Below are 54368 nucleotides of genomic sequence, written 5' to 3'. Positions count from 1 at the left end.
CAGGCCGCCGCGGTCGATGTCGCCGACCACGACGACGGGAAGGCCGGCGTGCCGGGCGAGTCCCATGTTCACGTAGTCGCCGGCCCGCAGGTTGATCTCCGCGGGACTGCCTGCTCCTTCGGCCACGATCACGTCGAAACGGGCGGCCAGGTCGTCGTATGCCGCGTGCGCGGCCTGCGCGAGGTGGCGGCGGCCGGTGGTGAAGTCGGTCGCCGACACCTCGCCCGCCGGTCGGCCCATCACCACGACATGGCTGCGGCGGTCGGAGCCGGGCTTGAGCAGCACCGGGTTCATCGCGGGCTCCGGCACCACCCGGGCGGCCAGAGCCTGCACCCACTGGGCGCGTCCGATCTCGGCGGGCGAGCCGTCGCGGTCGTGGCAGACCATCGAGTTGTTGGACATGTTCTGCGCCTTGTACGGCGCCACCGACACCCCACGGCGGGCGAACGCCCGGCACAGTCCGGTGGTGACGACCGACTTCCCGGCGTCGGAGGTGGTGCCGGCGACGAGCAGACCGCTCATGGCGCGGGTGTCCTTTCCGGGGAGCGCAGCAGGCAGGTCTCCATCACCCAGCCGGCCGCCTCACGGGCCGCTCTCCGGGCCGAGCGGAGGTCGGGCAGCACGTCGTCCACCGATCCGGCGACCAGTTGTTCACCGGCCGCGCCGAGGTTGGCGCCCCACCAGATCCGCCAATCCCGCAACTCCTGGAGGCTTTCCAGGTTCCGCTCGGAGCCGAGCATCACCATGATGTTGCGCTGGCCGTCCGCGATCGCTTCGGGCAGCCGGCGAGCCGTGGTGATGTGCAGGGGGCGGCCCACCTCGTGCAGCACGATCCGGTGCCGTGCGGCCAGCACCTGCGGGGCGCTGATTCCGGGGATGACGTCCCAGGTCAGGTCCATCCGTTCGCCGAGCCGGTCGAGGACGCGCAACGTCGAGTCGTACAGCGAGGGGTCGCCCCAGACCAGGAACGCCGCGGTCCCGCCACGCGCGGCCAGTTCTTGGGCGTACGCGTCCACGCGCGCGGCGTGCCATGCCTTGACCGCACCGGGATAGTCGGCCGGGTCGTCGCGGTCGCGTCCGGGATCGGCGACCTCGACGAGTTCGAGGTCGTGCTCCGCGCAGATCCGGCGGCGCACTTCCAGCAGTTCGTCGTCGTCGCCCTTGCGCGCGGCGAGTACGTAGTCGGCCGCGGCCAGGGCCTTCGCGCCCTCGTAGGTCAGTTGGTGCGGCCCCATACCGAAGCCGACCACGTGCACGTGCGTCACCGCTGCTCCCGGCTCGTCATGCGCCGTCTTCGAGGTCACCCTCGACCTCCAGGTAGACCCTCTGCAGCGCCTTCAAGGTCTCGTCGTCCGGCTCCGCCCACAGGCCGCGCTCGGCGGCCTCGTGCAGGCGCTCGACGATGCCGCGCAGCGCCCATGGGTTCGACCTGCGCAGGAAATCCTGGTTGGTCTCGTCGAGAACATACGACTTCGCCAGCGACTCGTACATCCAGTCGTGGACGACACCGGCGGTGGCGTCGAAACCGAACAGGTAGTCCACCGTCGCGGCCAGCTCGAACGCGCCCTTGTAGCCGTGGCGCCGCATCGCGCCGATCCATCGGGGGTTGACCACGCGCGCCCGGAAGACCCGGTTGGTCTCCTCCTGAAGGGTGCGGGTCCGCACCGCGTCGGGCGAGGTCGAGTCGCCGACGTACGCCTTGGGGTCGGATCCGGTCAGCGCGCGCACGGTGGCGATCATGCCGCCGTGGTACTGGAAGTAGTCGTCGGAGTCCGCGATGTCGTGCTCGGTGCTGTCGACGTTCTTCGCGGCGACCTTGATCCGCCGGTACGCCGCGCGCATGTCGTCCGCGGCGGGGACGCCGTCGAGCCCGCGGCCGTACGCGAACCCGCCCCACGCGGTGTAGACCTCGGCCAGGTCGTTGTCGTCGCGCCACGTGCCCGACTCGACGACCTGCAGGATCCCGGCGCCGTAGGAGCCCGGCTTGGAGCCGAAGATCCGGGTGGTCGCCCGGCGCGCGTCGCCGTGCTCGGCCAGGTCGGCGCGGGCGTGCGCGCGGACGAAGTTCATCTCGTCGGGCTCGTCGAGCTCGGCCACCAGCTTCACCGCGTCGTCGAGCATCGCCACGACGTGCGGGAAGGCGTCGCGGAAGAAGCCGGAGATGCGTACGGTGACGTCGATGCGCGGGCGGCCCAGCTCGGCGAGGTCGATGACCTTGAGGTCGTTGACCCGTCGTGACATGTCATCCCACTCGGGGCGCACACCCAGCAGGGCCAGCACCTCGGCGATGTCGTCGCCGGAGGTGCGCATCGCGCTGGTGCCCCATACCGACAGGCCCACCGAGGCCGGGTGCTCACCGGTCTCGTCGAGATAGCGCCGCACCAGCGACTCGGCCATCGCCTGACCGGTCTGCCACGCCAGCCGGGATGGGATGGCACGCGGGTCGACGGTGTAGAAGTTACGGCCGGTCGGCAGCACGTTGACCAGGCCGCGCAGCGGCGACCCCGACGGGCCCGCCTCGACATAGCCGCCGTTCAGGGCGTGCAGCAGCACGTCCATCTCGCCGGTGGTGCGGGCCAGACGCGGCACCACCTCGGTGGCGGCGAAGGCCAGCACCTGACGGACCACCGGGTCGTCGTGCAGGGCGTCCACGGCGGAGACGTCCCAGTCGGCCGCCTCCATCGCGGTGAGGAGGGCGCGGGCCTGCTCCTCGTACGCGTCCACGGTCGCCGTCGAGGCGTCCTCGGGCAGGCCGAGGGCGGCGCGCAGGCCGGGTATCGCGTTGCCCACGCCGCCCCACACCTGGGTCGCGCGCAGGATCGCGAGCACCAGGTTGACCCGGGCCTCACCGGTGGGCGCCTGGCCGAGCACGTGCAGGCCGTCGCGGATCTGCACGTCCTTGATCTCGCAGAGCCAGCCGTCGATGTGCAGCACGAAGTCGTCGAACTCGTCGTCCTCGGGGCGGTCGTCCAGGCCGAGATCGCGGTGCATCTCCGCCGCCCGCATCAGGGACCAGATCTCGCCGCGGATCGCCGGCAGCTTCGCCGGGTCCATCGCGGCGATGTTGCCGTACTCGTCGAGCAACTGCTCCAGACGGGCGATGTCACCGTAGGTCTCGGCGCGTGCCATCGGCGGGATGAGGTGGTCGACGATGGTGGCGTGGGCCCGGCGCTTGGCCTGGGCGCCCTCGCCGGGGTCGTTGACGAGGAACGGGTAGAACAGCGGCAGGCTTCCCAGCACCGCGTCGGTGCCGCATGCGGCGGAGAGCGCGGCGTTCTTACCGGGCAGCCACTCCAGCGAACCGTGCTTTCCGACGTGGACCACCGCGTGCGCGCCAAAGCCGCCGTCGGTCTCCGGGGCCTCCAGCCAGCGGTAGGCGGCCAGATAGTGGTGGGTCGGAGGCAGGTCGGGGTCGTGGTAAATGGCGACGGGGTTCTCGCCGAAGCCCCGGGGCGGCTGGATGAGCAGCGCCACGTTACCGGCGACCAGCGTGGCCAGGACGATCTCGCCCGCGTCGTTGACGAACAGGCTGCCGGGCGCCTCACCCCACGCCTCGGCCATCCTCACGCGCAGTGCGGCGGGGAGATCCGCGGTCCAGCCGGCGTACCGCTCGGCGCTGATCCGCACATGGGCGTCGGTGAGGTGCCCTGAGGTCAGCCATTCCTCGTCCTGGCCGCCCGCCGCGATCATCGCGTGGATCAGGGCGTCGCCGGCCTCGGTGTCGTCGTCGAGGTCGAGGCCCGGCACCGCGCCCGGCGCGCCCAGGTCGTAGCCGGCCTCGCGCAGCCGGCGCAGGAGGCGGATCGTGGAGACCGGGGTGTCGAGGCCGACCGCGTTGCCGATCCGCGCGTGCTTGGTCGGGTACGCCGACAGGACCAGCGCGACCTTCTTCTCACTGTTGGGCACATGACGCAGGCGGGCGTGGTTGACCGCGATCGCGGCCACGCGGCGGCAGCGCTCCGGGTCGGCGACATAGCGAGGAAGACCGTCGGCGTCGATCTCTTTGAAGGAGAACGGGACGGTGATGATCCGCCCGTCGAACTCCGGGATCGCGATCTGGTTGGCGGAGTCGAGCGGAGTGACGCCGTCATCGTTCGCCTCCCACTCCGCCCGGCCGCTGGTCAGGCAGAGGCCCTGCAGCACCGGGATGTCGAGGGCGGCGATCCGCTCCACATCCCAGGTCTCGTCCTCACCGCCCGCGCTCACCGACGCGGGGACGCTGCCCCCCGCGGCGAGCACGGTGACGACCAAGGCGTCGAGAGTCCCGAGCGCCTCGAAGAGGTCGTCGGGCGCGCTGCGCAGCGAACCGGCGAAGATCGGCACCCCAACCGCCTCGCCGGTCGCGTCGACAGCGTCGGCCAGGGCGTGGGCGAAGGCGGTGTTGCCGCTGGCCTGATGGGCTCGGTAGTAGAGGACGCCGATCCGTGGCAGGCAGGCGTCGACCGGCGCGGTGCGCTCGGCGAAGCCCCAGGAGGGGATCGCCGTGGGCGGCTCGAAGCCTTCGCCGGTCAGGAGCACCGTGTCCGAGAGGAAGGCGTGCAGCTGGGCCAGGTTGACCGGGCCGCCCTCGGCCAGGTAGCGGTGGGCCTCGGCCGCGACCCCGATGGGGACACTGGAGAGCTCCATCAGCTCGGCGTTCGGCTGCTGCTCCCCGCCGAGCACGACGACCGGCGTCCCGGCGGCGCGGACGGCCGCCAGCCCCGGCCACAGGTCGTGCGGTGAACCGAGCAGCCGCACGACGACGAGGTCGGCGCCCGCCACGCAGGCCTCAAGGGCGGCATCGCCGTCGCGCGCCGGATTGGCGAGCGCGTACCCGGCCCCGCTGGCCCGCGCGGAGAGCAGATCGGTGTCGGACGTCGACAACAGACAAAGACGTACGGACGCGGCCATGGCCGGGCTCCTCCTCCGGGGTTCTCGCCCCGTATAGCGGTCGGATCGCCCTCGGCCAGTATCTGGCTGCAGACCCTCGCGGGCCTGATCACAGTGGCGGAACCGCCCCGGAATCTCACCGGGTTCCTGCACCGAAGACGTCCTGGCAGCCTACGGGAGAACGCCCACCGCGCGTCATCCGGCCCATCCCGTCCTCCGTGCGGTATCGGAAAGGGACGAGACACGGTTGGTCTCAGGTTCGATCCGTCTTCCTGCTCGACCAAGTCACCGTCGCGACCGCCACTATCTGCCCGCGCTCAGCAATGCCCAGCTGGTCCTGTTCCACCTGGGCATTGTCGACACGCTGCCGAGGATGGGCGGGCCGGTCCCCTTCGAGCAGCTGCCGGCCGAGCTGGCAGAACCGATCCGGACGGCGAAAGCCACCACCGTCGCCGCTCCCGCCTGTGATCGCGCCGTGCAGGTCGGCGACGGCAACGGGATTGCCGTATCGAGGTTGGCGCTGACGGCGTCTCCTGAGCCGGTGTGGATGATCGGCGTGGGGTGCTGATCCTCAGGCTTCGATCAGGATGCGGATCAGACTGGCGGCCAGCAAAGCGCCTCCCACTCCCAGGAGGGCGCCAACAGGGCCTCCCAAGTAGGCGCCGATCACTGCCCAGGCGCCGATGAGGGCGCCGTAGCCCGTGAGGAGGGGCAGTCCGTCCCGGTGCTCGCCAGTTCGTGATACCCGGCCGAGGATCATCTGCTGCTCAGCCAGCGGATGACGTCGTGAGCAACTCGTCGAAGCGTCCGGACCGCGCCTGGTCGACGATGTCCTGGAACTGATCGATGCTCATCTCGACACGCTGACCGAAGTCGTCGGTGATGACGATTCTCCGCTCGGCAGGAGCCTCAGGGTTGACCCACAGCTCAGGGCAGCCACAGCTGCACTGACCACAGAAACGCGCGATGGACCGCATACGCTCTCCACCTTCCGGCAGGACGGCTCTGTGGCCGAGGATGAAGCGGCAGATGGGCCTCGTCAACCGGCCCAATCGGCAGATACACAATCCTTTCGATACAGGTTGGGAGAAGGAAGCTCGGTAGGGCTGCGCCCTTCTCAGCGGGTCGTCGGGCTGGAAGGATAAATGCCGTGTCCGCCCTGGAAAGGGTCTCGTGCCTGGCCCGCGCCGTTGTCTTCGCGACGGTGTGCGTTGTCATGTCCGCGGGCGGTCACGTTCTCGCCGGTGGCGCGGCGGTCACAGCGCCGGCGTTGCTCATCGGTGTCGCCGGGGCGTTCGTCCTGGCTGCCGTGCTCAGCGGACGTGAGCGCGGGCCTGAGGTCATCATCGGGGCGACGGCGGCCGCTCAGATCCTGCTGCATGAACTGTTCGCCACAAGCGCTCCCCCCTCCGCCCTGCAAACGGACCACGTGCATGGGGGCATGCCGGGTGTCGGCATGACCGTGGCGCATCTCGTGCTCGCGGTGGTCAGCGGATGGTGGTTGTACCGCGGCGAGAGCGCGTTCTGGCTCATGGTGCGGCTGTGGGGAATGGCGCCGCTGCCGAAGCTGCGCCGTCTGCTGGTGGGGGCCATCGAGCCGTTGACGGTCCCGGTCCGGGTGGTTTTCCTCGCTGAGCCCGAGACGCGTCGCGGTCCGGAATTCGTCCGGGCGATCCAGTGGCGTGGTCCGCCGGCCTTGCGGCTTCACTGACGACACGGCCTTCATCAGCGGCAGCGTGCGACTGCCGTCTTCCGACGTGCTCGCACTCATGACCGCACCCTGACGGGTCCCGGTTCAGATGGCTTGTCGTCGTGCCCGGGGGCGCGTCCTGTTCCTGGGTACGGTCCGTCGGCGTTGCTAAAAGTTTCACTGACGCCACCTGCCCTCATCAGAGGACAGCGTGCGACCTGCCGTCTTCCAGCGGTGTTCGCACGCGAACACCGCTGGAACCCGCCGCCTGCTCGGTATACGACTCATCGCGGAGGCACACAGCGGCACGGTCGTGCCGTCCGCCCGGAAGTGATAGCCGGAGTAATGCCTGCTGGAATGACGTTCCGCCTGGTTCGCGCCGCGGCCTTCGCCGTGGTGTGCTGCGGGCTGGGCGCGTTGGCCCACCTGCTCGGGGGCGGGAACGTGACCGCGCCGATGGTGGTGGCGGCCGTGGCCGTGTCCTTCGCCGCAGCCGTGCCGGTGACCGGCCGCGAACGGGGAACGCGGGTCATTCTCTTCCTGCTCGCCGGCGTGCAGCTGGTGCTGCACCTGTTGTTCTCCGTCGCTTCGTCGCTTCCTTCTCTGCCGGTGGCGCCCGGCGGGCACGTGCATTCGGGTCTCGTCCCGGGGTTGGGGATGCTGGTCGCGCACGGGTGGGCGACCGTGATGACGGCGTTGTGGCTGTCTCGGGGTGAGGCGGTGCTCTGGACGCTGGTGCGTCGCCTGAGCGTGCGGCTCCTCCTGTGGTGGTGGGCGCCACCCCGTACGACTTACTGGGCGGTGCTCGTACCCGCCGCCGAACCCGCGCCCCTTCGTCCGGCTCTGCTGGAGCACTCGCTGAGCGGGCGCGGCCCGCCGGCTCTGCTCGCAGGCTGACCTTCCCTTTTCGCTCCACCGGACGGACGAGCTCCGCCCGGCCGTCGTCGTACGCCCCAACGGAGTCCTTTCATGCCCGCACCCGATAGCGCCGTGCCCGCCTCCTTACGTCTGTCCGAGGTGAGCTGCCGGCACGGCGAGCTGCTGGCGGTCGATCGGGTGAGCCTCGAACTCGGCCCCGGTGAGCATCTCGCCATCACCGGCACCAACGGCTCCGGCAAGAGCACCCTGCTGCGCGCCGTACTCGGCCTGCACCGCCACAGGACCGGGATGATCGAGGTCGACGGCCGGCAGGCGCGGCGCGTTCGGCCTGGAAGGTCATCGGACCCAGCGCCCCGCGCTCAGGGACAGGGCCGCCGCCACGCCGAACCCGGCCGTCGTGGTCCAGCCCAGGACGGAGCGGGAAATGCCCGCCTCGGCCAGCAGCCTCGGTCCGAGGGCGCCGATCAGGAACAGCTGCAGCATCGAGAAGGCCATGACCGAGGTGAGCTAAGCCGTCACCTGCCACTGCCCGGTTGGCGCCGATCGGTCCAGTCGCACCTTCATGTCCCTTCGTCTGCTGCGCGTCGTTCTGTCATGACTGCAAGGAGTGATCGTTATGAATACTCGTGTACGTGCCGCCGACGATCGGCGCCTGACCTCGCTCGCCCTGGCCGCGCGCGAGGGCGGCCCGGCCGAGGTGGAGGCTTTCACCAGAGCGGCCTACGCCGACGTGCGCCGCTTCCTCGCCTACCTCACCGATGTCCAATCGGCCGACGACCTGACACAGGAGACGTTCGTGCGGGTCCTGCGCAGTTTGCCCGGGTTCGCCGGCAGGTCGTCGGCCAGGGCCTGGCTGCTGTCGATCGCCCGGCGGGTGGTGGTCGACCGGTTCCGGGCGGCCGGGGCGCGGCCGGTGGTGGCAGATCTCGCGGACTGGCAGGCAGTTGTGGAGCGGTGCCAGCCGCGTGATCTGCCCAGCTTCCAGGACGGTGTGGACCTTGCGGAGCTGCTGGCGGCGGTGCCGTCCGAACGGCGCAGGGCTTTCGTACTCACCCAGGTCGTGGGCTTGCAGTACACCGAAGCCGCCGAACTGCTCGGCTGTCCGGTCGGCACCGTTCGATCGAGAGTGGCGCGGGCCCGGCTCCAGCTGTGCGCGTCCTGGCTCGCCGCCTGACCACCCGGGGCGGGGGACGGAGCATGCGGCTCCGTCCCCCGCCTCAGCCGGTCATGAGCTGTCCGCGTAGCGCGTCGCGGTCGGGCTTGCCCGCCGGAGTGAGGGGGAAGGAGCCGACCACCAGCAGGTGCTCCGGATGCTTGCCCTTGGCCAGCCTGGCTGCCGGCAAGTGGGGGCACAGGTCCGCCGGCTCCGGTGCGGGGCTGCCGGAGCGCCTGAGCGGGCAGACGACTTCGGCGATCCCGCGCGCCACGGGGAACGGCAGCGCGACCGCGCCGAGAGCGGCCAGAGCCAGGGTCACGTTCATGCGAACCTCCACGGTGCGGGAACCATGAGAGCGCCGTGCTCGTCGCGGGTGAGCGCTGCGGCGAAACGGGGGTCAGCGGGCAAGGCGTCCAGGCCGGTCGTGACCGAGGTGGCGCTCAGCCCTTTCCAGCGCAGGAGCGAGACGGCCTCGACGCTGTCCAGGTCGCGGACTTTGTCCCGGTATGCGGTCGTTGCTTCCTCCGCCGCCACCCAGCCGTCGGCGGTGCGGAGCGGCTGTCTGTAGCCGGGCGGCCTGCGATAGGGCGCGCCCCGCGCGGCCCGGCTCAGCGCGGGTTCCGTGAGGAGCTCGGCCGCGCCGAGGAGCGAGGAATCCACCCGGGCGCCGCGTCCCTCGCGCTCACGTAGCAGCAGCCCGGCCAGCACGGCCTCGGTTCCGAGCAGGCCGCCGAGCACGTCCAGCAATGTCATGAGCGAGGGCGCGGCGGGCTCGCCCTCGGGCCGGACAACGTCGCCGACGCCGGTACGTGCCTGGACCATGAAGTCCGTGCCCAGGGGGCGTCCGGCAGCCGCCCGGCCCAGCCGCTGGTGCAGGCGTAGACCAGGCGGGGATTGATCGCGGAAAGGTCGCCGCTGTCCAGGCCGAGACGTTCGGCCGTGCCCGGTGCCCAGTTCTGCACGAACACGTCCGCCCGCGCGACCAGCTCGCCCAGGTCGGCGCGCCCGGCCGGGGACTTGATGTCGATCTCGACCGCTTCCTTGCCCCGGTTGAGCGCGAGCCACCGGGCGGACAACCCGCCGCACGCCGGGGGCATCCCGCGCAGCGGGTCGCCACCCGGCGGCTCGACCCGGATGACCCGCGCGCCGAGCAGGCCCAGCAGATGAGCGGTGAGGGGAGCCTGGATACGCCGGCCCGCCTCCAGGACCGTGAATCCGGCCAGCGGTCGGAACACGTTCGCGGACGGGGGAGCGCCCGGTGACGGTTGCCGGTCCATCGGCCACAACTGCCAAGGCAGCTCGGCGCGCGGCTCGGCGGCCCTTTCCTCCAGGGAGCGGAGCGCGCACACCGAGGCGCCGTGGTCCTTGGCCGCTCGCCGTACCTCGTGCCAGGGAACGGCGGCGGCCCGCTCGTGGAGGCCGGCGGGCAGAGGGGAGCAGGCGGTGGCGTACCGGAACCGGAAGGACCGCCACCCCGCCGACGCCACCCGCGGATCACTGGCGCTTCCGGAGCGATAGCCCTCGCCGACGTCATCAAGCCCTCGGCTGTCGAAGCGATCGGTGAACTGCACGCGATGGGGCTGAGCACGCTGCTGCTCACCGGTGACAATGCCGCCACCGCGCGAGCCGTGGCCGATCAGGTCGGCATCGACGACGCACCCGCGCTGGCCCGCGCCGATCTCGGCCTGGCGGTGGTCGAGGGCACCGATGTCGCTCAGGCCGCCGCCGACCTGATCTTGGTCCGTGACGACCTGAACGTCCTGCCCACCGCCCTCACCTTGGCACGCGCCACCCTGGCCACCATCCGCGGCAACCTCGCCTGGGCATTCGGCTACAACGTCGCCGCCCTGCCGCTGGCCGCCGCCGGCCTGCTGAACCCGCTCATCGCCGGAGCCGCCATGGCCCTGTCCTCGGTGTTCGTGGTCACCAACAGCCTGCGCCTGCGACGCTTCGCACCGGCGGCGGCGCGTGCCGACTTCCTTGCCGGGCATGTGGACGACCTGGAGGCCCACAGCCCTGCGGCAGCTGAACCGGTCCGTCAGTCGAGCTGACACCCGGGCACGTACGGGTTGCCGAGAAGTGCCGGCCCCTTCCCGGAGCAGTCAGGCGACCTGGAATCCGGCTTCTTCTCCGCCGTCGCCCTGCTCGTCGGCACCTTCGGCACCGCCGCCCTTGCTGCGCACACCGCCGTCAACCAGCTCGTTTACATCGTCTTCCAAGTCTCCGTCGGCCTCTCGCATGCGGCCTCCATGTCTACCTGGCGCTTCCGGAGCTGGTCCTGCGTCCGTTCCTGGACTCCGATGACGCCACCGCGATGAGGATCGCCGCGGGGCTGCTCATGGTCGCGGACGTCATGCAGTTCATCGACTGCGCCCAGAACATCGGCGTGGGGCTGCTGCGCGGCGTCGACGACACGAAGGGTGGCTTTCGCGTCACCCTTGTCGGCTACTGGCTCGTCGGCCTGCCCGCCGCCTTCCTGCTGGCCGTGCCCGTCGGGCTGGACACACTGGGTACGTGGCTCGGACTGTTCACCGGGCTGGCTGCCACGGCGGCGCTCCTGCTCACCCGTTTCCATCGAGCCCTTCAGTCGGCTGCTTGAGCATGATCAATCTGACCTGGTTCTCCGTGTTCAGCAGCGCGGCCACCCGCCACCCTCTGCGGCGGTACAGCCCGAGCGCCGCGCTGGCTCGCGGGTGCGTGGTGAGCCACCACGACGCGCCCGGGGAGGCGGACAGCAAGGGCAGGACGTGCCCGGACAGGTTGAACGCGTAGGTCTTCTCGAGCCCGACCAGCCCGCCGAACTCGCCCTTGTCCCGTGCCTCGGCAGCCGTCGGGGGTGCACCTCGAAGCCGCTGCATGTCATCACCGCTGCCGTGACCTCGGTCGAGTGGCTCGCCGGCAGTTCGAAGAGCCTGCCGCAGCGACGACAGATCAGGTGATGGTGCGGGACTGTGGCCAGTCCGAAGAGAGTTTCGCCGGCGTACTCGATGCTGTGCAGGACACCGTGTTCGGTCAGCACCGCCACGTTCCGATACATGGTGGAGGGATTCACCGAGCCATGGGTCGAAGTCACCAGCTCGTGCAGGCTGATCGCGCTGAGGTGGGTGGCCGCCTCTCGCAGGATGGCCAGGATCAGGAGTCGCGGGACTGTCCTGCGCAGGCCCAGCCGGGGGAGGATCTCCCCGATGTCGTCGCTCATGCGCGGCAGGTGATGAAGACGGTGAGTGCCGTCAGCATGGCACTCGTGACCGGCGACGGAGAAAGCAGCACTGCCACCCCTGTGGCATGAAGGTCCAGGGCTACTCACCACCTTCGCCCAAGTTCCCGGGAACCAGGGCGGGATTTGCGACGACTGGTCGCACGAGCCGCTTCGTGCTCATGGCCCTGGCCAGAAGCTGGCGGACGTTGGCCTGCTGGCCACTTCCACGCGAGAGGGCCCCTCGTCACCATGGGGAACCGCGATTCGACACCGAGAATTTGGAGGCTGCATGCGAGTCGACATCGTCGTCTTCGACGGGGCGGACGACCTCGACGTGGTGGGCCCGTACGAGGTGCTGAGCCTGGCCGCCCGTGCCGGGCAGGGCGTCACGGTGCGGTTGGTTTCCCTGGACGGGCCGCGGACGGTGACCACCGCAGGCGGCTTGCTTCTGCCCGCAGCAGGCTGGGCCCCGCAGGAGGCCGATGTGCTCATCGTGCCCGGGGGCGGCTACGCCAGAAGCGAGACCTCGGGCATCCGGGCGGAGCTGGACTCGGCACGGCTGCCGGCCGCGCTCGCGGCGGCGGCCCGGCCCGGCCTGGTGCTCGCGTCGGTCTGCACGGGCGCGCTGTTGCTGGCCGCGGGCGGACTGCTGACCGGCCGGGCCTGCACCACGCACCATCGGGCGGTCGAAGACCTGGTGGCGGCCGGCGGCCGGCTCGTGGACGCCCGGGTGGTGGACGACGGCGACCTGGTGACGGCCGGAGGGATCACCTCGGGCCTGGACCTGGCGATCTGGCTCGTCGAGCGCTATCGCGGCACGGAGGCCGCCGCGCTGGTGCAGAAGGTCCTGGAGTACGAGCGCCGCGAACCGCTGTGGCGTTCTGATGAGCCGGTCGCGTCAGGAGCGGGACGATGATGCGGCGGCTGACGTTCTGCCTGGCCGTCATGCTGCCCCTGGCGGCGGTCGGTTGCGGCGGCGACGTTCGGTCGGCGGCTACCGGTTCGTCCATCGTGGTCAAGGACTGCGCGGGCAAGGACGTCACCTTCAGCGAGCCGCCGGCGAAGGTGGTGACGCTCGACGGGTACGCCGCCCAGACGATGGCCCGGCTCGGCCTGACCGGCAAGATCGCCGCCACCGGCTATCCGGCTCCGTTCACGGCGGACACCTCTCCCTACAAGGAAGAGCTGGCCAAGATCCCGGTCCTGGCCGAACGGGTGCCGGTGACCGAGGTCGTCGCCGGCCAGCGGCCCGACCTGGTCTTGACGGGATTCTCCGCCTTCGGCGGCCCACCAGGAAGCCCGAAGGACACCGATCTGACCACCATGAACGCGAAGGGCCTGGCCGCGTGCATGCCGGGCGACGGCATGGCCATGAGCGGCGGCACCTCCAGCCAGGCCCTGACCGACCTCGAACCCACCTACGACTACATCCGCAAGCTCGGCACCGTGTTCGGCGTCCAGGACCGCGCGGACAAGCTCGTCGCCGAGTTGCGGGCCCGTCAGGAGGCCGTCAAGCCGCAGGGACCCAAGCCGCGCGTCATGATCGTGCAGGACAACCCGGTCGCCGGGCAGCCGATCAAAACCTCCGGCAGCGGCACGATCGCGCACGCCGTGCTCACGCTCGCGGGCGGCGAGAACCTCTTCCCCGACGTCCACGCGATGCACGCCGACGTCTCCCCGGAACAGGTGGTCAAACGGGACCCGCAGGCGATCTGGGTGATCACCGACTACACCTTCGCCAAGGTCAAAGGACAGGAACTGGTCGACCAGGTCAAGCTGAACCCGCTGCTGTCCGAGACCACCGCCGTCAAGCAGGGGAAGGTCTTCTCCACGTCGCAGTACCTGGTCTCCTTCCCCGGCCCGCTCAACCTCGACGGCCTGGAACAGCTCGCCGCCGACCTGCACGCGGGCAGCTCATGATCGCGATCGTCCACAAGCTGCCGTGGCGCGTCGCCGCCGTGCCCTACCCGGTTCTGGTCGCGGCGCTCACAGCGGGGCTGGCCTTCTCGGTGGTGGTCGCCACCGGGTTCGGGCCGGTCGCGGTGCCGGCCGGCGAGGTGGCCGGCATCCTCGTCCACCACCTGACCGGAGGCGGCGACAGCGCGGCCACCGCCGATCTCATCGTCTGGCGGATCCGCTTCCCGCGCGTGCTGCTCAGCGCGGTGGCCGGTGCGGGTCTGGCGCTGGCCGGGGCCGTCGTGCAGGGCGTGGTGCGCAATCCGGTCGCCGATCCGTACCTGCTCGGGCTCTCCCACGGGGCCTCCGTCGGTGCCGTGCTGGTGCTGACCACGGGGGCGGCCGTGCTCGGCGCGCTGACCCTGCCGGTCGCCGCGTTCACCGGCGCGACCGTCGCGATCGGCATCGTGCTGGCGATGTCCAGCCGGCAGGGCCGGTTGCTGCCGGTGCGGCTGATCCTCGTCGGCGTCGCCTTCGGACACCTGTTCGCCGGGATCACCTCGTTCGTGCTGGCCCGCACCGACAGCTCCGCCGCCCAGCAGCAGATCATCTTCTGGCTCCTGGGTGGGCTGTCCGGCACGAACTGGGCCACCCTGCCGATCCCGGCGGTCGTGGTCGGCGTGGTGGCCGGGCTGCTGCTCATGCGGGCCCGCCGGCTCAACGCCCTGGTGCTGGGCGAGGAGGCCAGCGCCGCGCTCGGCCTCAACGCCAGCCGGCAGCGCTGGTACCTGCTCATCCTCGTCACGCTGCTGACCGGCACGGTCGTCGCTGTGTCCGGCGGGATCGGCTTCGTGGGCCTGATCGTGCCGCACCTGGCCCGGATGCTGGTCGGTGCCGACCACCGGCGCATGCTGCCCGTCACGGTGGTGCTCGGTGCGCTCTTCCTGCTCTGGGCCGACGTCGCCGCGCGGATCCTCATCTCGCCCGCCGAGTTGCCCATCGGCGTGCTGACCGCCTTTATCGGGGTGCCGTGCTTCGTGCTCGTCATGCGTGCGCGCGGCCTGGCCAGTCAGGAGTCGCCATGAGACTTGACATCGACGCCGTGTCGGTCGCGCTGGGCGGCCGGGACGTGGTGGAGGAGGTGTCGTTGGCCATACCCGCCGGGTCGTTCACCGCGCTCGTCGGCCCCAATGGCAGCGGCAAGTCCACCCTGCTGCGAACCGTCTACCGGGCCCTGCGCCCGCACACCGGTGAGATTCGCCTCGACGGACGTGACCTGTGGTCCATGCCCGCCGCTCACGCGGCGAGGAACGTCGGCGTGCTCATGCAGGAGCAGCACACCGGCTTCGAGTTCACGGTCGCGGAGACGGTCGCGCTGGGCCGCACCCCGCACCTCGGCTTCTTCGACCGGCTGACCGGCGCGGACCGCGCCGCGATCGCCGAGGCGCTGGAACGCACCGGCCTGACCTCGTACGCGGACCGGCGGGTCGGCCGGCTCTCCGGAGGCGAGCGCCAGCGAGTCCTGCTCGCCCGCGCCCTCGCCGGCCGGCCCAGGCTGCTCGTCCTGGACGAGCCCACCAACCACCTGGACGTCCGTCACCAGCTCGACATCCTCGAACTCGTCCGTGACCTGGACATCACCGTGCTCGCCGCCCTGCACAGCCTGGACCTGGCCGCCACGTACGCCGATACCGTCGCCGTCCTGCGAGAAGGGCGGATGGTGACGCACGGCCCGGCCGCCGACGTGCTGACGCCCGCCACGATAGGCGAGGTGTTCGACGTGGACGCCACCGTGCATGACGCGGGAGGAAGGCCGGGATTCGCGCTGCGACCACGCTGCGTGTGCCCGGACCGGCCCTGCCACTGGAGCTGCCGCAACCGCATGGAGACACTGCTGACCGATGCCCGCTGACCCGCACATCGTCGCCGTCCTCGCCCTGGACGGGGTGGTCGGCTTCGACCTGGCGATGCCCTGCCAGGTCTTCGGCACCGCCCGCCTGCCCGACGGCAGCTACCCCTACCAGGTGCGCGTCTGCGGTACCGCGCCATCGGTGAACGCCACCGCCGGCGGCGTCGGCTACTACCGCATCGACGCCCCCAACGGCCTGGACGGCGCCGAAGACGCCGACACCATCGTGGTGCCCGGCGTCACCACCACCCGTCCGGCCCCCGGCGCCGTGCTCGACCTGCTCCGCGAGGCCGCGGCCCGCCAGGCACGCGTCGTGTCCATCTGCACCGGCGCGTTCGTGCTCGCCGAGGCCGGCCTGCTGGCCGGGCGGCAGGCCACGACACACTGGGCGGCCGCGGGCGAGCTGGCCCGCCGCCATCCCGACGTCCGCGTGGACGCCAAGCCGCTCTACATCGGAGACGGACGCCTGTTCACCTCGGCCGGCGTCGCCGCCGGGCTCGACCTGTGCCTGCACCTGGTCCACCGCGACTTCGGCGCGGCGGTGGCCGCGGGCGCCGCCCGTGCCACCGTCATGGCGCCCAGCCGCGACGGTGACCAGGCCCAGTTCATCCCGCAACCGCCGGCCGCCGTCGTGGACGGCAGCCTGGCCGCGACCCTCGCCTGGATGCGCGAGCACGCGGCCGAACCGCTCACCCTCGCCGACATCGCCCGGCAGGCCAACCTGAGCGTCCGCACGCTCTCACGCCGTTTCCAGGAGCAGACGGGCACCACGCCACTGGCGTGGCTCGCCCGCCAGCGCCTGCTGCTGGCACGGCACCTGCTGGAGACCACCGACCTGCCGATTCCCGCCGTCGCCGATCGCAGTGGCCACGGCTCGCCCAGCGCCCTGCGCGCGCACTTCGATCGCGAGCTGCGGACAAGCCCGCACCGCTACCGGCAGTCCTTCCGGCCACGTGCCTGAAGGACGATCCGATGGGAGGACAACTCGCCGGTGATGTCAGGCTCGCCGGATCACCTCGGCGTCGGATGCCGCCTGGCCGGTCACGCGCATCTGTCCGTTGGTCAGGTCGACGAGGACGCCTGTGATGCCGCAGACGGCGACCTGTCACGTGGTGTCCGCGTACGGCTCGTGCCGCTGCTGGCCTACCTGGCCCTGCCCTTGGACCTGGTGCCGGATGCGGTGCCGCCCGGTGCTTCATCGGTCTGGCACCAGGTGAGCCCGGAGCAGACGGCGGCGCGGTTGCAGTTCCTGGTCGGGTGGGCTCGCCCTCCACAGTTCGGTGACATGCCCGCCCTGTAGCGCGCGTTGAAAGCTTCATGGTCCTTGGCCGACCGGCCGGGTACCCACGGGCATGAAGCGCATCTCTGAGGTGATCATGTGGAGGCCGGGTAGCAATCGATGACGTGCAGGACGGCTTGCCTGGTCTGGCGGTATACGGCGACTGTGTCGCCAGCGGCTGTGGCGACTGCCCCTCGGCGGGTGTGGTTGTGGCTCGCGGATCCCCGCATCAGTCGGCAACGGGGTCGCAGCCATTGCTAAGCTCCGGCCATGAAGTCCACCAAACGGGCGATGCGCGGTCTGCGCTCGGCCCTGGTGGCACTCAGCACTACCGTGATCGCGGTCGCCGCCCACCGCGCCGGCCATGGGACGGCCCCGCCCCTGCTGGCCCTGGTCCCCGTGGTCCTGGCGGCCTGGGGCGTCGCCTACGCGCTGGCGGGCCGCAGGGTCTCCCGGCGCGAGTTGCTGGCCCTGCTCGGCGGCGCCCAGTTAGGCATCCATGGCCTCAGCGTCTACCTGGCGGGCCCCGTCCACCACGATCCCGGCGACGCCTCGTTGCCGATGGTCCTCGCCCACGCTGCGGCCACCGTGCTCACCGCGCTGCTGCTGGAGCATGGCGAGCGGATGTGGTGGGGCCTGCTCCGCATGCTCGGCGCCCGTTACCGTACCGTCCGCGCCCGCGACCTACCGCCGCCGGTCCGGCGCCCGGTCCCGGTCGCCTCCCGCGCTGTCCCCACGCTGACCCGGCTTTGCGCCGGACCGGTCGGGACGCGCGCTCCACCGCTCCTCAACCGGATCTGAACCACCACGGGGACGAAAGGCCCCGTTACCCCCGGACCGGACCGAACGGTTCGGTCATGATCTGTATAGAGGAGAACCCCCCATGAGCTTTGCCCTGCGTACCACCATGCGCACTGTCGCCGTCGGCGCGGCCGCCTTCGGGCTGGTCCTGTTCGGCGCCGGCGCGGCGTCGGCGCACGTCACCGTCACCCCCTCCACCACCGCGGCCGGCAGCTACACCGTGCTGACTTTCGGCGTCCCGCACGGCTGCGACGCATCGGCCACCACTTCGATCGCCATCGCGATGCCCGAGGAGATCATCGCGGTCACCCCGACGGTCAACCCGGGCTGGGATGTCGAAAAGAAGATGGAGAAGCTCGACACACCCGTCGACGACGGCCACGGCGGCCAGTACACCGAGCGGGTCGACCAGGTCGTCTACACCGCCAAGACGCCGCTGCCCGATGGCCTGCGCGACACGTTCGAGCTGTCGCTGAAGCTCCCAGAGAAGGAAGGCACGAAGCTCGTTTTCCCGGCGATCCAGAAGTGCGAGAAGGGCGAGACGCCCTGGACCGAGGTCGCCGCGGATGGTGCGGAGGAGCCGGAGCATCCGGCCCCGTTCATCGTGCTGACCGCCGCCGAAGGGGCGGGGCAGGACGCGGCCACGCCCACGCCGGCCGAGACCGCGGCGGCCGCTCCGGCGGCCGACACCTCCCGCGCGGCCGCTGATTCGGCAGAGTCCTCCGGCTCGGGCGTCATCGGCTGGGCCGGTCTGGTGCTGGGCGCGATCGGCGCGGCCGCGGGCGTGACCGCACTGGTGCGCGGCAGGAAGACCTCTTGACCTGTCCGGTCCGCCGCAACACGCTCAGGTGGGCTCGGCCGGTTGCCGCGCCCACCTGGGTGGTCCTGCTCCTGGCCGCCCTCCTGGTCCTCCTGCTGCCGGGCACGGCCTACGCCCATGCCGTGCTGAAGAGCACCGACCCCAAGGACGGCCAGGTCCTCGCTCAGGCGCCGCGCACGGTCACGGCCACCTTCAGCGAGGCGATCACCCTTGCTCCCACGGGGAACGTGCTGCTCGACTCGGCCGGCCGCCCCGTCCCCGCCGAGGTCCGCTCGGTGAACGACACCGTCGTCTACACCCCGGCCTCAACCCTCGCCGAGGGCACCTACATCGTCAGCTGGCGGATCATCTCCCTCGACACCCACCCGGTCAGCGGCGGGATCAGCTTCTCCGTCGGCGAGCCGAGCGCCAGTTCCGTCGCCGTCCCCGCCCAGGTCGCCGACCGCGAAGTGAACGTGCTCCGGATCGGCGCCGAGGTGCTGCGGTATGGAGGGGTGCTCGGGTTCGCCGGCTTGACCGTCTTCGGCCTGTTCATCGCCGAGCCGAGCGTGCGCAGGTCCGCGGCGTTCGCCCGGAGAGTCGGGCGTGCCCGCGACGCGCTGGCCGCGGCGGCGGTGCTCGGCGCCGTCGCGCTGGTCCCGCTGGTCAAGCTCTGGCAGGACGGCACGGGCGTCGGCGGGTTGTTCTCCGCCTCGCTGTGGCCCGCTGCGCTGTCGGCGGCGCCCGCGGCCGCCGCGGCGCTGCTGGCCGCCGGCGTCGTGATCGCGCTGGTCGCGGTGCGCCGCGACCTGCCGGTCGCCGCCGCGGCCGGGACGGCGTTGGCGCTGGGCTCCCTCGCCATGGTCGGTCACACCCGGGTGTACGGGCCGGGCTGGCTGGTGCTCGCCGCCGATCTGCTGCACGTGGCCACCGCGGCGCTGTGGGTCGGCGGGCTGCTCGGGTTGTGCCTGCTGTTCGTCCCCGACCGCCACCACCGGGTGGCCGAGGTCGCCTCGGCGGTCGGCCGCTTCTCGGCCGCGGCGCTGTGGCTGGTGGCCGGGCTCGGCGCGAGCGCGGTCCTGCTGTGGTGGCGGATCGCCGACAGCGTGGACGGTCTGTGGACGACCGGCTACGGCCGCCTCGTGCTGGTCAAGCTTGTGCTGGTGGTCGCCGTCGTCGGCGTCGCCGCCTGGAACCGGTACCGGTTCGTTCCTTCGGTGCTCTCCGGCACGCGCTCGCCAGCCACCCTGGGCGCGCTGCGCCGTACGGTCGGGATCGAGGCGGCGGGCCTGGCCGTGGTGGTGGCCGTCACCGGCGTGCTGGTCTCGCAGACGCCGCGCGAGGAGACCGGCGCCGCGCCCGCGGCGGCCGCGCCGTCCTCCGCTGCCGGGCCCAAGACGCTCACCGCGGCTGTCGGCGACGGTAAGGCCACCATGGTGATCAGCCCCGGCAAGCGAGGGGTCAACGCGCTCCAGTTGTCCCTGGTGGACAGCAAGGGCGTGCCGCTGGTGCCGCATGAGACGCCGGAGCTGTCGGTGCGGCTGCCCGCATACGAGCTGGGGCCGTTCAAGAAGCCGCTGTCCACGACGGGCAAGGGCACCTACGAGGCGGCGGTCGACTTCCCGCTGGACGGGACGTGGACGGTGACGCTGGTCGTGCGGCTGTCGGAGTTCGAGAGCCCGGTCGTCTCCCAGGAGGTGGTGATCCCGTGAAATCGGGTGTCTCCCGCGCGGCCCGGGCCGCCGGGGTGGTGCTGGCGGCAGCCGTGCTGGTGCTGCTACCGGCCGCCCCGGCGCTGGCGCACGTGCTGCTGGAGTCCGCGCAGCCCAACGGCGACGGGTCGGTCACGCTCACCTTCTCCTTCGACCATGGATGCGACGGCGCGCCGACCGAGGCACTCCTCGTCCGGATGCCGGCCGGGTCCTCGGCGCTGTCGGCCGGTCAGCCGAGCGGCTGGTCCAGCGCGGTGAAGGGAAACACGGTCGAGTGGACGGGCCCGGGCATCGCCGACGGCACCAAGGCGTCCTTCACCGTCAGCGCGCGTTTGTCGGGAAAGGCCGGTGAGCCGCTGATCTTCCCGACCACGCAACGGTGCACCGGCGGCAAGGGGTACGAGTGGATCGGCGCCGATGACGATGCGAAGGAGCCCGCGCCCCGGCTGATCGCCACCGCCGCCGTGCTGGACCCGGACCTCAGCCCGGCTCCGCCCCCGGCCGTGGGCACGGACGGCGCCGACGACGTCCAGGTGGCTGTGGCGCTGGGCGCCTTCACCGCCTTGGCGGCACTGACCGCTCACCTGGCCCGCCGGCGTCTCCCTCGGCCCTGACCCCTTGGTCCGAACCTGCCCCATCCGGGTCGTCTGCGGCCGCTCGACGCCCTCACCGGCGTCGAGCGGGTGGCCCGCTACGCGCCTTCAGCGGCACCGGCCAGTTCGGCGCGTCGGCCTCACTGAGCGGCTCGCGGGCGTCCTTGAAGGGGGCGAAGGCGGGCTCATTACGGGTCACTGCGGGAGTGGGGAAGAGCGCCCGGTTCTCGCTGTTGGAGGGGCGGCAGCACCCGCGCCAGACCGCGGAGCTGTATGCGACGGCCGGCTACCTGTGCGCACTGCTGGCGTGGATCAGTTGCGACCTCGGCCAGCTACAGGCCGCCGACACCCACGGCCGCGCCGCATGGTTGTGCGCCGAGCTGACCAGCCACGACGACCTACGGGCTTGGGTGCTGTCCACCCGCAGCAAGATCGCGTTCTGGGATGGACGGCTCCGCGACGCGATCAACCTGGCCCGGCGAGGAGCCGCTTTCCGTCCCCACGGCACCGCGGGCATCATGCTCGCCTGCCAGGAAGCTGACGCGTGGGCTGCGCTCGGCGCCATCGACGGCGCCCGCGGCGCTCTGGCTCGTGCCGAAGCCGCGCGCGACCAGATGGAAGGAGCGGGCGAAGTCGCCGGGCTGTTCGCCTGCTCCGACTTTCGGCGCGCCGATTACGCCTCGTCGGTGCCGCTGCGCATCAGAAGGCCCGGCGACGCCCGACCGCGCCGTCGCCAACATTCCGCAGCCCCAGGCGTACGGGACGGTCGCGCAGGTGCGCATCGTCCAAGCGACCGCCCACCTCGCGCTTGGACAGCCGGATGGTGCGGAAGCGCCCTGAGTCACCACATGAAGGGGAGGCAATGCATGACCGGCGAGCGGACGGCCGACCATTGGTGGTGGAGGCCGGGGTGGAAGCATGGCCGGCGCTTCCACACCTGGCACCTCACGTTCGACGACGCCGCCGATGTACGTCGGCTGGCTAGGGCCGGGACGGGCTCGCCAAGGTCGACGGGCTGGATCTCGTACCCGATCAATGGCTGCACCTGACCATGCAAGGCCTCGGGTTCGTCGATGAGGTCGAGGAGGCCCACGTGCGGGCGATCGTCGAAGCCGCCCAGATCAGCCTGACTCACGTCGAGCCGTTCGCGTTGACGCTGGACCGGCCCAGGATCACCCCTGAGGCGATCCGTTGGGAAGCCCAGCCGCCGCAGCCGGTGGCCGCGGTACGCGACAGGATCCGCGCCGCCAAAGCGGAGTGCAAGCCGTCCCTGCGACCACGTGGGTGCGGGGCGTGGAGTTGATCGTGCTCGGCCGAGACCGGCAGATGTACGAGTGGGATACGTACGCAACCGTCACGCTCTCCAGCGTCGGATAGATCAACTCTCGGCCACGATCCGCGGCAGGCGACGGGGACCATCAGTCTCCACCTGGAGCGCCCTCTCAATGCTGGACCCGTTGACCCGCCACTCGCTCAGGTGGCGCTCACACGTGCGTACATTTGAGCTTTTACCAGACTGAATGGCGTGCTGACCTAAGCGGCGGCGGACCATCCGGCCCGCGCGGGTGAGGGGATGTCAGGACCTGTCAGGCAGCGGTGTTGACCTGGTTGTGATGTGGTTGTCGCCTGGTCATGATCCTCTCGTGGATTTGCGCAGTAATATCCACAATGGTCTGATTTGATCAGGAATCACTGCTACCACATCGCCGATCGCCTTCACGTGGTGAATGGGGGACTCCTGTGCGGTTCGCCATCTTGGGCCGGCTCCAGGTCGAGCGCGGGGACGAGTCGGTCGAGATCACGCGTACCAGGCGATCGCTGCTGGCGGCACTGTTGCTGGCCGCCTCCGACGGGATCGCCGCTGAGACGCTGATGCAGGCGGTCTGGGGTGATACTCACGGCCGAGAGAACTCACTGAAAACCGCCTTGTCGCAGCTTCGTCAACTGCTCCCGGGGCGCATTCCGTCCGCACGCAACCATGGGTACCGCATCGTGCTGCGCCCGGAAGACAGTTTCGACCTGACGGAATTCCGGCGGCTGGTCGAGGAGGCCCGAATCCAGATATCAACCGGTGATCAACATGCCGCAGTTGCCTCATTACGAAGGGCATTGGATTTATGGGGCGATCCTCCCTTGGCCGACGTACCTGAGGACCCCCTCCGATTGGCGACATGGCGGCAAGAACTGCTGTGGGAGCGCAAGGTCGCGCAGCAGGATCTCCTGAAGGCCCGATTGAACACGGGCGAGCACCATAAGCTCCTCGGCGATCTCCGCCGGGAGCTGGCCGACGATCCGCTGTCGGAGATACTCAACGCGTTGCTGATGACCGCTCTGTACCGGGCGGGCTATCGGGTGGAGGCGCTGCGGCACTACGACACCCTCGCGACGCTGCTGGCCCAGGACACCGGCGCGGACCCCGGGTCGAAGCTGCGCCGGTTACGCGACGAGATCGCCGCGGACACCCTCGGTCCTCGGATCCTGGACGACGACGAACCGGCCGCCCCCACCATCGCCTGGGGAGCCGGAGGACTACCTCCGGCTCAGCTTCCACCGGCCGTCAGCGATTTCACCGGCCGCGCGGCGGAGGTGGAAGAGCTGTCGCGCTATCTGCATACCGCCGGAGAGCCCGGCCGTGTGCCCATCGCCTCCATCAGCGCCCCCCGGGGGTGGGCAAGTCGGCGCTGGCGCATCAGGTGGCGCACCTGCTGCGGCCGAACTCATCCGAGGTGTAGTTCGAGCCGCGATCGGCGTGGAAGATGGCGTCCGGCTGGAGCAGGCCTGTGGCAGCCGCCATCCGGATCGCGTCCTTGATCAGATCGGTGCGGTAGTGGTCGGCCATCGCCCAGCCGAGAACCGCTTGAAGGCCACGGCCGGTCATCGCCGCTGATCTGGGCTCGCTGCCGGCGGGCAGGGCGCGGTCAGCGACAGTGAGCATGCGATGGACGCGTACGTCGAGGTGGAGATGATCACGAGACGAAGCATTCGTGCTGTGGTCGTGGAGGCGGGTTTCGCCGGGTTGGCCGCGGCGCGAACGTTGGCCAAGGCGGGTGCGCTGGTCACGCTGATCGACCACAACCCGGACCCGACCTTTCAACCTCTGCTCTACCCGATGGCTACGGCGGTGATAGGCATGTCCGACGTGCCATACCCAGCGGATGTGCAGAGTTTTTACGAGGTCGGCGCCGTGTGTGGCTGCGGCTGCATTCGGGAAGACGAGCTACGACCATGTCGCTGCTTACCTGGATCTAGAGGTGATCCTGCATCTCCGGCGGCGCTGGCCTGCGGTGCCCGCCCGGGTAATGCGGACAAGCCCTGGCCCGAGGCGGGAATCACGCGTCCCGCTCGTCCCGCCAGCCGCCGGGTTCGGGATGGTAGCCGTAAGCGGCGGCCCGCACTGTGTCCTCGTCCTCCAGCCCGGAGCCGATCGTGCCGCCGACGGTGGCCAGCGAGCTGATGATCCAGGCCAGGTTCAGATAGTCGGTGAGATCGACCGGCCGCTGCAGGTTCTGTTCCAGCACGGAGGTGTCGATCAGCAGCGCTGCGGCGAGTGTCGTTCCGGCGAACAGCACCAGATAGGACACCGCGGCGGCCAGGGTGAGGGTGAGGATTGTGCCCAGGTTGAACAGCCGGGCCAGCTCAGCCGGTGTCTCCCGGTCTGGTTTCTCCCACAGGTCGTGCGCGATGATCAGCCAGGTCACCAGCGCGGTCAGTCCGAGAAGCATGATCACGGTGAGTCGGAGTCCGTCGAGCGCGTCACCCATCTCCCAGATGGTGTTGGTGGTGAGCGCGAACGCGGCCGTGGCGAAGGCGCCGGCCAGGAGTTTGGACAGGCCCAGCAGGGCGCGTCCCGGGCGGTTGGCCCGGATCATTCCGGTCAGCAGCCGCACCCGGCCGGTCAGCCGCGAGGCGACGTAGCCCAGTTCCCCGGCATCGGCCTGGCCGACCACTCGGTGAATGGCGGCGACCTGGCCGGCCAGTTCGGCTGGTGCCCGGCCGGTCGGCGGTACCCGTTCCTCGGAAGTGTCAGTGAGCAGCCGGCTCACGAGACCCGGGACGGCGGCGCGGAGCGCTCGCAGCTGGCGCAGCCCCAGCGCGGGCAAGGACACCGCCGCGACCCGGCGCCGGGCGGACGTATGCGCCACCAGCGGCACCCGCTTGGTGTGCAGCGGCAGGTCGGTCAGGCAGATCGCGACGTCCCACCGGGCGTCGGCGCGCCGGCGGGCGAGATCGTCGAGCAGCGCCTCGACGCCGCCGTCGCGGCGCGGTGCCACTTCACCCCAGCCTGCCCGGACGGTCCACCGCACCTGCTGGTCCACCTGCTCGGCGAGCCGGTCGGCCAACTCGGCGGCGAGCCGCGCGACCACCTGCGCCGGATAGTCCGGCGGGGTCGCCACGAGTCCGACGACGATCTCCGGCCGATGCTCACTGATGGCCATGAGCGCTCCTCGCCGGTAGCCGGGTGGATTCCGTGACCGAATACCCACAGTCGCGCGGCACATGCGTCGTGTATCGGGTGATGAAGATCTGGACGCGGCAGGTGAGGGGTACGTGTCCACAGCGGGCACCGAGTCGCCGCTGCGGCGTTGATCCGGCGATGCTTGTCGAGGGAAGGGCGCCGCGAGATGGCGGCCCATGGCGCGCACGCTTGGCCACCGCATCGTCGGGCTTGTGGTTGTTTCATGCTGAGCGCTTGGTGGGGACCCCTTGGTCGGTGGGCAAGGTGTAGCGCCGGGTGGGGTCGAGCCGGGCGACGACGCTGTCGACGCCGGTGCGGAGCGAAGGGGTGGCCAGGGTGTGCCGGAGGATGTGGGCGGGCAGGGCGAGGCCGCCCGCTTGTGTAACAGCAGTCGCCGACGGCTTGGTCACGGGCGAGGGGGCCGTCGTTCGACGGCGCGCAGGTAGCGCCTCTGCTGGCGGGCGTCCAGGATGCGGGGCGCGAAGCTCGGGGATGTCGTCGCGGCGGGGCCGAGCCCGAGTTGGGTGACGACGTGTTCCGGAACGGTGAGGCAGGCGTTGACGGTGTCGGTGGTGCGAGAGCGCGGCGGGTTTCGCCGTCCAGCGGCCCCGTGCCAGGGCCGCGCTGTAGGCGGCGTGGACCGCGGGCGGCGGGCAGGCCGAGCTGTTGCGCGTGCCCTGGGGCGACTTCAACTGCCTGCGGCTGGGCGGGGACGCCGAGCAGCGCCAGACCGACTAGGCGCGCGACCATGACCTCGAAGACGCCGGCACCTTCACGATGGACCGGCTGGTCGGCGAGGTGTCGGTCGACGAGGCGCTGCTCCTGCCGGGCGGGTCGGTGAACCCGGACAAGTTGCGGATGGAACCCCCTGCGGTGCGGTTCGTCCGGGACTTCGTCCAGTCGGGCAAGCCGGTCGCGTCGATCTGCCACGGCCCGTGGAACTTCGTCGAGGCCGACGCCGCGCGGGGCCGCCGGCTGACCTCGTGGCCGAGCGTGCGCACCGACCTGCGCAACGCCGGGGCCGAGGTGGTCGACGAGCCGGTCGACACCGACGGCAACATCACCACGAGCCGGTCGCCCGACGACCTGCCGGCCTTTTGCGAGCGCATCGTGCAGGAGTTCGCCAGGGGCCCGCAGGCCACCGCCGCTGAACGTCGGGCGTGACCTCGTCGCTCACGAACGTGCGTCCGTCGCTGTCCGCGCTGGCACTGCTTTCGGAATGAGACCTGGTTGGGGGCGGGTGCCCGCGTGCCCGCTGCGAGGCCGGCCCAGGTCCAGGCGCTTGAGGATACGCCACACGCCCGACTTGCTGACGGTGGCGTCGTGGTACCGCTTCAGGTACAGCGCGACCACGATCTTCACGCGGCGATCTCGGCGATCTCGACGTCGGTGGCGTTCGGGCTCGTCCTGGGCCGCTTGGAGCGCGTCCGCAGGCCGTCGATGCCCTCGGCTCGGCAGCGCCGGTACCAGATGGAGTAGACCTGCCGGTTGATGCCGACGTACCGGCACGACATGGCGACGTTGCCGGTGACCTCCCTGCATGCCGGGTGACTGCCAGGCGCCGCTTGGCCTCTTGATCGAGCGGCGGGCTGGGCTCATGGGACCTGGGCCGGAGGCAGGGCCCCCTGGCGTCGTCCAGCCCGTCGTGGACGGCCATCCAGACGACCTGCGCCTTTAGTGCCTGAATCCGCTGGTGTCATCCGTTTTGTCAGGGGCAAGGGGCGGTGGACGCGGGGCGTCAGCAGACCGGGGGCCGCCCGCACATACCACCAGAACCTGCGTTAGGACGCATGATGACCGACAAACTCGCCCGTGCGCTCGGGTGGACCAGCCTCGCGCTGGGCGCGGTGCAACTGGCGGCACCACGGGCCGTGACCCGCCTGTGCGGCGTCGACGACGCGCCAGGGGCCACGACCGTCGCCAGGCTCGTCGGCGGGCGCGAGCTCCTGCACGCCGCGCTGCTACTCGGCGCCAAGAACCCTGCCCAGTGGGCGTGGACCAGGGTCGCCGGCGACACAATGGACCTCGGCGTCCTGGGCAGGGCCGCCGCCGCCCGCACCGGCGCCCGCCGCACCCGCGCGCTGGCCGCGCTCGGCGCCGTCGCCGGGCTCACCGCCCTGGACGCCGCCTGCGCCCGGGGCGGCACTGCCAAGACCAAGGGTCCGCTGCAGGTGCGCGCCTCCATCACCATCAACAAGCCGCGCGAGGACGTCTACCGCTTCTGGCGGGAGCTGGAGAACCTGCCCTCGTTCATGGTCCACCTGGACTCGGTGCGCACCATCAATCAGCGCCGCTCCCGCTGGAAGGTCAAGGGCCCGATCGTCGACCTGGAGTGGGAGGCCGAGATCATCGACGAGCGGGCCGGCGACCTGATCGCCTGGCGCTCGGTGCCCGGCACCGGCATCTCCACCGCCGGCCTGGTCAGCTTCACCGACGGCCCCGGTGGGCGGGGCACCGTCGTGGACGTCTCGCTGGAGTACGGCGCGCCCGGCCGCCGGCTCGCCGCCGTCGCCCGTATGTTCGGCGAGCACCCCGAGCAGCAGGTCCGCGACGACCTGCGTCGCTTCAAGCAGGTCATGGAGACCGGCGAGGTGGTCCGCTCCGAGGGCAGCCCCGAGGGCCACCGCGCCCGGCGCCAGCTCCATCAGCGTCCCGCACAGCCGATCGGAGGACGGGCATGAAGGCCAACGTGTGGGCGGGCCGCAACCGCCTGGAGATCCAAGACGTTCCGGACCCGCAGATCCTCAACGCGCGTGACGCGATCGTCCGCGTCTCATCGACCGCGATCTGCGGCTCCGACCTGCACCTCGTGGACGGCTACATCCCGACCGTCAAGAAGGGCGACGTGCTCGGCCACGAGTTCATGGGCGAGGTCGTCGAGGTCGGCCCCGGCGTGCACAACCTGCACCCCGGGGACCGCGTGGTGGTGCCGTTCCCGATCGCCTGCGGCGCCTGTTTCGCCTGCGAGGCCGAGCTGTACTCGGTGTGCGAGAACTCCAACCCTAACGCGGGCATGGCCGAGAAGCTGATGGGCCACGCGCCCGCCGGTATCTTCGGCTACTCCCACATGCTGGGCGGCTTCGCCGGCGGGCAGGCCGAGTACGTGCGCGTGCCGTTCGCCGACGTCGGCCCCATCAAGGTCGAGGACGACCTGCCAGACGAGAAGGTGCTGTTCCTGTCGGACATCTTTCCGACGGGCTTCATGGGTGCGGAGATGTGCGACATCAAGCCGGGCCAGACCATCGCGATCTGGGGCGCGGGCCCGGTCGGGCAGTTCGCCGCGGCCAGCGCGTTCCTGCTCGGCGCGGACCGGGTCATCGTCATCGACCGCTTCCCGTACCGGCTGCGGCGGGTCCAGCGCACCGGCGCCGAAGTCCTCAACTACGAGGAGGTGAACGTGCTGGAGGCGCTGCGCGACATGACCGGCGGGCGCGGCCCCGACGCCTGCATCGACGCCGTCGGCATGGAGGCCCACCACCCGACTTCGGCCATGTACGCCTATGACCGCACCAAGCAGGCCGCCCGGATGGAGACCGAGCGCCCCTACGTGCTGCGCGAGGCCATCATGGCCTGCCGCAACGGCGGCGTGGTCTCCGTCATCGGCGTCTACGGCGGGTTCGTCGACAAGTTCCCGATGGGCACTGTCATGAACCGTTCGCTGACCATCCGCACCGGCCAGTGCCACGTGCAGCGCTACACCGAGCCGCTACTGCAGCGGATCCGCGCGGGCGAGATCGACCCGAGCTTCGTCATCTCGCACCGCATGCCGCTCAGCGAGGCGCCGCGCGGGTTCGAGCTGTTCAAGAACAAGCAGGACGAGTGCAACAAGGTGGTTCTCACTCCGTAAGCCTGCCTTCGCGGCCAGAGCCGCCGTCGGCGGGGTTGTGGCGGCGGTGCCACAGAGGCATCTCCAGGGTGTCCAGTGCCAGGTCGGTGCGTAGATGAGTAGCCAACTGCCAGCCGACCACCTGCGCGAGTACACATCGATGACGAAGGCTGCGTACACCCAGCCTCTCCAGGTGCGGATGTAGGTCAGGTCCGCCACCCATAACCGGTTCGGCGCCGGCGCGTGGAAGTCCCGTGCGACCAGATCATCGGGCCGGTGTGTGTCCGGGCCGGGCTGGGTGGTGCAGGTGGTCTTGCCGCGCACAAGGCCCTGTAAGCCCAGTTCGCGTATCAGCCGACGAAGCGGTGCAGCCATTCGTTCTTGATCGCGGCGAAGAACGACTCGGCCATCGCGTTGTGCGGGTACCTGAGCTGGGCAGATGATGGACGGCACCGCACCGGACCGGGAGATTCACGCGTGCCAAACCGAGGGTATGGGCCACCCTGACCACGGTCGCAACACACCCAGCACGATCCCAGGTACAGCTCATGAACAATCCAACGGACAGATCAGGTGCGCCCGGACCTCCATCTCCGGCCGAGGCCGTGGCACACGAGGTCGCCCACAAGCCGGGCAACAGCAGGCTGCTGGCCATGCTGGTCGCTGCCGAGCACGGGATCCTCTATCTGGTGTCGTTCGCGCTGCTGGCTCTGGGCGTCGGCATTCTCGCCCTGATGACCCTCACGGTCGTTCAAGGAGGGGCGTCTGGGGCTGAGAAAATCATCGTCATCCTGGAAGAGCTGCTCCTCGTGCTGATCGTGCTGGAGATCTTCGTGACGGTGCAGACCCACCTCGCGGGCGGCCGCCTGCATCTGGAACCGTTCATCATTGTCGGCATCATCGCGATCATCCGGCACATCCTGTCGGTGGTCGTCCGGCTGACTATCCCTGTGAACCCGGCAGAGAGCCGCCAGCAGCTCACAGAGCTTGTCATCTACACGGCGAGCGCCTTCATGCTGGTCGCGGCGCTGGCGCTGGCGCGATGGTCGCAGCGGTGGCCCACCCGTCCGCCGTCGGGCGCGCGCCGCGACTCCAGCGCTTCCGGATGAGGACTGACCGATCCTCGCCGTCAGTCCTCCTCCCTCCGTACCTGGTCCGGACGCTTGTCCGGGCGCAGCCCGCGCCAGCTCGGATGCCGCAGACGGCCGTCTGCCGTCCACTCCGTGTACTGCACCTCGCCCACCAGGGCGGGATCGACCCATCGCGCGTCGCGCGCGTGCGGGCGCGGCAACTCCTCGTCGAACGGGCTGTCCGGCCGCTCGTACGGCGCCAGTCGGGCCGCGAGATCCCGCAGCATATCGTCTGTGAAGCCCGTGCCTACATTCCCCACGTAGACCAGCCGTCCCGCATCGTCGTACACGCCGAGGAGCAGTGATCCGATCATGTCAGCGCGTCTGCCCGCGCCTGATCTCCACCCGCCCACGACCACCTCCTGGGTGCGGAAGTTCTTCACCTTCACCCAGTGGCGGCTGCGCCGTCCCGGCTCGTAAGTCGATGCCAGCCGCTTGGCGACCACGCCTTCCAGCAGGCGTTCGCGGCTCCTCCGGAACGCCGCGGCCCCGTCGCCGACGCTGTGGGGCGGGACGCTCCACCGTTCTCCTGCCGCCACGGTCGTTGAAAGCAGTTCTCTGCGTTCCGCGTACGGCAGGTCGATGGTGGAGAAGTCGTCCACGTGCAGGACATCGAAGATCAGATAGGAGACCGGCGTCGACCGAGCCAATGCCGCGACTCTACTCGGATCCCGCTGGTGGATGCGCGGTTGTAGCGCGGTGAAGCTCGGCACGCCCCGGTGGTCGAGTGCGACGATCTCCCCGTCGAGCACCGCGGGGCCGCGTACGGCGGTCGGGAGCGGTCCGAGTTCCGGATAGGCGGCCGTGACGTCGAGGCCGTTGCGTGAGAACAGCCGGAGCGCGGCGCCGTCCACGTAGCCGAGCGTCCGTGCACCGTCCCACTTCATCTCGTAGCCGAACAGCCGGTCCTCGGCCGGCGGCGGCAGCCGCCCAAGCCGCGCCAGCATCGGCGAGTACTCCGGAAGGTCCCCCATGAGGAGGTCATACCCAAGTGCGAAACGCGCTCCTGTGACATCGTGGTTCAGACGAGGGCTCACTGGGAGCGCCCCGAACGACGGCTCCTCTCCTAGCGGCGGTTGTCGACCTCGGTCGTGTCGGGGGTTGTGGTGGACATGGCTGTCGGGATCGCGGGTGCCGCCGACTTGTCCGTACCGGTCTCTTGGATCGTCGCCTAGAGCCTCGTCCTGACCTGGGTATGGCGCATCGGCTTGCGGCAGGATCAGTGCATCGCTGAGGAGGAGGACCGTACGCACTTCACGGCCACGGGGTCCTGACCGTCGTGCATCGACTGTGGGAGCGGGTGCCCGGCCATGGGAGCAGGCAGGAGGCACGCGAACATGCGGCACTGTTCAACCTCCCCACCGTTCACAGTGGTCATGGGCATGTTCACCTCCTACGCGGCCCAGTTCGCGATCGTGTTGCTCGCCTCCCTCGCCCTCACCACCGGGAGCGTGCTGGACCATGCCGTCGGCCTGGCCGACTACCTGCAGCTGTTGTGGATGGCGGCTTCGATGGCTCTAACGGCAGGCGCGCTTGGAGCGGTCTTGGAGAACGACACGGTTGCGCGAAGCCGGGTGGTGCAGGGCGGCGCGGAAGCGGCCCGGTCCCCACGTGCGGCCGTGGACGCGCTTGGCGAGGGTGTCGCGATCCGCAGGGCCGTGCGTGATGCTCCAGCGCGTGAGCCACCTCGTCGATCTCCCGATCGAGGGTTTCCTCGGCGATGGCGGCGTACCGGCTGGCCGTCCCACTGATGCCGATCGCGCCTGGCGAGTACAGCCTGGTCCCGGGACCTGGGCGAAAGCGTCGGGCTCCTGCGCTCTCCAACGTCCTTCGGCGTTCGCTGCGCAGGCGGGCCCGCTCCCTGCGCTCCGCCGCCTCGCGCCTGCCCTCGATGCTCAGGCCATACTCGTGCTCGGCCCGGAGGTGGCCATGGCTGCCGCTCCGATGAAGAACCCGATCGCAGCGCCAAACGGTACGCCTCCGCCGAGGATGCCCGCCGCTACGCCGAGGCCTTCGATAAAGAGGACCGAGACGATCTCGGCAGGCGAACTCCTCTGGTGGGACTCCTCCCGCTCCGGCTCATCCGCGCCCTGCGCCGACGGCAAAGACCTGACCGCTAGGGCAGCACCGAAGCCAGGTCCTTCGGCATGCTGGATTTCACGTCCTCCCACTCGCCGTCGGAAATGTGCTTCCTGAGCGCCTGCAACACCGTCTTGACGAGATCTTCCGTACTCTCCTGGACTTCGAAGTCCACCCCGCTTGACACACGGTCGAGGAACTTCTCGCGGTTGAGCTTCACCGGAACCGCGCCCGGGCGCCAGCCGTCGTAATAGAGACCGCGGATCAGCAGCGGCAACTGGGCGGCGAGGTGCGCGCTCTCCTCGACGGACAGCCGGTCGCGCAGCGCGTGAAGCACCGCCCGGAGGGCGGCGTAGGATCGGTTCCGGTGCTCAGCAGACCAACCGTGCGCCTCTTCGATCTCCCGCAGGACCCGGTTCGTCTTGTCCACCGTCCGGTTGAACGGCGCATAACCGGTCTCCGCCATCTCGTCCACCCCTTCGCGTTCTCTTGCGGCACTACAACCCTGGCTCCAGCCGCCCCCGAACCACATCCCCAGGACATGTAGTGCACCGAGGACAAAAGATCTCGACAGGCATGGGATTCGCTGCTCCGGCGCCGGAAAGTGCTCGATTGGGGGGGACGAGATGCGGGGACGCGATCGGGAATGGAGCCAGGTCGAGGGGCTATTTCGTACGCTGGAACAAGGCGGGACCGGCACGCTACTCGTAGACGGTGAACCCGGGGTGGGCAAGAGCAGGCTGCTGAACGAAGCCGCCGATGCCGCTCCCCACCACGGCATCGGCGTGATCCGCGGCAGCGTGGAGGAGCTCGGCGAACTCGTTTCGTGCGGCTTCTTGCTGGAAGCCCTCGACCTCCCGTTCGAGGCAGAGTCCGTCGGCTCACCGGCGCACCTGCTGGACCGCCTGACGAAGGGCTTCCTAGAGCGGGCCGGAGCGCCGGTGCTGGCCGTGTTCGACGACCTGCACCGGGCCGAACCTGCGACGCTGCGGACCGTCCGTCTCCTACACGACCGGCTGACGACCCAGCCCGTCGGCTGGCTGCTGAGCGGCTCGACCGCCGGGAACGACGCCCGGGCCGCCTGCTTGTTCGGCCTCCTGGAGCGGAACGGCGCCGCGCGGGTGACGCTCGCGCCGCTCTCGCCGGAAGCCGTCGCGGAGCTGGCAGCGGACATGCTCGGGAGGCCGCCCGATCCGACGACGCGTGCGCTGGTGGCCGGTGCCGGGGGCAATCCTCTGCTGATCACCGAGTTGCTTGCCGGCCTGCGCGTCGAAGGCCGCCTCGACGCGTCCTGTGGTGCCATGTCACGTGCCCATTTGCCCGCCCGGCTGCGAATGGTGGTGCGACGCTGGACCGATGCCCTGGGCGGGGAGGCCAGAAGCCTGGTGGAGACGGTCGCCGTGCTCGGTGGGCCGCTACCGATCGAGCAGGCCGCGTCGCTGCTCGGCACCACACCGGCCGGCTTGCTCTCCGCCATCGAGGAAGCCACGGCGGCGGGCATTCTCGACGTCACGGGGCGTGGGCTCGCCTTCCGCTACGAGCTGATCGGGACCGCTACCGCCACATGGGTTCCTCCGCCAATACGGGATGCACTGCTGAGCCAGTCCGGCGCTCTCACAGACCTCGAACCGGCGGGCACCCCTTTCACCGCTTCGGCCGCTGCCGTCCACGCGGCGGTCGCCGATGGGCGGCTGGAGGAGGCCGAGAACATGGTCCAGGAACGTCTCGCCGGCAATCGCTCCGCACAGAACGTGGCGGAACTACGATGCCTGCTCTCGGACATCATGTACCGGACCGGCAGGGGCGACGAGGCGATCCACGAGGCCGACAGCGTGCTGGCCCTCCCGGCCCGCTGGCATCACGTGCGTGACCGCGCGGTCGTCGTGAGGCTGTACGCCATGACACGCCTGCAAGACGACTACGTACGGGCGTACGCGGATGAGATCATCGACGGCGAATCCGGGCACGGTCCAACCGTCATGGTGGCCGCGCTGACCGCCCTCGCCACGATCGAGCGGGACGAGGGCAGGCTCTCCAACGCCGTTGCACTGGCCGAGGACGCCTGGCGGCTGGCCAGCGAGGACCGACCGGACGAACGCCGCTACGAGGCCTGTCTCACCATCGCGGCGATGCTCATCGATGTGCGCCGCCTCGACGAGGCGCGGGCAATGCTCCAGCAGGCACGCACGGACATGCTCGCTCATGACCATCTGGCCTGGGTAGCGGACGTCGCGGCATTGGAGGCTCGCGCCGAGTTCGCCGCGGGCCGGTTCGACGGTGCGATCACCGAAGGGAGGAGAGCCCTGAGCCTCGCCGCCGTTCACAACATCCCGCTGGCAGCCGAGGTGGCCAGCGGCATGCTCGCCGCCGTCGCTCTCCGGCGGGGCGACCTGCGAGAAGCGACGCGACGTGTCGCGGCCCCCGCTGAGGGATCGAGCGAAGCGCGTGCGCGGCACGCGCTGCTGGCAGCCCAGGTCACCGAGGCGCGCGACGGCCCTCGGAGCGCGATGACCTTGCTCACGAGTCTCTGCGGCCCGCTGCGGCAGCCGTCTTCGCTGCTCGCCATGGATCCGACGGTGAGCGCGTGGATGGTCCGGGTCGCCATGGGCGCGGGAGACCGTGCAACGGCCGAGTCCATCGTCACCATGGCGGAGTCCCTCAGCCAAGCCAGCTTGGGATTTCCGATGTTGGCCGCGTCCGCCGCGCACGCCCGGGGCCTGCTCGACGGCGATCGCGAGGCCCTCACCCGCGCTGCCGAGCAGATCGAGGACATATGGGCGCGGGCCTCGGCCGAGGAGGATCTTGGCGTGCTGCTGAAGGCCGTCGGGGAGCAGCAGGAGGCGATCACCAGTTTGGATCGAGCCTTGGCGATCTACCATGACATCGGGTCCACCAGGGATGCGGCACGCATCCGCCGCAAGCTGCGCGGCATGGGAGTGCGCCGCCGCCACTGGCACAACACTCCGCGGCCCGCTTCCGGCTGGGACAGCCTTACGGAAACCGAGGATGCCGTCGCCCTGCTCGCCGTCGACGGACATACCAACCGGCAGATCGCCGAGCAGATGTTCCTCAGCGTCCATACAGTCGCGTTCCATCTGCGGCACGTCTACCGCAAGCTGAACATCGGCTCCCGCGTCGAGCTCACACGCCTCGCGGTGGCGCAGGAACGGGTCGGCCCCGACCGGTCGCACGATGAGAGCGAAAACTGAGCCGCCGAAACTACACGAGTTGGGGATGTGACAGCCCAGCGCGCCGACAAGAGTCAGAACTGTAAATACCGACCCCGTACCTCCATCCCAGGAGGGGAGACCGATGGCACTGCTGGCAATGCGCCGCAGGGGCGGCGAGACATACCCGATGCGCGAGTTCGAGGACGTCTACGACCGGCTGGGGCAGCTGATGAATGCAGCCCTGGGAGAGTTCGCCGAAGAGAGGCCCACAGGCGTATGGACTCCCACGGCCGACATCTCGGAGACCGAGGACTCGTATGTCGTGGAGGTCGACGTCCCCGGCGCGAAGAAGGACGAGATAGACGTTCAGCTCTCCGAGCGCGAACTGATCGTCACCGGGCAGATCGAGGAGCACGAGAGTCAGCGGCGGCACCGCAAGACGCGCAAGACCGGCAGGTTTGAGCTGCGCACGCTGCTCCCGGGGGAGGTCGACGCCGAGCGGGTCGAGGCGCGCCTGTCCGACGGCGTGCTCACCATCACCGTTCCGAAGGCGGCGGCTGCCAAGCCCCGGCACATCGAGGTGACCGCCTGAGGCGGGGAAAGGAGCAGCCGTGACCGTCGCGCCGACCGGTTCCATCACGGCCAACAGGGAACGGCTCGCCACTTACCACACGTACCAGGAGGCGCAGAAGACAGTCGACTACCTGTCGGATCACGGCTTCCCCGTGCATGGGACATTGATCGTGGGCGTGGGGCTGCGCTCGGTGGAGCACGTCGTCGCACGGATGACGTACCTCCGCGCGGCCGGCTGGGGCGCGCTGAGCGGAGCCTGGTTCGGCCTCCTCATCGGCCTGTTCTTCGGGATCTTCGCGACTACGGCCGCGTCCATGGTCGCCCTGGTCCTGTGGGGACTGCTGGGCGGCGCGGTCGCCGGGGCGATCTTCGGCCTGATCGCGCACGCGGCACACGGCGGCCGAAGGGACTTCATCTCCGAGACCGGCCTAGTGGCTGACAAGTACGAGGTCCTCGTCGACTCCGAGCACGCGGCCAGGGCCCAAGAGCTTCTCCGGAAGGCGAACGAGCAATGGCGAAAGCAGTAGGCATCGATCTTGGTACCACGAACTCGGTGATCGCCGCCACGGTGGACGGTCACCCCACGGTGATACCCAACGCTGAAGGCTCCCGGACGACGCCGTCCGTGGTGGCGTTCACCGATCAGGGCGAACGGCTGGTCGGCCAGCTGGCCCGCCGCCAGGCCATCCTCAACCCGAAAGGAACGATCTATTCCGCCAAACGCTTCATCGGCCGACGCTACGACGAGATCCAGAGCGAGCAGCACGCCGTCTCCTTCGACGTCGTGGAGGGGCCCCAGGGAGCCGTGCGCTTCCAGGTCGGCGACAAGCAGTATGCGCCGGAGGAGGTCTCTGCGCTGGTCCTGCGTAAGCTGGCCGCCGACGCGGCGAAGTACCTCGGCGAGAAGGTGACCGAGGCGGTCGTCACCGTTCCGGCGTACTTCAACGACGCCCAGCGCCAGGCGACCAAGGACGCGGGGCGCATCGCGGGGCTCGAGGTGTTGCGGATCATCAACGAGCCGACCGCCGCCGCCCTGGCGTACGGGCTGGACAAGAAGTCCAACGAGACCGTGCTGGTCTTCGACCTGGGCGGTGGCACCTTCGACGTCAGCATCCTGGACATCGGCGAGGGGGTCGTCGAGGTCCGTGCCACCTCCGGCGACGGGCATCTCGGCGGCGACGACTTCGACCGCAGGATCGTCGACCACCTGGCCGACGAGTTCCAGCGGGACCAGGGCATCGACCTGCGCAACGATCCGCAGGCTCTGCAGCGCCTCTTCGAGGCGGCGGAGAAGGCCAAGGTCGAGCTCTCCGAGGTCACCCAGACCACGGTCAGCCTGCCGTTCATCACGGCGGACGCCTCCGGACCCAAGCATCTCAACACCGCGCTCATGCGGGCCACCTTTGAGAAGATCACCACCGACCTCGTCGAACGCTGTATCCATCCCGTCGAGCAGGCGATGGAGGACGCCAAGCTCAGGCCCGCGGACATCGACGAGGTCATCCTCGTCGGCGGATCCACCCGGATCCCTGCTGTCCAGAACCTCGTCCGCAGGCTCACAGGCGGCAAGGACCCCAACATGACGGTGAACCCGGACGAGGTGGTCGCCATCGGAGCGGCGATCCAGGCGAGCATCATCAAGGGCGAGGTGCAGGACGTCGTGCTGCTCGACGTCACACCGCTCTCACTCGGTGTCGAGACGCTGGGCGGGCTCATGACCAAGGTCATCGAGCGCAACACCACTATCCCGGCCCGCCGGACCGAGACGTTCTCTACGGCGGAGGACAACCAGAGCGCCGTGGACGTCGTGGTCCTGCAGGGTGAGCGGGAGCGCGCCGCCGACAACCGGGTGCTCGGGCGTTTCCGTTTGGAGAACATCCGGCCCGCGCCGCGGGGGGTGCCGCAGATCGAGGTCACCTTCGACGTCGACGCCAACGGCATACTCAACGTTTCCGCCCGGGACAAGGACACCGGGGCCGAGCAGCGGATCACCATCAGCGAGAGCTCCAACCTGGACAAGTCGGAGATCGAGCGGATGGTGGCGGACGCCGAGCAGCACCGTGACGAGGACACCAGGCTCCGAGAGACCATCGACGCTCGCAACGAGCTGGACTCGGTCGCCTACCAGGTGGAGCGCCGGCTACAGGAGCTCGGGGACACCGTACCCGTGCACGAGAAGGCACGTGCGGAGCAGCTCATCGAGGAAGCCCGCCAGGCGATCAAGGAAGAGGCGCCGATCGACCGGCTGCGGTCACTCAGTGGCGAACTACAGCAGGTGTACCACGGACTCGGCGCCGCCGGTGGCCGGCCAGAGACGCCTGGGGTGCCTCCCCAGGCCCGGGAGGAAAGCGCCCCGGGCGCCGACGAGGACGTAATCGACGCGGAGTTCTCCACCTCGGAGCCCGATTGACATGAACGAGAACGTACCCGATGTCCGGAAGGAACCCCGTGAAGAGAGTGCCGCCGCATCTGCGGAGACAGACGCCAAACTCGCGGAGCTGGAGGACCGGTGGCTTCGCGCCGTCGCGGACTTGGATAACCTCCGCAAGCGGATCGCCCGCGACAACGAGCGGCTGCGGGCCGAGGAACGCGCCAGGGTCGCCGCCGCGTGGCTGCCTGTCCTGGACAATCTCGAGCTCGCGCTGAGCCATGCGTGCCGCGACGACGACGCGAAGGCGGTGCTCGACGGTGTGCGAGCGGTGCGCGACCAAGCCGTCGCCGTCCTGTCCAACCTGGGCTACCCACGACAGGACGAGACGGGCGTTATCTTCGACCCGGCGCGCCACGAGGCGGTGGCAGCCGTCGAACGGGCCGATGTCGAGCCTGGCAACGTCGTGGAAGTGCTGCGGCCCGGCTACGGCGAGGGTGAGCGGCAACTGCGGCCCGCAAGAGTCGCCGTCGCGAAGAAGGCGGGATGATGGCCACACGGCGGGACTTCTATGAGGTGCTCGGCGTGGACAGGAACGCCGACGCGGACGAGATCCAGCGCGCTTACCGCAAGCTTGTGCGCGCCTACCACCCGGACGTCAACAAAGATCCGGGGGCAGAGGACAGGTTCAAAGAGATCTCGGAGGCCTACGCTGTGCTTTCTGATCCCGAGCAGCGTCGCCGCTACGACGCTTTCGGCCACGATTTCCGCCAGGTGCCGCCCCACGTAGATCCCGCGGACTACGCCCGCGCAGGCACGCGCGCTTCGGGCGGCACCTGGCGGTCGTCACCGGCCGAAGGCTTTGGGTTCGGCACAGACGTTGACCTGGACGACCTGCTCAGCGGCATGTTCGGCGGCCGTGGCAGGCAGCGCTGGGGCCCTGTGCCCGGTGCGGACCAGGAGGCGCAGCTCACGCTGACCGTCGAGGAGGCCTACCGCGGCGGCCGTCGCGGAATCACACTGCCCGGTGGCAGGCGCCTGGACGTCACGATCCCGCCGGGGGTCACGAACGGGCAGCGCATCAGGCTCGCCGGGCAGGGCGGGCGAGGAAGCGACGGAGCGCCGGCAGGCGATCTGCACCTGATCGTGCAAATCGCCGACCATCCCCGGTATCGCGTGGAGGGCCGCGACATCCACACCGCCCTGCCACTCGCTCCTTGGGAGGCGGCACTGGGCGCTACGGTGCCCATCGACACACCAGGCGGCGAGGCGAAGCTGAAAGTGCCGCCGGGCACGTCCAGCGGCCGTCGCCTGCGCTTGAGAGGGCGCGGCATGCGCAACCCGAGCGGCCCCGCGGGTGACTTCTTCGCCGAAGTCAGGATCATGGTGCCGGCCACGCTCACCGACGAGGAACGACGCCTGTTCGAGCAGCTCGCTGCCGCATCGCGGTTCGACCCGAGGAGGCGCTCGTGATCTACGCATTGGTACGCCCGGCCCGGCTGGACCTCGATTCCTACGCGCGGGTCACGGGGCTGCACCCGGAGATCGTCCGCCGGCTGGTAACGCTCGGACTGCTGGAGCCGGACAGGGATGCCAGGGGGGAGCTGTGCTTCACCCCCTCCCAGGTCATGGCGGCCGCCCGCATTCAGCGGCTGCACGAGGGCCTGTCCATCAACTACGCCGCGATCGGCGTAGTGATCGACCTCCTCGACCGGATCGCGGAACTCGAGACCGCCCTGCGCGGCCCTTCGCCACGACGCTAGGGGGACTGGAATGGACCCGAACAAGATGACGCAGAAGTCGCAGGAGGCCCTGCACGACGCCCAGACCAAGGCGCTGCGGCACGGTCACACCGAGGTCGACGGGGAGCATCTCCTGCTGGCCCTGCTCGACCAGCCCGATGGGCTGACACCTCGGCTGCTGCAACAAGCAGGTGCCGACACGCAACGTCTTGGCGCCGATCTAGAAGCGGAGCTGACGCGCCGTCCCAAGGTCAGCGGCCCAGGCACCGCCCCTGGCCAGGTGTTCCTCACTCAACGCCTGGCCCGGCTGCTCGACGCCGCGGACCGGGAGGCGAGCCGGCTCAAGGATGAATACGTTTCGGTCGAACACCTGCTGTTGGCCCTGATCGAGGAGGGCTCCACGACTGCGGCAGGACAGCTGCTGCACGGCCAGGGTGTGACCCGGGACCGGTTCCTGGAGGCGCTCACCGCCGTCCGGGGCAACCAGCGGGTCACCTCGGCCATGCCCGAGGTAGCCTACGAGGCGCTGGAGAAGTACGGGCGCGACCTGGTCGCCGACGCCCGGGCGGACAAGCTCGACCCGGTGATCGGCCGTGACGAGGAGATCCGGCGGGTGATCCAGATCCTGTCCCGCAAGACCAAGAACAACCCGGTCCTGATCGGCGATCCCGGCGTCGGTAAAACGGCCGTCGTCGAGGGGCTGGCCCAGCGCATCGTCCGCGGCGACGTGCCCGAGGGGTTGCGTGACAAGACCATCTTCAGCCTGGACATGGGCTCGCTCGTGGCGGGAGCCAAGTACCGCGGGGAGTTCGAGGAACGCCTCAAAGCCGTGCTGAACGAGGTGAAGGCGGCGGAGGGGCGGATCCTGCTGTTCGTGGACGAGTTGCACACTGTGGTCGGTGCCGGGGCGACCGAGGGTGCCATGGACGCGGGCAACATGCTCAAGCCGATGCTGGCCCGGGGCGAGTTGCACATGATCGGCGCGACCACGGTGCAGGAGTATCGCCAGCACATCGAGAAGGACGCCGCCCTGGAGCGGCGGTTCCAGCCGGTACTGATCGACGAGCCCTCGGTCGAGGACGCTGTGTCGATCCTGCGCGGCCTGCGCGAGCGGCTGGAGGTCTTCCACGGGGTGAAGATCCAGGACAGCGCGCTCGTCGCCGCGGTCACGCTGAGCCACCGCTACATCGCCGACCGGTTCCTGCCGGACAAGGCCATCGACCTGGTCGATGAGGCGTGCGCGATGATCCGTACCGAGATCGACTCCATGCCGGCCGAGCTCGACGCGCTCACCAGGAAGGTAATGCGGCTGGAGATCGAGGAGGCCGCGCTGGCCAAGGAGGACGACCCCGCGAGCCGGTCCCGTCTGGAAGAGCTACGCAAGGAGCTGATCGCCTCGCGTGCCGAGGCCGAGGCGATGCGGGCACAGTGGGAGGCCGAGCGGTCGGCCCTGCGCAAGGTGCAGAGCCTGCGGCAGGAGCTGGAGAGCGTGCGGCGGGAGGCCGAACAGGCCGAACGTGCCTACGACCTCAACCGTGCCGCCGAACTGCGCCACGGCCGGCTCCCCGAACTGGAACGCCGGCTGCACGCCGAGGAGGAGCGGCTCGGTACCCGGCAGAACGGCCACCGGCTGCTGCGCGAGGTCGTCACGGAGGACGAGATCGCGTCCATCGTCTCCCGCTGGACGGGCATCCCCGTGACTCGGCTGCAGGAGGCGGAGCGGGACAAACTGCTCAAGCTCGATCAAATCCTGCACGAACGTGTCGTCGGGCAGGTGGAGGCCGTGCGGCTCGTGGCCGACGCCGTCATCCGCGCTCGCTCCGGCATCAAGGATCCTCGGCGCCCCATCGGATCGTTCCTGTTCCTCGGACCCACCGGGGTCGGCAAGACCGAGCTCGCGAAGTCCCTCGCGGCGGCCCTGTTCGACACCGAGGACAACATGGTGCGCATCGACATGAGCGAGTACCAGGAGCGTCACACCGTCAGCCGGCTCGTCGGTGCTCCGCCGGGCTACGTCGGTTATGAGGAGGGCGGTCAGCTCACGGAGGCGGTGCGGCGCAAGCCGTACTCGGTGGTGCTGTTCGACGAGATCGAGAAGGCCCACACGGATGTGTTCAACACGCTGCTGCAAATCATGGACGACGGGCGGCTGACCGACGCGCAGGGCCGCACGGTCGATTTCCGCAACACCGTGGTCATCATGACCTCGAACATCGGCTCCCAGCACCTGCTGGACGGGGTCACCGCCGACGGGGAGATCAAGCCTCAGGCACGCGAGAGCGTGATGGGGGAGCTGCGCCGGCACTTCCGGCCCGAGTTCCTCAACCGGGTCGATGACATCGTGCTGTTCAAGCCGCTGACCGAGGCCGAGATTGAGCGCATCGTCGACCTGATGTTCACCGACATCAGAAACCGCCTGGCCAGCCGCCGGCTCACCCTGGAGGTCACCGAGGACGCACGCCGGCTCATCGCCAACCAGGGCTACGACCCCGTCTACGGTGCCCGGCCACTGCGCCGGTTCATCGCCCGCGAGGTGGAGACCAGGATTGGACGCGCCCTGCTCGCTGGCGACGTGCCCGACGGGTCGACCATCACGGTCGGTGCCGACAAGGGTGAGCTGAACGTCACCTTCTATCCGCCCAGGACCTGACATGCACACCGTGAACTGCGCCAACTGCGGCAGACCCAACAGGGTCCCGGACGCCTACCGAGGCAGGCCCCAGTGCGGGATCTGCCACCAGCCGCTGCCGTGGATCGCCGACGCTGACGACAGCACCTTCGCCGAGGTCGCCGAACAAGCCGACCTTCCCGTCCTGGTCGACTTCTGGGCACAGTGGTGCGCCCCGTGCCGGACAGTCACCCCGGCACTCGAACAGCTCGCTCGCGAGATGGCGGGACGGCTCAAACTCGTCAAAGTCGACGTGGACGGCTCTCCGGCCCTCGCCCGCCGATACACGATCACGGCCGTGCCGACACTCATGGTGCTGCACGAGGGCCGCGTCGTGGCGCAACGCGCAGGCGCGCCGCCCGCGCCGCAGTTGCGCGAGTGGGTCGAAGACACAGTAGGGGCACCGTCATGACGGCCTCGCCGGCCGACGTGGTCGAGACGCCTGACCTGTGCGGGGCCTATCCCCGGCTGGACGAGCATCAGATCGCCGAGCTGTCGCGGCCCGGCGAGCGGCGATCCGTGTCCCCGGGCGACATTCTGCACCGGGAGGGCGAGCAGCTCCGTGAGTTCATCGTGATCCTGCGGGGCAAGGTGGCCGTGGTCGAGGGGTACGGCGCGAAGGAGCGGACGATCGCCGTCCACGGCCCCGGACGATTCCTCGGCGAGCTCGGCCTCCTCACCGGCCAGGCGGGATTCGTGACCGCGGTCGTGCGGGAGCCCGGCGAGGTGCTGGCCGTGCCGGCCGACGAGATACGGACGATCGTGGCGGGCGATCCGGCGCTCGGCGACCTCATCCTGCGGTCCTACCTGACCCGCCGCACCCTGCTGATCGGTCTGGACGCCGGGTTCCGCATCATCGGCTCCCGATACTCACCCGATGCCCGGCGGTTGTGCGAGTTCGCCGCACGCAACAGGATCCCTCACCGGTGGATCGACCTGGAGGAGGACGAAGCCGCGGACGCGCTCCTGCGCGAGCTGCGCTTTTCCCCGCACGACACCCCGGTGGTGATCTGGCGCGGCGACCAGGTGCTGCGTAACCCGACCACCGCCGAACTGGCGAAGACCATCGGCCTGCTCGCCCCTGCGTCGAGCGACACCGTATGCGATGTGGTCGTCGTAGGCGCGGGACCCGCAGGCCTGGCCGCCGGCGTGTACGCGGCCTCTGACGGCCTGACAACCGTCGTGCTCGATGCCGTAGCCGCGGGCGGCCAGGCGGGCACCTCGTCCCGCATTGAGAACTATCTGGGTTTTCCTACGGGGATCTCGGGCGCCGAACTCGCCGAGCGTGCCGTCATCCAGGCAGGCAAGTTCGGCGCCCGCCTGACGGTCCCCGCCGAGGCGAGTGAGCTGGAACCGCGTGAGGGCCACTACGGCATCTTCGTGGAGGGCGAGTGCGTCGTGAAGGCCCACGCCGTGATCATCGCGACCGGCGCCCGCTATCGGAAGCTTGATGTTCCTCATCTCGATAAATTCGAAGGATCCGGCGTCTACTATGCGGCGACACCGTTCGAGTTGCGCATGTGCCGGCGATCGCCCGTGGTCGTCGTCGGCGGCGGGAACTCCGCGGGCCAGGCGGCGCTTTACCTGAACGGAAACGCGTCGTCGGTGCGCATGCTCGTGCGCGGCGGCGATGTACACGGGAGTATGTCCCGTTACCTCGCCGACGAGATCGACCGAACTCCCGGCATCGAAATCATGTACTACACCGAGGTACGCGAACTGCTCGGAGAGCGCACGCTACAGGCTGTTCGCGCGGAGAACACGCGAACAGGAGAACTCCTGGAGATCCAGACGAGCGCGCTGTTCGTTTTTATCGGAGCCGAGCCGCACACTGAATGGCTCAAGGGGACCGTCCCGCTGGACGATCGCGGCTTCGTTGTCACGGGTCAGGGCACGTCGCCCTGGGGTACCCCTCTTTCCCTGGAAACCGGACATATGGGCGTTTTCGCCGCCGGCGACGTTCGCAGCGGCTCGGTCAAGCGGGTCGCGTCCGCAGTCGGAGAAGGTGCCATGGCGGTACGCCTGGTGCACGAGAGATTCACCACCACAGGCACTCAATAGGAAGGACGGTGATCCACATGCCCGTGATCGCAGTTTCCAGATTCGAGCACTTCTTTCGCGCCGCCGCGGGACTCGACGTGGACAAGGCCGATCTCAAGCGCTACAGCGACTTCGTCAACCGCAAACTGTACGACATGCTCATTGTCGCCGAGGCCGCCGCGAAGTCGAACCGGCGCGACATCATCCAGTTCTGGGACCTGCCCATCACCAAAGGACTGCAGGAGAACATGTACGACTTCCGGGACCTGGACGAGGAACTGGACCTGACATCGATCCTGGCGGAGCTCGCGGCGCTGCCTCCGCTGGATCTGTCGCTCAGCGAAGAAACCGAGGCCCGGCTGCCGGCCGTGGCGGGTGGGCTCTCCGTGGCGCTCGCCAGGGCGATCAGGGTCATAGAGCCTGATCGTAAGAATCCGGGAAGCGGGGAGTGGACACGCACAATCCGTGTCTTCGACCTGCTGCTATGACGAGATTCGGCAGCTTTGCTGCTGCCTCTGCTCGCCACGCGATCGGATGGCGGGGCACAGGCAGGCCTGGCCCCACACCACGGGGAGGATGGGCTCGAGCGCGATGAGTAGGAGATGTGTTCGAGAAAGGAGGACGCCATGCGTCACAACGGTCTGCGTACCGCGGCGCTGCTCGGCGCCCTGTCTGCTCTGATCATCCTGGTGGGGTGGTGGCTCGGCGGCAGCACCGGAATTCAGATCGCCGTCCTGTTCGCGCTCGTCAGCAACGGTGTCGCCTACTTCTTCTCCGACAAGATCGCACTGTCGGCGATGCATGCACAGCCTGTCGGCCCCGGTGACTGGCCCGGGCTGCACCAGATGGTCCGCGAACTGTCGGAGGAAGCGCGCCAGCCCATGCCCCGGCTGTACATTTCGCCGATCCTGCAGCCGAACGCGTTCGCCACCGGGCGCAATCCGCGTCATGCCGCAGTCTGTGTGACCAGCGGGATCACCCAGTTGCTGAACGAACGCGAGTTGCGCGCTGTCCTCGGGCACGAACTGTCGCACGTCTACAACCGCGACATCCTGATCTCCTCCGTTGCGGGAGCTCTGGCCACGATGGTCACCTATCTGGCATACATGGCCGGGTTCTTTGGCGGGGGAGACGATGACGAGGGTCCCGGCTTCCTCGGGGCCCTCCTGATGATGATCCTCGGGCCGGTGGCGGCCGCGATGATTCAGATGGCCATCTCCCGGGCGCGGGAGTATCAGGCCGACGAGTCCGGTGCCCGGCTGACCCGTGACCCGATCGGGCTGGCCAGCGCGCTACGGAAGATCGATGCGGGCACCCGGCAACTGCCGCTGCCGGAGACCGGCCGGCTCTCCTCGACCTCGCATCTCATGATCGCCAACCCGTTCCGTGGCGGGGGCATCGGGAGGCTCTTCTCCACCCACCCACCGATCGCCGACCGGATCGCACGGTTGGAGGCCATGGCCGGTTACCGCCGCTGATCTGGCTGTGCTCGGGGCCGACGGGTAATTTCCCGGTGTCGGAAGGGCGAGAGCGAGGTCAGCGACGGCGAGCGTGCGCTGGACTCGCACGTCAAAAGGGGTGGCGTCGGCCCGTCCTATGACACTCTGGTGCAGGTGAGGGCAGCGTGGGAGCGTCGCGGACGGCGGATACTTTCCTTGCGGCGGGTTTTGATGTGCGTCCTGCTCGGTGCCGTGGCCGGCGGGGGCGTCGCGCTCATCGGCGCCCCTGAACTGTTCTTCTTCGTCACTTGGGATGTGGCTGTTTCCCTCGTCCTGGCGTGGGCCTGGCTGATCAGCTGGTCGCAGGACCACGAGGGGACCAAGCGCATCGCCGAACAGGAAGGTGGGACGCACACCACCGACACGGGCATCCTGATCGCTGCGGTGGCCAGTCTCGCGGCTGTCGTGGCGGCCCTCCTCCGCCCGGGCAGCGATCAGGACCCTGTTGCCGCAATCGCGGTGATCTTGAGTTTGGTGACCGTGGTCCTGTCCTGGACTTTGACGAACACCGTTTTCGCCCTCAAGTACGCACGCTTGTACTATGTCGAAGTTGAGGGAGGCATCGACTTCCGGCAGGAGCAGCCGCCGAGCTATAGCGACTTCGCCTACACGGCGTTCACCGTGGGGATGGCTTACGGAGTATCGGACAATGTGCTGGCCAGCACCCGCATCCGGAAAGTCGCCTTCGGGCACGCCCTGCTTTCCTACCTTTTCGGCACCGTCGTTATCGCGGTGTCGGTCGGTCTCCTCGCCGATCTGGGGCAGCGATGAGCCTGTGTCGATGCCTGACGATCTCGAACAGGTCACCCTGGAGCGTCGAGACAGTACTGGACGAGGCTGGTTCGCCCAGGTAGTACGAGGCGCGGTTCCTGCGTCCCTCGGGTTCAACGGACACAGGGCATGCTTTGGGCCTCCGAGGGGGTGGCACGGGGCAGGGAGATGGTCATGAGACGAAGAACCCGCGTCGTGATCGTGGGAGCCGGTTTCGCCGGGCTGGCCGCGGCGCGAACGCTGGCCAAGGCAGGTGCGCTGGTCACGCTGATCGACCACAACCCGTACTCGACCTTCCAGCCCTTGCTCTACCAGGTGGCTACGGCCGGGATGAGCATGTCCGACGTGTCATACCCCATCAGGACCTACGCCGCCAGGTGGCCGAACGTGCGCGCCCGCCGCGGTGCACTAAGCAAGGTGCTGCCCGAGAAGCGGCGCGTGGAGTTGGATGACGGAAGCACGCTGGACTACGACTTTCTCGTGCTGGCCACCGGTGTGACCACCAACTGGTACGACGTGCCGGGCGCGCCGGAGAACGCACAGCCGCTTTATTCGCTCAACGACGCGGCAGCGTTGCGGCGGCGGCTCCAGCACTGTCTGGAGGACGCGGTGGCGGGCCGGCGCGACAGCGTCCATGTCGTGGTGGTGGGCGGGGGCTCGACCGGGGTCGAGATTGCCGGGACGCTGGCCGAGCTGCGGCGGCGCACGCTGCCGCTGACGCATCCCGAGATTCGTCCCGACCAGACGAGCGTGACGCTGGTGGAGCGCTTCGACTTCGTGCTGGCGCCGTACAGGCCGCGGCTGCGGAATGCGGCGGCAGCCGCGCTGCGCAAGCGAGGGGTGCGGCTGCGGCTGGGCGCCACCGTGGCATCCGTGGAACCGGATGCGGTGGGGATCGTCGACGGGACGTACGTGCCGAGCGACGTGACCGTGTGGGCGCTCGGCGTGACTGCGCCCGCCTACGTGGCGGAATGGGGGCTGCCGCAGACCAAGGGCGGCAGGATCAGGGTCACCGAAACTTTGAGTGTGCCGAAGCATCCCGAGATCTTCGTGGCCGGCGACCTGGCCGGACCGCCCGTGCAGCTGCCGCAGCTCGCTCAGCCGGCGATCCAGATGGGAGAGCACGTGGGCAAGCAGGTCCTGGCTGCGGCTCAGGGACTACCGTTGCGGCCGTTCTCGTACCGGGATCCGGGGATCATGGCGACCGTGGGCCGGGCCGAGGCCGTGTTGCAGCTGTCCAACGGATTGACCATGCGTGGGTGGCCCGCGTGGCTGGTGTGGATCTTCATTCATGTGGCGTACCTGCTGGGCGGACGCAACCGGATCACCGTGCTGGTCAACTTCTTCTGGCGGTACGCCGGTCCACGCCACACTGCCACCAGCGTCAGTGAGTGAGCGCCGCCGACAAGGCGGCCAGTTCACCAGCTTGGAGACCGTCGCGGCGCAGCCGAAGCGGGGCCGGGCGGGCTCGCCAGGGCCACGGCCCTGGCCGTCCCCTCGCCCTCTGCCCCCTGTTGTTCTTCCGCCGTAGGATCAGCGCCGGCCGAATTCAGGCAGACTTCCGCTGCGAGCACCCGCGCGACATCGGGTGGCATGCAGGTCGGCGTACTCCGCACGGGCGGCTTCGGGATAGCCGCCGTTCGTCGTTCAGGCCAGGGCGATAGAGCACCCGGTCAGAGTGTCGTCGGCAAGACCGGGCGACCTGGCACGCCGGGGTCGGCGGCGAAGAGGGAACCCGCCTCCGGCTGCTCAGTGCGGTCCACGTCCCGCGCCGAGGTGGTGATGAACAGGCGGTCCAGATTCTCGCCTCCGAAGGCGACCGAGGTGACCTTGCGCACCGGCAGGCCGACGATCGCGTCGAGGCGGCCGCCGACGTCGTAGCGGTGGACGGCTGCTCCCTGCCACAGCGCCACCCACACTCCGCCCTCGTCATCGACTGTCAGGCCGTCCGGAGCCCCAACCTCCCGGTCGATGAATACGAACGGGCGGCGCCCGCTGAGCCCGCCCTCCGGATCATAGTCGAACACGTCCACGCGCCCGGTGGCGGTGTCGGTGTAGTAGGCGAGGGAGCCGTCCGGGCTGAAGTCGAAGCCGTTGGAGATCGTCACCTCGGGCAGGACCACCCGCAGCGTCCCATCGAGTTCGGCCACGTAGAACGAGCCGCGTCCGGGACTCTCGTCGTAGGCCATGGTGCCAATATAGAAGCGGCCGTCGGGGTCGCAACCGCCCTCGTTCATCCTGATCGCGGGGTCAGTCCACGCCTCGCCGAGCGAGCGCAGCGGGGCGTCCAGGTCATCGAAGTCGGCCAGCAGCAACTCGCGTTCTGCCGCGACCACGTAGCCGCCCGACACGCGCGGCCGTACGACAGCGGCGACTTTTGCCACATGGCGGCGGCGTACGTTGCCGTCGAGGTCGAGCATCAGCACGTCGCCGGCCAGCATGTCGACCCACCGCAGTCCGCCCCACCGGCCAGACCAGACGGGCCCTTCCCCGTGCTCGGCGACGGGGTCGGTCACGGGGTACGAGGCGATGGTCATGCCGATCTCCTTGACAAGTCTCACGGGACACCTGCCGCTCATGCTGCCAGAACTGTCGTAGCCGACCACGTACCTCACCAAGCGGTGTCGCGGCGGCTCAGCCTCGTTCACCGACGCGACCGCGAAGTCCACCATGGAGATCGGAGACCTGCCCTGTGGATCGGCCAAGTGGGCAAAGGCGCGGTCGGATACGGGATGGCGGCACGGTCAGACAGCAACGAGGCTCATGAGACCCTCTCAGCGTCGGCGGTGGATCGAGTGCCGACGTCGCTGACCGGCAGTGTTCTCGAAGGCCTGGTGAGGGCAAAATGCCACTCGAAAACGGAGCGCCCGCTACCCGACGCGGGCAGCCTCGCGATAGAAGGTGAAAGACGACCCGGAAGCACCAGGTGGGGCACCACGTCTGAGGGTGCGGTGATGGCATTTTCCGCCGCGAGGCGATGGCTGGACAGGTGGGCTGACCTAGTCCCCGGCTTGGGTCGATGGCGGCGGCGGGGGCTACGCCGCTGGGTGCGGCGTGAGAGGCAGTTGCTGCTGCCGACGGTGACGGTCACCGTCGGCTGCCTGGTGGCTTGGTGGATCGCCACCGTACTGATCGGCTCACCTCAGCCGGTGCTCGCTCCCACCGGCGTGCTGTTGTCGGTGACAGCGACCGCCTACAGCACCCTGGTCCAGGCGGTCCAGCAGACCATCGCGGTGCTGGTAGGACTGGCGGCTGCAATCAGCTTCGTGCAGGTGTTCGGCACCAGCGCCGCCACCATGGCCGTCCTGGTCGCGGTCGCGCTGGTGGTCAGCAGAACCGTCGGCATACCCTGGCAGAACACGCAGGCGCCCATCACCGCCCTACTCGTGTTCGCCCTGGGCCGCGAGTACGGCATGGCGCGGCTGCTCGACATCGTCATCGGCGCCATCGTCGGAGCCACGCTCATACTGGTGATCCCGCCCCGTCACGTGGGCCGGGCCATCAAGGACATGGCCGACCTGGCCGATAGTCTCGCCGACCTTTGCTCCGAACTGGCGGAAGGCGTCAGGCAACCCTGGACCGCCCACCAGGCGCAGAAGTGGCTGGCCCGCGCCAGACGCCTGTCCGTCAGGCTGCGTTCGGCACACGAGAGCGCCGAACGAGCCAATGAGTCCCTGCGTTTCACCCTACGTCGGGCGCGAACCCGCCAGCGCCTGCGCCGCATCATGCAGGCAGTCGCGTGCCTGGAGCACGCCTGCCTTCAACTGCGCGGCGTCGCCCGTGCCCTCGCCGATCTGGCTGCGGGGGTTCGCGGCCTGCCAGGACAGCACGAGACCGGCAGTTTTCCCCGGGTCTTCGCCGACCTGTTGGATGCGGTCGGGAAGGCTTACGCCTGTTTCGAGCAACTTCTGGTCGTCCCTGGCAACGGCGAGGACCTGCTCCGCCTGCGCGCCGCCGTAGCGGAAGGCGAGCACCTCGAACGCGCTGCCCGCAGGCAACTGGCAGAGATGGATCCGCATTCACCCCTCTGGACGTTGTACGGCGCGCTGCTCGAGGACTGCGTCCAACTGCGCTATGAGGTCGATCCCGACGGCGGGCCGCATCGCGACGCGATCCTCCCACGCGCTCGTGAACAAGCAGCCTGGTTCACGTCACGTCGGCGGCACTAACCTTCCGCCGTCCGGCGGCTGCAGCAGGCGCTCGGCCGCTCTTCGCCATCCATCGTCTACGAGGATCGAACACAACCTCGACGTAGTCCGTCAGGCAGAGTGGATCAGCGCGTGCGGCAAGCCGTGGCTCGGGATCGTCCCATCCGTCACACCAGCGACCAGGTCCCCAGTCGTCACACCTAGGCCCCGTGGTGTCCCTCGCCGGTGGGACACCACAACCGTACTGAGCGGGTCAGCCCATTTCCTCCAGCTTGCGGCCCTTGGTCTCCCTGATCCATCTGGCGACGAAGATGAACGACAGCAGCGCCATGACGGTGTACCCCGCGTAGGTGAGCGGAAGATTCCACTCCGCGAGCGCCGGGAACGAGACCGAGATCAGCCAGTTGGCGAGCCACTGGGCCGCGGCGGCGACGCCCAGGGCTGCGGCGCGGATACGGTTGGGGAACATCTCGCCGAGCAGCACCCAGACCACCACGCCCCACGACAGTGCGAAGAACAACACGAACGTATTGGCGGAGACGAGCGCGATCAGTCCCTGCGGGTCCGGCAGCGTAACCCTGCCGCCGGTCACCCTGGCCGCGCTGAACGCCCACGCCGTGGTGGCCAGCGCGATCGTCATCCCCACCGAGCCGATCATGAGCAATGGCTTGCGGCCGATCTTGTCCACCAGCGCCATCGCGATCAGCGTGCCGATGATGTTGATGATCGAGCTTGAGAAGCTGATCAGCAAGGACTCGCTCTGGTTGATGCCGACCGACTGCCACAGTACGGTCGAGTAGTAGAAGATCACGTTGATGCCGACGAACTGCTGGAAGGCCGACAGAGTGATGCCGATCCAGACGATCGGCAGCAGCCCGAGCGCCGGGCCACGCAGGTCCTTCATCCCCGGCACGCCTTCGGCGCGCACCACGTGCTGAATCTCCGCAATGCGCTCGTCGAGGTCCACGTCTTCACCCTCGATCTCAGTCAGCACCTCGCGCACCTGCCGGGTGCGGCCCGACATGATCAGATAGCGGGGCGATTCGGGGAGTTTCAGTGCGAGCAGCAGATACAGCAAAGCTGGGATCGCGCAGGCACCCAGCATCCACTGCCAGGCCTGCAGCGGCCCCAAGTGGTTGCTGACGTTGCCGCCGGCGATGCTGGCGATTACGTAGTTGACGAGCTGTGAGACGGCGATGCCGAGCACGATGGCCAACTGCTGGAACGAGCCCAACCGGCCGCGGTAGGCGGGCGGCGCCACCTCGGCGATGTAGGCGGGCGCGAGCATCGACGCCATGCCGATCGCGAAGCCCGCGATCACCCGCCAGAAGCCGAGATCCCAGACCGTGAACGGCAGCATCTGCCCGATCGAGCTGATCATGAACAGCAGCGCCGCCACCTGCATGGACCTCGTACGCCCCAGTTGGTCGGCCAGCCTTCCGCCCGTCCAGGCGCCCGCGGCCGAGCCCAGCAGCGCGATCGCCACCACGACCCCGGTCTCGACCGGTCCCACCCGGAAGTGGTTCTGGATACCGACGACCGCGCCGTTGATGACGGCACTGTCGTACCCGAACAGAAATCCGCCGACGGCCGCGGCCGCCGCGATGAACACGACATGTCCCAAGCGCTCTTGACCGGCTCGGTTAAAGATCATGAAAGTTCCCCTTGATGGGGCATACCCATCAAGTCACGCTCAGTAGCAGACTTGGGGAGTTCCGCTACGTGGTGAGGTCGATGACGACCTTGATGTCGTCCCCAGACTCGAGAGCCTCAAGTGCGCGGTCCAGCGGCACCCGCCGGGTGATCATCCGTTCGAGCCACCCACGATCGGCCTCGGCCAAGAAGGTGGCCGCGGCCCTGAAGTGGCGCAGGTTCGCGTTCACGCTGCCGAAGACCACGTCGTTCTCCAGCACGATCTCCCGGTTGATCATTCCGGGGTCCACCCGATGCTCGCGCCCCCCGGGCGCGAGCCCGCACAAGCACAGAGTGCCCGCCGCAGCAGTCATCGTCATGGCTTCGATGACGAGCCTCCCCGCACCGGTGCACTCGATGATGACGTCGGGTTTGTGCTGGTGGAAATCCACTAGGGACGTGCCCGAGTGGTAGGTGCCGCCCAGGTCGGAGACCATTCTCGACTTGAGCCCTCCTTCAGGAGCCCGGTCCAGCACGTGCAGCTCGAGCCCTCGCTGTCGCCCCAAGAACGCGGCCAGCAGCCCGATCGGCCCCGCTCCCGTCACCAGCAGCATGTGCGGCTCGAACCAGGCCCGCGTGCCGATCCGGTCGATCTGCTCCCACGCCTTGGCGACCACGGACATGGGCTCGGTCAGCATGCCGACGCTCTCCAGCGACGGATCCAGGCGCGCGACGTGCGCGGCCTCGACCGTCCAGCGCTCGCTTCCGTACCCGTCGAGCTCCTTGATGCCGCGCTCGGTGTAGCGGCCGTTTCGGCACATGTCGAACTCGCCACGCAGGCACGCCCCGCACGGCACCGGATCGGGGCGGCGTACGACACCCGCCACCAGGTCGCCAGGCGAGAATGCGGAGCCCGCTGGCGCCTCCAACACCCGGCCGAGCGACTCGTGCCCCATGACCATCCGGTCCTTGCCTGGCGGCGGCCAGCCGTACACGGCGGCGGCCAGCTCCCTGTCCGTCCCGCAGATGCCCAGGGCCAGCCCTTGGACAAGCAGCTCCCCCGTGCCCGGGTTGGGGCCGGGCACCTCCTGCACCTCCAGCGTCCCCTTCTTGCCTGGCGCAAATGTCAGCGCACGCATCTGCAACACCCCCGGGACTGGTCCCTACCCCGGACGTTCAGGAGAATACGTACCGTACCCGCAGGTGGGACACCCGCGCAGGATCGATCAGCTGGCCAGCCCCAAGGTTAGCGTCCACGGCAGTGGTGCACAGGTTTGAACCCATCCGTCACCTTGACGCCCGTTCGGGAAGATCGATGTGACATGAGGACGGTCACTCCGCGATCCTTCGCAGCTGTCGAAGGCATAGGCGATCTCCAAGCACCTCAAGGTGCTCGAACGCGCCGGGCTCGTCTCCCGGAGCCGGGATGCGCAACGGCGGCCCTGCCGGCTCCAGGCGGGTCCGCTCAAGGCCGCCACCGACTG

At 69.4% G+C, this 54368-nt stretch carries 55 protein-coding genes, 5 pseudogenes and 1 riboswitch (1 of these 61 running past the window's edge); of the genes and pseudogenes, 41 read left to right on the top strand and 19 right to left on the bottom strand.

Going from position 1 to position 54368, the window contains the following annotated elements:
• The 3 genes in view from ACZ6YG_RS43020 to cobN are tightly spaced (each overlapping or abutting the next) and all read right to left on the bottom strand, a layout consistent with a single transcriptional unit that may run on beyond the window.
• Window positions 1–522 carry the start of a cobyric acid synthase gene (locus ACZ6YG_RS43020; RefSeq protein WP_466021141.1) on the bottom strand. 960 nt of this gene lie to the left of the window's left edge, so 522 of the gene's 1482 nt are visible here — the first part of the coding sequence; the start codon lies at window positions 520–522; its stop codon lies beyond the left edge, outside the window.
• On the bottom strand, window positions 519–1304 hold the full coding sequence (cobF, locus tag ACZ6YG_RS43015) for a precorrin-6A synthase (deacetylating) (RefSeq protein WP_466021140.1): 786 nt from the start codon (window positions 1302–1304) through the stop codon (window positions 519–521). Before cobF ends, ACZ6YG_RS43020 begins: the two co-directional genes overlap by 4 nt.
• Window positions 1282–4890 (bottom strand): cobaltochelatase subunit CobN, encoded by a 3609-nt coding sequence (cobN, locus tag ACZ6YG_RS43010; RefSeq protein WP_466021139.1) that lies wholly within the window; start codon window positions 4888–4890, stop codon window positions 1282–1284. The genes cobF and cobN overlap by 23 nt, the downstream gene beginning before the upstream one ends.
• A 36-nt stretch (window positions 4891–4926) precedes the next feature.
• A riboswitch (cobalamin riboswitch) is annotated at window positions 4927–5041 on the bottom strand.
• A 75-nt stretch (window positions 5042–5116) separates the two neighbouring features.
• Between cobN and ACZ6YG_RS43005 the strand changes: the two genes are divergently transcribed.
• Window positions 5117–5437 (top strand): hypothetical protein, encoded by a 321-nt coding sequence (locus ACZ6YG_RS43005; RefSeq protein ID WP_148032345.1) that lies wholly within the window; start codon window positions 5117–5119, stop codon window positions 5435–5437.
• 199 nt (window positions 5438–5636) lie between these two features.
• Here the strand turns inward: ACZ6YG_RS43005 and ACZ6YG_RS43000 are convergent, their stop codons facing one another.
• Window positions 5637–5846 (bottom strand): hypothetical protein, encoded by a 210-nt coding sequence (locus tag ACZ6YG_RS43000; protein WP_148032344.1) that lies wholly within the window; start codon window positions 5844–5846, stop codon window positions 5637–5639.
• A gap of 173 nt (window positions 5847–6019) precedes the next feature.
• Here ACZ6YG_RS43000 and ACZ6YG_RS42995 point away from each other — a divergent pair, with 173 nt between their 5' ends.
• From ACZ6YG_RS42995 to ACZ6YG_RS42985, 3 genes and pseudogenes are all read left to right on the top strand, one after another.
• Window positions 6020–6580, top strand: a complete 561-nt coding sequence (locus ACZ6YG_RS42995; RefSeq protein ID WP_148032343.1) for a hypothetical protein — start codon at window positions 6020–6022, stop codon at window positions 6578–6580.
• Window positions 6581–6916: 336 nt separating this feature from the next.
• Window positions 6917–7456, top strand: coding sequence for an MFS transporter (locus ACZ6YG_RS42990; protein WP_148032342.1), 540 nt, complete (start codon window positions 6917–6919; stop codon window positions 7454–7456).
• A 72-nt stretch (window positions 7457–7528) separates the two neighbouring features.
• Window positions 7529–7699 (top strand): annotated as a pseudogene (locus tag ACZ6YG_RS42985) (ATP-binding cassette domain-containing protein); the annotation flags it as partial.
• Between the two features lie 75 nt (window positions 7700–7774).
• Here the strand turns inward: ACZ6YG_RS42985 and ACZ6YG_RS42980 are convergent.
• Window positions 7775–7921: a hypothetical protein gene (locus ACZ6YG_RS42980; RefSeq protein WP_222709000.1), complete on the bottom strand. Its 147-nt coding sequence runs from the start codon at window positions 7919–7921 to the stop codon at window positions 7775–7777.
• 133 nt (window positions 7922–8054) lie between these two features.
• Between ACZ6YG_RS42980 and ACZ6YG_RS42975 the strand changes: the two genes are divergently transcribed.
• Window positions 8055–8612 carry a sigma-70 family RNA polymerase sigma factor gene (locus ACZ6YG_RS42975; RefSeq protein ID WP_148032341.1) on the top strand — a complete coding sequence of 186 codons (558 nt, stop codon included), beginning with the start codon at window positions 8055–8057 and terminating at the stop codon, window positions 8610–8612.
• Between the two features lie 43 nt (window positions 8613–8655).
• On the opposite strand, the gene ACZ6YG_RS42970 is transcribed toward ACZ6YG_RS42975, so the two are convergent.
• From ACZ6YG_RS42970 to ACZ6YG_RS42960, 3 genes are read right to left on the bottom strand one after another with little or no spacing between them, the layout of a single operon-like run.
• Window positions 8656–8919, bottom strand: a complete 264-nt coding sequence (locus ACZ6YG_RS42970) for a hypothetical protein (protein WP_148032340.1) — start codon at window positions 8917–8919, stop codon at window positions 8656–8658.
• Window positions 8916–9416: a CoA transferase gene (locus tag ACZ6YG_RS42965; protein WP_148032339.1), complete on the bottom strand. Its 501-nt coding sequence runs from the start codon at window positions 9414–9416 to the stop codon at window positions 8916–8918. The genes ACZ6YG_RS42970 and ACZ6YG_RS42965 overlap by 4 nt, the downstream gene beginning before the upstream one ends.
• Complete coding sequence (locus ACZ6YG_RS42960) at window positions 9344–9871, bottom strand: CoA transferase (protein ID WP_148032338.1); 528 nt, start codon at window positions 9869–9871, stop codon at window positions 9344–9346. The genes ACZ6YG_RS42965 and ACZ6YG_RS42960 overlap by 73 nt, the downstream gene beginning before the upstream one ends.
• 225 nt (window positions 9872–10096) lie before the next feature.
• Between ACZ6YG_RS42960 and ACZ6YG_RS42955 the strand changes: the two are divergent.
• Window positions 10097–10645 (top strand): annotated as a pseudogene (locus tag ACZ6YG_RS42955) (HAD family hydrolase); the annotation flags it as partial.
• 51 nt (window positions 10646–10696) lie between these two features.
• Here ACZ6YG_RS42955 and ACZ6YG_RS42950 read toward each other — a convergent pair.
• The gene (locus ACZ6YG_RS42950) at window positions 10697–10834 is read right to left on the bottom strand and encodes a hypothetical protein (RefSeq protein ID WP_222708998.1); all 138 of its coding nucleotides are present in this window, start codon (window positions 10832–10834) and stop codon (window positions 10697–10699) included.
• 74 nt (window positions 10835–10908) lie between these two features.
• Here ACZ6YG_RS42950 and ACZ6YG_RS42945 point away from each other — a divergent pair, with 74 nt between their 5' ends.
• The gene (locus ACZ6YG_RS42945; RefSeq protein WP_222708997.1) at window positions 10909–11193 is read left to right on the top strand and encodes a hypothetical protein; all 285 of its coding nucleotides are present in this window, start codon (window positions 10909–10911) and stop codon (window positions 11191–11193) included.
• On the opposite strand, the gene ACZ6YG_RS42940 is transcribed toward ACZ6YG_RS42945, so the two are convergent.
• Window positions 11156–11452, bottom strand: a complete 297-nt coding sequence (locus tag ACZ6YG_RS42940) for a hypothetical protein (RefSeq protein WP_261808629.1) — start codon at window positions 11450–11452, stop codon at window positions 11156–11158. The two genes, ACZ6YG_RS42945 and ACZ6YG_RS42940, sit on opposite strands and share 38 nt — an antisense overlap.
• Window positions 11453–11484: 32 nt before the next feature.
• Window positions 11485–11793 (bottom strand): annotated as a pseudogene (locus ACZ6YG_RS42935) (Fur family transcriptional regulator); the annotation flags it as partial.
• A 289-nt stretch (window positions 11794–12082) separates the two neighbouring features.
• Between ACZ6YG_RS42935 and ACZ6YG_RS42930 the strand changes: the two are divergent.
• The 13 genes from ACZ6YG_RS42930 to ACZ6YG_RS42870 all read left to right on the top strand — a co-directional run bounded on the left by ACZ6YG_RS42930 (window position 12083) and on the right by ACZ6YG_RS42870 (window position 23593).
• Window positions 12083–12709 (top strand): DJ-1/PfpI family protein, encoded by a 627-nt coding sequence (locus tag ACZ6YG_RS42930; RefSeq protein WP_466021138.1) that lies wholly within the window; start codon window positions 12083–12085, stop codon window positions 12707–12709.
• Window positions 12706–13713, top strand: a complete 1008-nt coding sequence (locus ACZ6YG_RS42925) for an ABC transporter substrate-binding protein (RefSeq protein WP_466021137.1) — start codon at window positions 12706–12708, stop codon at window positions 13711–13713. Before ACZ6YG_RS42930 ends, ACZ6YG_RS42925 begins: the two co-directional genes overlap by 4 nt.
• Window positions 13710–14774 (top strand): FecCD family ABC transporter permease, encoded by a 1065-nt coding sequence (locus tag ACZ6YG_RS42920; protein ID WP_148032333.1) that lies wholly within the window; start codon window positions 13710–13712, stop codon window positions 14772–14774. The genes ACZ6YG_RS42925 and ACZ6YG_RS42920 overlap by 4 nt, the downstream gene beginning before the upstream one ends.
• A complete protein-coding gene (locus tag ACZ6YG_RS42915) occupies window positions 14771–15601 on the top strand; it encodes an ABC transporter ATP-binding protein (protein WP_148032332.1) in 831 nt (276 codons plus the stop codon). The genes ACZ6YG_RS42920 and ACZ6YG_RS42915 overlap by 4 nt, the downstream gene beginning before the upstream one ends.
• On the top strand, window positions 15591–16559 hold the full coding sequence (locus tag ACZ6YG_RS42910) for a GlxA family transcriptional regulator (RefSeq protein ID WP_148032331.1): 969 nt from the start codon (window positions 15591–15593) through the stop codon (window positions 16557–16559). The genes ACZ6YG_RS42915 and ACZ6YG_RS42910 overlap by 11 nt, the downstream gene beginning before the upstream one ends.
• A gap of 33 nt (window positions 16560–16592) precedes the next feature.
• Complete coding sequence (locus tag ACZ6YG_RS42905; protein ID WP_466021136.1) at window positions 16593–16898, top strand: hypothetical protein; 306 nt, start codon at window positions 16593–16595, stop codon at window positions 16896–16898.
• Window positions 16899–17147: 249 nt separating this feature from the next.
• Window positions 17148–17678: a hypothetical protein gene (locus tag ACZ6YG_RS42900; RefSeq protein WP_466021135.1), complete on the top strand. Its 531-nt coding sequence runs from the start codon at window positions 17148–17150 to the stop codon at window positions 17676–17678.
• Window positions 17679–17760: 82 nt separating this feature from the next.
• Window positions 17761–18498 carry a YcnI family copper-binding membrane protein gene (locus ACZ6YG_RS42895; protein WP_148032328.1) on the top strand — a complete coding sequence of 246 codons (738 nt, stop codon included), beginning with the start codon at window positions 17761–17763 and terminating at the stop codon, window positions 18496–18498.
• Entirely contained in the window at window positions 18495–20189 is a 1695-nt protein-coding gene (locus ACZ6YG_RS42890; protein WP_466021134.1) for a copper resistance CopC/CopD family protein, read from the top strand. Before ACZ6YG_RS42895 ends, ACZ6YG_RS42890 begins: the two co-directional genes overlap by 4 nt.
• The gene (locus ACZ6YG_RS42885; protein ID WP_187281226.1) at window positions 20186–20803 is read left to right on the top strand and encodes a DUF1775 domain-containing protein; all 618 of its coding nucleotides are present in this window, start codon (window positions 20186–20188) and stop codon (window positions 20801–20803) included. The genes ACZ6YG_RS42890 and ACZ6YG_RS42885 overlap by 4 nt, the downstream gene beginning before the upstream one ends.
• A gap of 185 nt (window positions 20804–20988) precedes the next feature.
• Window positions 20989–21831 (top strand): hypothetical protein, encoded by an 843-nt coding sequence (locus ACZ6YG_RS42880; RefSeq protein ID WP_466021133.1) that lies wholly within the window; start codon window positions 20989–20991, stop codon window positions 21829–21831.
• A 2-nt stretch (window positions 21832–21833) separates the two neighbouring features.
• Window positions 21834–22085 (top strand): 2'-5' RNA ligase family protein, encoded by a 252-nt coding sequence (locus tag ACZ6YG_RS42875; RefSeq protein ID WP_222708995.1) that lies wholly within the window; start codon window positions 21834–21836, stop codon window positions 22083–22085.
• A 437-nt stretch (window positions 22086–22522) separates the two neighbouring features.
• A complete protein-coding gene (locus ACZ6YG_RS42870) occupies window positions 22523–23593 on the top strand; it encodes an AfsR/SARP family transcriptional regulator (RefSeq protein WP_148032325.1) in 1071 nt (356 codons plus the stop codon).
• Window positions 23594–24111: 518 nt separating this feature from the next.
• On the opposite strand, the gene ACZ6YG_RS42865 is transcribed toward ACZ6YG_RS42870, so the two are convergent.
• Both ACZ6YG_RS42865 and ACZ6YG_RS42860 read right to left on the bottom strand, forming a co-directional pair.
• A complete protein-coding gene (locus ACZ6YG_RS42865; RefSeq protein ID WP_466021132.1) occupies window positions 24112–25218 on the bottom strand; it encodes a DUF2267 domain-containing protein in 1107 nt (368 codons plus the stop codon).
• 241 nt (window positions 25219–25459) lie between these two features.
• Complete coding sequence (locus ACZ6YG_RS42860) at window positions 25460–25648, bottom strand: hypothetical protein (RefSeq protein WP_466021131.1); 189 nt, start codon at window positions 25646–25648, stop codon at window positions 25460–25462.
• Between the two features lie 328 nt (window positions 25649–25976).
• On the opposite strand from ACZ6YG_RS42860, the pseudogene ACZ6YG_RS42855 reads away from it, so the two are divergent.
• A pseudogene (locus ACZ6YG_RS42855) lies at window positions 25977–26402 on the top strand (DJ-1/PfpI family protein); the annotation flags it as partial.
• A 194-nt stretch (window positions 26403–26596) separates the two neighbouring features.
• On the opposite strand, the gene ACZ6YG_RS42850 reads toward ACZ6YG_RS42855, so the two are convergent.
• Window positions 26597–26752, bottom strand: coding sequence for a leucine zipper domain-containing protein (locus tag ACZ6YG_RS42850; protein ID WP_222708993.1), 156 nt, complete (start codon window positions 26750–26752; stop codon window positions 26597–26599).
• 276 nt (window positions 26753–27028) lie between these two features.
• Here ACZ6YG_RS42850 and ACZ6YG_RS42845 point away from each other — a divergent pair, with 276 nt between their 5' ends.
• The 3 genes from ACZ6YG_RS42845 to ACZ6YG_RS42835 all read left to right on the top strand — a co-directional run bounded on the left by ACZ6YG_RS42845 (window position 27029) and on the right by ACZ6YG_RS42835 (window position 30173).
• A complete protein-coding gene (locus ACZ6YG_RS42845; protein WP_466021130.1) occupies window positions 27029–27919 on the top strand; it encodes an SRPBCC family protein in 891 nt (296 codons plus the stop codon).
• Window positions 27916–29085, top strand: coding sequence for a zinc-dependent alcohol dehydrogenase (locus tag ACZ6YG_RS42840; RefSeq protein ID WP_466021129.1), 1170 nt, complete (start codon window positions 27916–27918; stop codon window positions 29083–29085). Before ACZ6YG_RS42845 ends, ACZ6YG_RS42840 begins: the two co-directional genes overlap by 4 nt.
• Before the next feature lie 527 nt (window positions 29086–29612).
• A complete protein-coding gene (locus ACZ6YG_RS42835; protein WP_466021128.1) occupies window positions 29613–30173 on the top strand; it encodes a phosphate-starvation-inducible PsiE family protein in 561 nt (186 codons plus the stop codon).
• 20 nt (window positions 30174–30193) lie between these two features.
• Here the strand turns inward: ACZ6YG_RS42835 and ligD are convergent, their stop codons facing one another.
• Window positions 30194–31168, bottom strand: a complete 975-nt coding sequence (gene ligD / locus ACZ6YG_RS42830) for a non-homologous end-joining DNA ligase (protein WP_466021127.1) — start codon at window positions 31166–31168, stop codon at window positions 30194–30196.
• Between the two features lie 402 nt (window positions 31169–31570).
• Here ligD and ACZ6YG_RS42825 point away from each other — a divergent pair, with 402 nt between their 5' ends.
• On the top strand, window positions 31571–31945 hold the full coding sequence (locus ACZ6YG_RS42825) for a hypothetical protein (RefSeq protein WP_148032317.1): 375 nt from the start codon (window positions 31571–31573) through the stop codon (window positions 31943–31945).
• 365 nt (window positions 31946–32310) lie between these two features.
• Here the strand turns inward: ACZ6YG_RS42825 and ACZ6YG_RS42820 are convergent, their stop codons facing one another.
• The gene (locus ACZ6YG_RS42820; RefSeq protein WP_148034681.1) at window positions 32311–32739 is read right to left on the bottom strand and encodes a DUF2267 domain-containing protein; all 429 of its coding nucleotides are present in this window, start codon (window positions 32737–32739) and stop codon (window positions 32311–32313) included.
• 160 nt (window positions 32740–32899) lie between these two features.
• Here ACZ6YG_RS42820 and ACZ6YG_RS42815 point away from each other — a divergent pair, with 160 nt between their 5' ends.
• From ACZ6YG_RS42815 to ACZ6YG_RS42750, 14 genes are all read left to right on the top strand, one after another.
• Window positions 32900–35482 carry a LuxR C-terminal-related transcriptional regulator gene (locus ACZ6YG_RS42815; RefSeq protein WP_466021126.1) on the top strand — a complete coding sequence of 861 codons (2583 nt, stop codon included), beginning with the start codon at window positions 32900–32902 and terminating at the stop codon, window positions 35480–35482.
• 103 nt (window positions 35483–35585) lie between these two features.
• Window positions 35586–36035 carry an Hsp20 family protein gene (locus tag ACZ6YG_RS42810; RefSeq protein WP_466021125.1) on the top strand — a complete coding sequence of 150 codons (450 nt, stop codon included), beginning with the start codon at window positions 35586–35588 and terminating at the stop codon, window positions 36033–36035.
• Window positions 36036–36054: 19 nt separating this feature from the next.
• A complete protein-coding gene (locus ACZ6YG_RS42805) occupies window positions 36055–36543 on the top strand; it encodes a general stress protein (protein ID WP_148032315.1) in 489 nt (162 codons plus the stop codon).
• Window positions 36528–38426: a molecular chaperone DnaK gene (gene dnaK, locus ACZ6YG_RS42800; protein WP_466021124.1), complete on the top strand. Its 1899-nt coding sequence runs from the start codon at window positions 36528–36530 to the stop codon at window positions 38424–38426. Before ACZ6YG_RS42805 ends, dnaK begins: the two co-directional genes overlap by 16 nt.
• A 1-nt stretch (window position 38427) precedes the next feature.
• Window positions 38428–38934 (top strand): nucleotide exchange factor GrpE, encoded by a 507-nt coding sequence (locus ACZ6YG_RS42795; RefSeq protein WP_148032313.1) that lies wholly within the window; start codon window positions 38428–38430, stop codon window positions 38932–38934.
• Window positions 38931–39857, top strand: a complete 927-nt coding sequence (locus tag ACZ6YG_RS42790) for a DnaJ C-terminal domain-containing protein (RefSeq protein ID WP_466021123.1) — start codon at window positions 38931–38933, stop codon at window positions 39855–39857. Before ACZ6YG_RS42795 ends, ACZ6YG_RS42790 begins: the two co-directional genes overlap by 4 nt.
• A complete protein-coding gene (locus tag ACZ6YG_RS42785; RefSeq protein WP_271277804.1) occupies window positions 39854–40147 on the top strand; it encodes a chaperone modulator CbpM in 294 nt (97 codons plus the stop codon). Before ACZ6YG_RS42790 ends, ACZ6YG_RS42785 begins: the two co-directional genes overlap by 4 nt.
• A gap of 10 nt (window positions 40148–40157) precedes the next feature.
• Window positions 40158–42776 (top strand): ATP-dependent chaperone ClpB, encoded by a 2619-nt coding sequence (gene clpB / locus ACZ6YG_RS42780; protein WP_466021122.1) that lies wholly within the window; start codon window positions 40158–40160, stop codon window positions 42774–42776.
• 1 nt (window position 42777) lies between these two features.
• The gene (gene trxA, locus ACZ6YG_RS42775; RefSeq protein WP_148032309.1) at window positions 42778–43206 is read left to right on the top strand and encodes a thioredoxin; all 429 of its coding nucleotides are present in this window, start codon (window positions 42778–42780) and stop codon (window positions 43204–43206) included.
• Window positions 43203–44855 carry an FAD-dependent oxidoreductase gene (locus tag ACZ6YG_RS42770; protein WP_466021121.1) on the top strand — a complete coding sequence of 551 codons (1653 nt, stop codon included), beginning with the start codon at window positions 43203–43205 and terminating at the stop codon, window positions 44853–44855. The genes trxA and ACZ6YG_RS42770 overlap by 4 nt, the downstream gene beginning before the upstream one ends.
• Window positions 44856–44872: 17 nt before the next feature.
• Window positions 44873–45322 carry a DUF1931 family protein gene (locus ACZ6YG_RS42765; RefSeq protein WP_466021120.1) on the top strand — a complete coding sequence of 150 codons (450 nt, stop codon included), beginning with the start codon at window positions 44873–44875 and terminating at the stop codon, window positions 45320–45322.
• Between the two features lie 138 nt (window positions 45323–45460).
• Complete coding sequence (gene htpX, locus ACZ6YG_RS42760) at window positions 45461–46312, top strand: zinc metalloprotease HtpX (RefSeq protein ID WP_466021119.1); 852 nt, start codon at window positions 45461–45463, stop codon at window positions 46310–46312.
• A 192-nt stretch (window positions 46313–46504) separates the two neighbouring features.
• Window positions 46505–47104 (top strand): DUF1345 domain-containing protein, encoded by a 600-nt coding sequence (locus tag ACZ6YG_RS42755; protein ID WP_148032305.1) that lies wholly within the window; start codon window positions 46505–46507, stop codon window positions 47102–47104.
• Window positions 47105–47278: 174 nt separating this feature from the next.
• Entirely contained in the window at window positions 47279–48499 is a 1221-nt protein-coding gene (locus ACZ6YG_RS42750) for an NAD(P)/FAD-dependent oxidoreductase (RefSeq protein ID WP_222708990.1), read from the top strand.
• A gap of 278 nt (window positions 48500–48777) precedes the next feature.
• On the opposite strand, the gene ACZ6YG_RS42745 is transcribed toward ACZ6YG_RS42750, so the two are convergent.
• Window positions 48778–49665, bottom strand: coding sequence for an SMP-30/gluconolactonase/LRE family protein (locus tag ACZ6YG_RS42745; protein ID WP_466021118.1), 888 nt, complete (start codon window positions 49663–49665; stop codon window positions 48778–48780).
• 504 nt (window positions 49666–50169) lie between these two features.
• On the opposite strand from ACZ6YG_RS42745, the gene ACZ6YG_RS42740 reads away from it, so the two are divergent.
• Complete coding sequence (locus tag ACZ6YG_RS42740) at window positions 50170–51273, top strand: FUSC family protein (protein ID WP_466021117.1); 1104 nt, start codon at window positions 50170–50172, stop codon at window positions 51271–51273.
• A 232-nt stretch (window positions 51274–51505) separates the two neighbouring features.
• On the opposite strand, the gene ACZ6YG_RS42735 is transcribed toward ACZ6YG_RS42740, so the two are convergent.
• A complete protein-coding gene (locus ACZ6YG_RS42735) occupies window positions 51506–52906 on the bottom strand; it encodes a sugar porter family MFS transporter (RefSeq protein WP_148032302.1) in 1401 nt (466 codons plus the stop codon).
• 64 nt (window positions 52907–52970) lie between these two features.
• Complete coding sequence (locus ACZ6YG_RS42730; protein ID WP_466021116.1) at window positions 52971–54023, bottom strand: glucose 1-dehydrogenase; 1053 nt, start codon at window positions 54021–54023, stop codon at window positions 52971–52973.
• A gap of 229 nt (window positions 54024–54252) precedes the next feature.
• Here ACZ6YG_RS42730 and ACZ6YG_RS42725 point away from each other — a divergent pair.
• Window positions 54253–54368 (top strand): annotated as a pseudogene (locus tag ACZ6YG_RS42725) (transcriptional regulator); the annotation flags it as partial.

Source organism: Nonomuraea sp. NPDC054003 (assembly GCF_055585125.1).
This window is presented reverse-complemented; position numbering and strand designations above follow the sequence as displayed.

Coding starts and splice junctions, on each gene's coding strand:
- ACZ6YG_RS42815 (WP_466021126.1), top strand. CDS start 32,900: ATGCGGGGACGCGATCGGGAATGGAGCCAGGTCGAGGGGCTATTTCGT.
- ACZ6YG_RS42795 (WP_148032313.1), top strand. CDS start 38,428: ATGAACGAGAACGTACCCGATGTCCGGAAGGAACCCCGTGAAGAGAGT.
- ACZ6YG_RS42920 (WP_148032333.1), top strand. CDS start 13,710: ATGATCGCGATCGTCCACAAGCTGCCGTGGCGCGTCGCCGCCGTGCCC.
- ACZ6YG_RS42735 (WP_148032302.1), bottom strand. CDS start 52,906: ATGATCTTTAACCGAGCCGGTCAAGAGCGCTTGGGACATGTCGTGTTC.
- dnaK (WP_466021124.1), top strand. CDS start 36,528: ATGGCGAAAGCAGTAGGCATCGATCTTGGTACCACGAACTCGGTGATC.
- ACZ6YG_RS42865 (WP_466021132.1), bottom strand. CDS start 25,218: ATGGCCATCAGTGAGCATCGGCCGGAGATCGTCGTCGGACTCGTGGCG.
- ACZ6YG_RS42875 (WP_222708995.1), top strand. CDS start 21,834: ATGCAAGGCCTCGGGTTCGTCGATGAGGTCGAGGAGGCCCACGTGCGG.
- ACZ6YG_RS43000 (WP_148032344.1), bottom strand. CDS start 5,846: ATGCGGTCCATCGCGCGTTTCTGTGGTCAGTGCAGCTGTGGCTGCCCT.
- ACZ6YG_RS42900 (WP_466021135.1), top strand. CDS start 17,148: ATGAAGTCCACCAAACGGGCGATGCGCGGTCTGCGCTCGGCCCTGGTG.
- ACZ6YG_RS42765 (WP_466021120.1), top strand. CDS start 44,873: ATGCCCGTGATCGCAGTTTCCAGATTCGAGCACTTCTTTCGCGCCGCC.
- ACZ6YG_RS42850 (WP_222708993.1), bottom strand. CDS start 26,752: ATGTCGTGCCGGTACGTCGGCATCAACCGGCAGGTCTACTCCATCTGG.
- ACZ6YG_RS42925 (WP_466021137.1), top strand. CDS start 12,706: ATGATGCGGCGGCTGACGTTCTGCCTGGCCGTCATGCTGCCCCTGGCG.
- clpB (WP_466021122.1), top strand. CDS start 40,158: ATGGACCCGAACAAGATGACGCAGAAGTCGCAGGAGGCCCTGCACGAC.
- ACZ6YG_RS42940 (WP_261808629.1), bottom strand. CDS start 11,452: ATGCAGCGGCTTCGAGGTGCACCCCCGACGGCTGCCGAGGCACGGGAC.
- ACZ6YG_RS42750 (WP_222708990.1), top strand. CDS start 47,279: ATGAGACGAAGAACCCGCGTCGTGATCGTGGGAGCCGGTTTCGCCGGG.
- ACZ6YG_RS42975 (WP_148032341.1), top strand. CDS start 8,055: ATGAATACTCGTGTACGTGCCGCCGACGATCGGCGCCTGACCTCGCTC.
- ACZ6YG_RS42990 (WP_148032342.1), top strand. CDS start 6,917: ATGACGTTCCGCCTGGTTCGCGCCGCGGCCTTCGCCGTGGTGTGCTGC.
- ACZ6YG_RS42825 (WP_148032317.1), top strand. CDS start 31,571: ATGGGCATGTTCACCTCCTACGCGGCCCAGTTCGCGATCGTGTTGCTC.
- ACZ6YG_RS42845 (WP_466021130.1), top strand. CDS start 27,029: ATGATGACCGACAAACTCGCCCGTGCGCTCGGGTGGACCAGCCTCGCG.
- ACZ6YG_RS42905 (WP_466021136.1), top strand. CDS start 16,593: ATGTCAGGCTCGCCGGATCACCTCGGCGTCGGATGCCGCCTGGCCGGT.
- ACZ6YG_RS42755 (WP_148032305.1), top strand. CDS start 46,505: ATGTGCGTCCTGCTCGGTGCCGTGGCCGGCGGGGGCGTCGCGCTCATC.
- ACZ6YG_RS42965 (WP_148032339.1), bottom strand. CDS start 9,416: ATGGTCCAGGCACGTACCGGCGTCGGCGACGTTGTCCGGCCCGAGGGC.
- trxA (WP_148032309.1), top strand. CDS start 42,778: ATGCACACCGTGAACTGCGCCAACTGCGGCAGACCCAACAGGGTCCCG.
- ACZ6YG_RS42970 (WP_148032340.1), bottom strand. CDS start 8,919: ATGAACGTGACCCTGGCTCTGGCCGCTCTCGGCGCGGTCGCGCTGCCG.
- ACZ6YG_RS42790 (WP_466021123.1), top strand. CDS start 38,931: ATGATGGCCACACGGCGGGACTTCTATGAGGTGCTCGGCGTGGACAGG.
- ACZ6YG_RS42960 (WP_148032338.1), bottom strand. CDS start 9,871: ATGGACCGGCAACCGTCACCGGGCGCTCCCCCGTCCGCGAACGTGTTC.
- ACZ6YG_RS42950 (WP_222708998.1), bottom strand. CDS start 10,834: ATGCGAGAGGCCGACGGAGACTTGGAAGACGATGTAAACGAGCTGGTT.
- ACZ6YG_RS42930 (WP_466021138.1), top strand. CDS start 12,083: ATGCGAGTCGACATCGTCGTCTTCGACGGGGCGGACGACCTCGACGTG.
- ACZ6YG_RS42895 (WP_148032328.1), top strand. CDS start 17,761: ATGAGCTTTGCCCTGCGTACCACCATGCGCACTGTCGCCGTCGGCGCG.
- ACZ6YG_RS42835 (WP_466021128.1), top strand. CDS start 29,613: ATGAACAATCCAACGGACAGATCAGGTGCGCCCGGACCTCCATCTCCG.
- ligD (WP_466021127.1), bottom strand. CDS start 31,168: ATGGGGGACCTTCCGGAGTACTCGCCGATGCTGGCGCGGCTTGGGCGG.
- ACZ6YG_RS42770 (WP_466021121.1), top strand. CDS start 43,203: ATGACGGCCTCGCCGGCCGACGTGGTCGAGACGCCTGACCTGTGCGGG.
- ACZ6YG_RS42915 (WP_148032332.1), top strand. CDS start 14,771: ATGAGACTTGACATCGACGCCGTGTCGGTCGCGCTGGGCGGCCGGGAC.
- ACZ6YG_RS42730 (WP_466021116.1), bottom strand. CDS start 54,023: ATGCGTGCGCTGACATTTGCGCCAGGCAAGAAGGGGACGCTGGAGGTG.
- htpX (WP_466021119.1), top strand. CDS start 45,461: ATGCGTCACAACGGTCTGCGTACCGCGGCGCTGCTCGGCGCCCTGTCT.
- cobN (WP_466021139.1), bottom strand. CDS start 4,890: ATGGCCGCGTCCGTACGTCTTTGTCTGTTGTCGACGTCCGACACCGAT.
- ACZ6YG_RS42980 (WP_222709000.1), bottom strand. CDS start 7,921: ATGCTGCAGCTGTTCCTGATCGGCGCCCTCGGACCGAGGCTGCTGGCC.
- ACZ6YG_RS42945 (WP_222708997.1), top strand. CDS start 10,909: ATGAGGATCGCCGCGGGGCTGCTCATGGTCGCGGACGTCATGCAGTTC.
- ACZ6YG_RS42810 (WP_466021125.1), top strand. CDS start 35,586: ATGGCACTGCTGGCAATGCGCCGCAGGGGCGGCGAGACATACCCGATG.
- ACZ6YG_RS42820 (WP_148034681.1), bottom strand. CDS start 32,739: ATGGCGGAGACCGGTTATGCGCCGTTCAACCGGACGGTGGACAAGACG.
- ACZ6YG_RS42910 (WP_148032331.1), top strand. CDS start 15,591: ATGCCCGCTGACCCGCACATCGTCGCCGTCCTCGCCCTGGACGGGGTG.
- ACZ6YG_RS42840 (WP_466021129.1), top strand. CDS start 27,916: ATGAAGGCCAACGTGTGGGCGGGCCGCAACCGCCTGGAGATCCAAGAC.